This is a genomic window from Bacillus sp. 007/AIA-02/001 (assembly GCF_004634455.1).
GTDB lineage: Bacteria > Bacillota > Bacilli > Bacillales > Bacillaceae_G > Bacillus_A > Bacillus_A cereus.
Map to the genome: position 1 here is coordinate 115,344 of NZ_SEIY01000006.1, position 57,671 is coordinate 173,014.

Consider the following 57,671-nt stretch of genomic DNA (forward strand, 5'->3'; position numbering starts at 1 on the left):
CTTCCACTGATGATTGAACAACAAGTGCACCTTCTTTTATGATGATTACATCTTCAATAACATGAGTTACTTCTTCTACTAAATGTGTTGATAATATAATTGTTCGTGGATGCTCACCGTAATCTTCTAGTAGTAGACTATAAAATAATTCACGGTGTGCTGCGTCTAAACCTGTAGTTGGTTCATCAAAAATAGTAATAGGTGCTCTACTTGCTAATCCTTGAATGATTCCGACAACAGTTTGCATTCCGTGTGATAATTTATGATATTTTTCTTTCAAATTAAGTTGAAATTTCCTAGCAAGTTCTTCAGCAAACTTTTGATCCCAGTTTTTATAAAACATGTTACATAAATTAAAAATCTCTTTAACTTTATTATTTAGATATGCAGCTTCTTTCACTTTAACAAAACAAATATTTTGCATCGCTTTACTATTCTCAAAAACATGTTCACCAAATATTGATATGCTTCCACTACTTGAAGTAATTTGACCTGCAAGTAAATTTAATAGTGTCGTTTTCCCTGCTCCGTTCCTTCCAAGCAAACCATATATTTTATGCTCTTCCAATGAAATCGTTACTTCATTTACAACTATTTTCTTTTTATATTTTTTCGTTACATCTTTCGTTTCAAGTGCAATCATCCCTCTTTCCCCTCCTTCGTAATCTTTTGAATCATATCCATCAATTCATTTTTTGATATTTCTAGTACTTTCGCTTCTTCCCACACTTTAGGTAAATATTCAGTCATAAAAGTATTTTGTCTTTTTTTTAGTACGACTTCTTTCGCTCCCTTTGCAACAAACATTCCGATCCCTCTCTTTTTATATAAAATCCCCTCATCTACTAATACATTCACCCCTTTAGCTGCAGTAGCCGGATTTATTTGTAACATCTTCGCAAATTGATTTGTCGATGGAACTTGTTCTTCTTCAAGCAATATGTCTTTTAAAATATCAGATTCAATCGTTTCTGCAATTTGTAAGTATATTAATTTATTTTGCTCCAGAGTAGGTTTCACACTTTCACCACCTTAGGTTCATAGGTTCATTACTTATGTAATTAACCATATCACATAAAAATGTTTTTTTCCATAAATTTCTTTTACAAAAAAGAGAATCATTCGTTTAAGAATGACTCTCTTTCTAAAATTTCGAAGTTTCAACTCTTGTTCTCAAATTCTTTTCATTTATACCATTTTGACAAAAGTTAAATTGTTGTCCCTTTATTGACTTTGTACGATCTACTATTTGCCCTAAATGATAACTTGTATGCTCCACTAAATGTAATAAACTATGAAGATCAATATGCCTTTTTTCTTCCCATACTTGTATATATACTTTTCCCCACTCATCAAATATTTCTTCAACAGTTTTTAACAAAGTTTCGGAGCTTAAATGTTTTATTGGAAAATATTCTTCAATTCCATTTTCAAAAACTATATTGGGACCCTTATAACGCCTTGTATTTCTCTGTAAATGTTCACAAATATGTAGTACGATTCCACCAATTGAATTAACAGCGGTCTCTTGTTTCCACAAATCTTCTTCACTAACGAGCCTAATTGCCTGTACTAACTTAGGTAAATAATGATCCTGCATTCTATGATAAGAAATTTTGTATACTAACTCCATCTTCTCCCCTCCATTATTTCAACTGGCTCACTGGATATTTAGCAAATAAAGATTTCCGAAAATCTTTATCTTCCACAAGCATTTTAATTTTTTCTTCATTGCCGTTAAAGAACTTTATAACTTTATTTTTATCCCATATATCTTTTTCTTTTGGAAAATCATCGAATATTCTATGCAAAATTGATAACATTTCTTCCCTCGTTATCTTAAAGTTTTTATTCTCTACCTGAAACTCATAAATTTTTGCATTTGGCACTAAAATCACTAAATATATAGCATTAAAGAAAAAATTCTTCTTCATCGTATCCTTCTCATCAAACCAATACGTCTCAATCATTTCTTCTGTAAGAGCCCCACTTTCTTTTGCGCCATAGTTCACTTTTATATTTTCATTTTCTAAACTTATACTTTGAACTGTTCCACCACCGGGTAAATGATTAACAATTGCAACCACATCTGAATTATTACCAACGTATGTCCCAGTATATTTCTTAAAATCATCTGACCTAATATCATATATATCTTTTATTCTTTCTCCATTAGAACAAGCCGCAATGAATAAAAAAATTGTTAGCATAACGATCATGTTATGATGCATATATTTCATTTAGCATCCCCCATTTTTATCGATATTTCGTTAATTACAATATTTACTTTCAAATCCCTTTTAAATATACGCATTTTAATCAAAATTAAAAATTTTCATTTTTTATGTTTACAATTATCCATTAATTGTATATACTTACTAACGTAAGAAAAAAATTCTAAAAGGAGGTCGAAGGAAATGATGAAATTACAATTACATGCATTAACTTTAGCGTTAACTGCACCTGTGTTTTCTGGACAATTAAATATGAATTCGACCACCCTAATGGAGAATTGAAAATCGTACTTTATTTCATTTAATTCATAAATTCGCCACAGGAGGCCGTATACTTTCCTGTGGCTTTTTCACGCCCAGCCATAGGAGAACTGTATCTTCCTGTGGTTTTTTTGCGCGATTTTTTAGTCTCTTACATTATTTTTCTAAGAAAGGAGCAACATTCAATGACTATTAGCGTATTGTTTTTAAGTATTACGATTCAAAGAAATATAATTTCCAAAGATGAAATTCTTCATAATGAGCAAATTGAAAAAGCTATGAATGATGTTAAGGAGCGCCAAGCACTTTACTGTGATCACCTGTAATTCCTTTTCGAAAGGAGGAATTCATTTATGACTTTTCATATTTTCTTTTTTACGACTGTACTTCAAAAAAATAATTTATCTGAAAATGAAATCAATCGTAAACAACAGTTAAAACAACTGACTGATAAAATAACTGACATTAAAAGTTCATACTACACTCAAATGTATTAAAAATATATTTTAAAGGGGTAATATATTCATGAAATTTAAAGCATTCTTTTTAACAATCACTATTCAAAAACGTAAGCTCTCACAGAAAGAGATTTTACGTGAACAACACATTCAGAATATTATGGACGAAGTAAAAGAGCTTCAATCTTCTTATTACACTCGTCTTTTCTAAATCACTTATAAAGGGGTAATTATTTTATGAAATTTAAAGTATTCTTTTTAACCATTACCATTCAAAAAAATAAATTTTCCGAGTCTGAAATGCTTCATGAGCGACAAATTAATCAGGCTATGGATTCTGTAAAAGAAAGACAAAGTCATTACTGTAGTCACCTGTAATTTCTTATTACACTCGTTTTTTCTAAATCACTTATAAAGGGGCAATTATTTTATGAAATTTAAAGTATTCTTTTTAACCATTACCATTCAAAAAAATAAATTTTCTGAGTCTGAAATGCTTCATGAACGACAAATTAATCAGGCTATGGATTCTGTAAAAGAAAGACAAAGTCATTACTGTAGTCATCTGTAATTCCAATTCGAAAGGAGGAATTCACATATGAAGTTTCACCTATTCTTTTTAACGATTACGATTCAAAAAGAAACAATATCTCAAAATGAATTAAAACAAGAAAGACAATATAAACAAGTTATTGATGAAATTCGAGATCGTAGAAGCAAATACTACACTCACCTTTAATCGTTTAACTATATAGAATTGAAAGGAGTCGATTATGATGATGATAGCACGCTGTAAGGAAATGATTTGGATAGTTCAGAGGGATTCCACATAGTTTTATAGAGCTTATATCACACAAGTTCATCGCTGAATTTGATGTATAAAAAATATATAATAAAATCAAATCAACCCGCTTTTAATTATTTTTTTATAAACAAAAGATACACCACTTAAAAAGAGGTGTATCTTTCTCAGGTTTTACTATTTCCGATTACTTCTCTTCGTCTTAAACAATCTCACTAAGTTCGAAACAACTGTTTTTGTTACTGCATAAACTGGTACTGCTAAAATCATTCCGATGATTCCAGCAAAGTTACCTACCCCTAAAATTAGGATAATAATTGTTAATGGGTGGATGTTTAATTTCGAGCTCATAATACGTGGTGAAATAATATTACTTTCAAACTGTTGTACAATTGTTACGATAATAATTACGTATAAGGCTTGCATCGGAGATACGAACAGTCCTACAATAACAGCTGGTGCTGCTCCGATAAATGGACCTAAGTTAGGAATGATGTTTGTAAATGCTGCAATAATTCCTAAAACGAAAGCGTACGGTAAATCGATAATTAAATAACCGATAAAAGTAAACGCACCTACAAATATACAAACGAGCGCTTGCCCTTGAATATATGCAGATAATGTTTCGTTCGTTTCCTTAATGATACGAAGCCCCTCTTCACGGTAAGACTCTGGTAATAAACTTACCGCTTTTCCTGGAAAGGCATGTCCATCTTTAAACATGTAAAATAAAATGAACGGTACAGTAAATACAACTAATGCAACGTTCGTGATAATACCAAATAAAGCCGTTGCACTCGACGTAATTGTATTTGGTATATCTTTTAAGTATTCAATCGCATTTTTTTCAATTGTTTCAATGGAAACGTAGTTTTGTGTAGATAACCATTCAAACAACCTATGATGTGATAATTCTTGTATGTATACTTTTCCTTCTTTTATGTAGCCTGGCATATTTTTTACTAAGTCCATTAGCTGTTGTGAAATCGTAGGAACAACTACTCCAACGCCAACCGCAGTTAATGTTATGATAAAAAGATATAACAGCAATATCGCTAAATTTCTAGGTACTTTTTTATTCTCCAAAAAGATTAATACAGGATTAAATATGAAGTATAAAAAAAGCGCGATTAAGATTGGGAAAAATAATGTTGATATGAAGATACCAATCGGTTGAAATAAAAATGATATTTTTGTGCAAATAAATATGATTCCTACAACCATTAGCACTTCTAATGTCCAAAAGTGCACTTTTGATTTCAAAAAAATGGCCTCCTTTAAACTAGCACTTCTCTTCATTGTACCAAAATAAGTATGAATTTCACATAATATTTTCCTTTACAATATTCCAAAATACCAATAAATACACTACAATGAGATTATATACAAATTTGCAGGTAAAGGTGATAAAAATGACACAATGCATCATTTGCAGAAAAGATACGAAAGAACTTAGTGAACAATATGTCATTCCAGAAATATTATGTGGATATTATTTCACAAACTCAATTTGTGATACTTGTCATGAACAAATGACAACAAATATTGATCGTCCTTTAATTAGGCATAAATTGAGTCAATTTAAGATTGAACAAATGAAAAGACAAATTGATTCCCCACTCTATACGAATGAGCACGGTGAGGAACTTGCGGCTGCTGAGACTGATGTTGTCGAAGTAAGCGACGAAATTCTTTATTCTAATGCATTAATTATGAAACTATGTAAAAAGCACGATATTTCCTTACATAATGAAATTTGGAAAGAGGAACGTGTAACGAAAGTAGCCAGTTCTATTCAACGTGAATTGCTATTGGATAACCGTAAATATAAAATGAGTATATTAAAAATGGCTTATACATTCGCTGTACAAACAGTTGATGGCTACTTTGAAGATCAAGATGCGATTGATATCTCTACCATTCTCTCAAATGCAGATTTCGTGGAACTAAAAGAAAAAAGCATTGTACGTGATTTAAGCAAAAGTTCTTTATGGAATACGCTAAATACAAGTAGTGAAAATCATTACTTTATTTTACTTAGCGATAAAGACGGTCTGTTTTGCTTCATTCGTTTGTTTGACATTTTTGATGTTGTCGTTCATTTATCAGAAAAAAGATTTGACCTTCCATCACCCATTGTCGGTGTAAATAATGTGAATACACAGAAATTTTATGTCCAAAGTTTAAAACAGTATATGGATGGGCTGTTTAAAGAAAAAGCACCTACTATATAACAGAGACCAGAACATACGGTCTCCTTTCTTGATGAAAAGACACTGTGTTATAATGAGTATGAAAAGAACAATACAATCACATAAACCAATTATAAATTGTATATAAATAAAAAAGACTAGTGTGCGGCTACACACTAGTCCACGTAACTTAGCAGATTGGATTGTTCATTTATCCTATTTGTTTCTTACAAACAAAACAACCCACATTCTATAGGCATAGGTGGGTTGTTATTTTTTGAGCTTGTCTATTAAAACGACGACGAACGTTAACAATGCAACGAGAAACAGTCCACCCTGCAGTAGCAACGCTATTTCACTCACGTATTATCACCCCCCTCCTACTCGGAGAAGTGATAATTGAACAACCAACCGCACCTTAAGTTACCCTTTAATTTTACCATATTTTCTAATAATTTACGATGAAAACCCGCAAGCGAATAACTTGCGGGTTTTTTATCCCGTGTTAACAGGCAGTAAACAAAATGGAGCAATAAATAAGTGAAACTTTATTTCTCACTATTTTTTTAATGCATATGCATCAGCAATCATTTCACCAACAATTTTATTTTCTTCTTTCTTCTCGTCTTTCAATAATGGGAATAACAATTCTGCCACTTCATACGCTTCTTCTAAATGCGGATATCCTGATAAAACAAACGTATCAATTCCTAACGATTCATATTCTTTTATCCTTTCTGCTACTGTATGCGGATTGCCTACAAGTGCAGTACCTGCCCCACCTCTTACAAGTCCGATTCCAGCCCATAAATTAGGGCTTATCTCTAACGACTCTCTCGTACCTTTATTTAAATGGGTCATCCGTTTTTGACCAACCGAATCATATCTTGCAAATGTCTTTTGAGCAAGCTCAATTGTTTCATTATCCACATATTGAATTAAACGTTCTGCCTCTTCCCATGCTTCTTCTTCTGTTTCTCTTACAATTACGTGTAATCTAATGCCAAATCGCACTGTACGCCCCTTCTCTTCTGCAAGTTTTCTTACTTCTTCTATTTTCTCTTTCACTTGCTCTGGCGGCTCTCCCCACGTTAAATATACATCACTATGTTCAGCTGCTACTTCTTTTCCAGCAGCTGACGATCCTCCGAAATATATAGGAGGATATGGTATTTGAACTGGTGGGAATACAACTTTACTATCTGTAACTTTAATATGTTTTCCTTCTAAAGAGATCGTTTCACCTTGCAATGTCGATTTCCAAACTTTTAAAAATTCATCCGCTGCTTCATATCTTTCATCATGATCAAGATATAATCCATCTCCTTGTAGTTCAACTGGATCTCCTCCAGCTACTACATTAATAAGCAGCCTCCCATGTGAAATTCTATCAAATGTAGATGCCATCCTCGCTGCAACTGTAGGGGACATTAGTCCTGGTCTCACTGCTACTAAAAATTTTAGTTTTTCTGTTTCAGCAGCAAGAGCTGAAGCTAACACCCAAGGGTCTTCACATCCTTGACCAGTTGGAAGTAAAACACCCGTATATCCTAAATAATCAGCTGCCGCAGCAACTTGCTTATAATAACCATATTCAGCTGCTCTTCCTCGTTTTGTCGTTCCTAAATATCGACCATCTCCATAAGCCGGAATAAACCATAATAATTCCATACCTTTACACACCCCTTATTTATTTTGAATCGTATACTAACACATTCTATATAAATTACCCCTAATAATTTATATGTTAATTCCCTGTCTCACCTTTAAAGTTATCTCGCCATCTTAAAAACTTCACTTCTAGTAAACGTACTAGAGAGTCAGAAAACTTCCCAACAAATGCAAATATAATTATGCCGACAAATACGATATCTGTATTTGAAAATTGCCTTGCATCCATAATCATATAGCCAATACCTTCTGTAGACCCCATAAGTTCTGCTACTACTAAACTCACCCACGCAACACCTAACGATAACCTTGCTCCTAGTAAAAGGTTAGGCAATGCAGCTGGTAAAATTAGTTTCGTGATTAATTTTCTTTTACTAAACTCTAACACTCTCGCAACATCAAATAACTTTGAATCCACACCTCTAATACCTAAAAATGCGTTTACGTATAAAGGAAAAAATGCACCATCTGCAATTAATAACACTTTTGATGTTTCACCAAAACCGAACCATAATACGAAAAGCGGCGCAACAGCTAAATGAGGTACAGTTCTTAACATTTGCACAGATGGGTCTAAATATTGCTCACTTCTCGTTGAAAATCCAACAATCGTTCCTAAAATGATTCCTAAGCCCCCACCAATAAAGAAACCACCCGCAGCCCTGAATACACTAATACTTAAATGGCCGAATAACTCTCCTGTTTTAATAAGCTCTTGGAAAGCTAGAAAAATATCTAATGGTGTTGGTAAAACTGTTTTAGAAACAAGACCGAATACGCCAGCCAACTGCCAAATTATTAATATAATAACCGGTATAGTAATCGCCCTTACTAAAACTTTTACATTTAACTTTCGTACCTTCTTTATGCCATTTTTCTTAATCGTTATACTCGCTGGTTTCATAACAGCTTTCGTATTTTCCACTTTACAAAACCTCTTTTCACTTCGCTTTCAATGCTTTTTCTACGAAAGAATTATCTACAACTTTTTCCGTCTTAATTTCTTTCTTTATAGAACCGAGCTTATATTGAAAATCCGCAGTCTTTTGTTGTTCTGCTATTATTTCCTTAGTTACCGGAACTAAAATTGGTTTGTCGTGATTAAACACTTCTTTTACAATCTCTGCATCTATCTTTTTTACAGAAGTGTATACTTTTATTGCTTCATCTAAGTTAGCATCTTGCCATACACGTGCTTTCTCATAAACTTTGAGGAATTTCTCAACTAATTCTGGATGTTCTTTCGCAAATTTTGTCCTCGTAATTAAAAATTCTGGTGAAGAGACATTTAATGTTTCACCGTCTGCAATCACCTTCGCACCTTTATTTAACGTATGTAATGATATGAAAGGGTCCCAAATCGCCCATGCATCTACTGATCCTGATTCGAATGCAGGCTGCGCTTCATCTGGTTGTAATTGAATGACATTTACATCTTTTGCATCAATACCTTCTTTATCAAGTGCTCGATATAATAAATTAAAGGCACTACTTCCTTTTGCTACTGCAATTTTTTTACCTTTTAAATCTTTTACACTCGCAATCTTACTATCTTTTTGAACGAGAATTCCAGTTCCTTTTCTCGCATAACTTGTATTGGCGATTTCGGTAAATCCAATACCTGCTGCTTGCGCTGAAATGACTGGAGAATTCCCTACTTCACCAAAGTCTAACCGGTTTGATGCGATTGCTTCAAAATAAGGAGGTCCACTTTGGAACTCTGTCCATTTCACTTTAACTCCTTCTTTTTTAAACTCCTCTTCAAACCATCCCTTTTTCTTTGCTAGTAATAGCGGGCTTAATCCTTGTTGTATACCAATTTGTATTGTTACATCTTCTTTCTTACTACTTGCTGTACTTTTTTCACATCCTAACAAACATACTGATATAGCTAAAGCAAAAGAAAGAATTTTTAATTTTTTATACATATAAAATCACCCTTTTCCTATATACTTGTTTGAATCAACCCTCCATATTCAAACTGCTGTAATACTTTCGTTCGAAGTTGTTGGAACGATTGAGAAGTTTTATTTCGCGGATAAGGCAAATTATTTTCAATCACTTTATGTATTTTCCCTGGTTTTGCACTCATAATGATGATTCGGTTTGAAAGATATATCGCTTCGTCTATATCATGTGTAACGAATATCATTGTTGTTTTCTTCTGCTCCCAAATATTTAGCAATACTTCTTGTAAATGACTTCGAGTAAAAGCATCCAGCGCTCCAAAAGGTTCATCAAGTAATAATACATTCGGATCTCTTAATAACGCTCTCGCTATCGCAACACGTTGTGACATCCCGCCTGAAATTTCTTTCGGATACGATTTTTCAAAGCTATCTAACCGAACGATTTCAACCCATTCTCTCACCTTATCTTTCACATACTTATCTTTTAACGACAAATCTGCCGCTATATTTTCTTCAACTGTTAACCATGGAAAAAGCCTATGTTCTTGAAAAATAAAACCTTGTTTCTTACTCGGTTTTAAGATAGGATCCCCGTCAATAACAACTTCCCCTTCAAAATCATTATCTAGACCGGCAACAATTTTTAGTAATGTACTTTTTCCGCACCCACTCGGACCAATTACTGTAACAAAATCCCCTTTCTCTAATTGAAAATTAATATTCTCTAATACTTGAACAGTACCAGTTTGTTTCAAAAAATATTTTGATACCCCATCAATTGAAACAGTCATTTCTTCTCCTCCTTAAAATGATTCATATAAATGAACAGATTCAGTATTTGTGCAATAAAAAAACCAAAGGCATTTTATCAACAGATAAAATGCCTTTGGTTTCTCCAATCAGCAATACGTTATGGAATTAAGTACATATTATAAAAATATTTCCGATAAGTCAACTAGGTTTTATCAAAACATACATATGATTCGTTTGAATATTTTTACTGTTGTTTATTTGAACGATATCATTTACTTACTATTTTTTCTGATTTTTAATCCACTGTAACCAATAAGAAAACTCACACGCTAAATGCATTTGATGGGATTTAATAACTAAGCGACGAAATTTCTACAAAAAAAAGAGTAATTTCAAGAAATATGCTACTAACCTTAGATTTATTAAAAAAGTTAGATCATATAACTTGAGACTACTCATTCCCATTCAAAATATTTATGTAATTAAATTTTATTTCCTCTGCACCCTGGCTGTCTCCAAAACTATTGGTGGCAGCTCTTTTTGAATGATTTCTTTTAATCGATAAAGAGCTTTCCTCACATAACCACCTTCGAAATTCCCTAATGGTTCTGGTAATTCATCTTCATCCAATATGAAGTATTCTCCATTTGGAAGTACCATAATATCGATGATTAAATCTTCAAAGGAAACCACTTCATCTTTTATTTGTGTGTTTTTTACAATATTAAAATAGGAACCTAAATACTTTCCTTTTATATCTCTCCATACGTATAAATTGTACGGACGATCTTTCCAGTAATATGCGATTGTATAACTTCCTTTTGGGATTGTTAACTTAGTATCATTTGCAGTCATTGTAAATGAATACTGCACCTCGTGAAATAAAACGATACTTTGTGATTGCTTTTCAAGTAATAAGCAATTGTGATCTACTATTGTTGAGTTATACCGGATTTTTCTTTCTATAATTTCAATTTTCGATGTAAGTAACTTATTCATTATTTTGTTTCCCCTTATGCTAGTTCTATCCTCAATTATATCCATTTATGTAGTGATAAAGAAGTGTATAGTTTTTTATATAATGATTTATAAAAGTATATAGTAAAAACTCCTTCTTATTTAGAAAGAGTTTTTCACTATCCATGTTTCATATTTTTTCACTTCTAACGGAAGCTCATTTGTTTTTATGTAACTAACAGCACTATTACTCATGTTTTAACTTTTCCTTAACCGCATCATAAAATTTTCGTTCTTCATCAACATTTAAGTAAACACGACTTACTGTTTTAGAAAAGCCGTATAACAACTGCGCTTTCACTGGCTCTTTTAATGTTATTTCAAAAGTAGCAGGTTCTTTTATGAACTCCATAACAGTTGCATCCAATACCTGTTTCCTTTCTTTTGCCGTTAGCAATTCACCCTTGTAGAACGCAATATTATCAATTTGTGTAAATGGCATAACAATTTTCTTTCCTAATCCGATTTGAATGACTACTTGTTCTTCTGTTACGACAAGGGGATTTTTGCGCATCGCTTGTATTTCAGCTATAAAATAAATCATCGCGTATACATTTAAAATAAGTAAAATCCATGCTATTACTGGATTCCACTGATGTAGTAAATAATGAAAACCAATGCTTTCAATTATTGTTGCATGAATAATCATGATATACACACCTATAGCACCAGTCTTTTTATGATATGAGTATACAGATTTACCTGTTGGTACTTTTTCACGCCACGATAAAAACGCATAATAGATTAACTTACACTCTGTTAGAATGACATCTACTAACTTACTTCTTTTCATAGTAGCGTCAAACGCTGCATCAATCGCATAAGAAAAGGAATAATTTTCTCTTCTATATTCTTTATATTTTTTTATTATTTTAGGAAGCACTCTAACAATTTTATAGAGAAGGAATAATTCTAGACCTACAAATGCAATTTCAGCCGCAACAATAATATAAGAGATGAATGAAAAAGCTTGTAAATAGTCACTTGGAATAATAAATCTCGCAAAAATATAACCAGCTATTACAACAGGAACTATATACGTTAACGAGTATCTTTTTCGAATAATGAAGAAATACGTGATGATTGGAATGACAAACATGCAATCTAATAATGACCCAAGCACAACTTCTTTCGGCGCAACTGGTACAATTGGAAGGGCATACAATAAATAGTTTGGTAGCATAATTAAAAAGACGAGTCCAATCCAAACACCTTTTCGCCTTCGTGATAGTGTAACCTCCATACGTTCACTCCTTTATTTAAAAACCTCATTTAAATGGTCTTTATAAAATGAAATGGCACGTTCAAATTCTTTTACTTCCTCTACTTTCACGACAGTTTCAAGTAATAATTTCATCGCTGATTCGTGATCGTTTACGTTATATTTTGCTAATGATAAAAATACTTTCATCGGAGCGTTCTCTGGGAATTTTTTCACCCCAGCTTCTAATACTGTAATTGCCTTTTCATATTCCCCTATACAACGATATGTACTTCCTAAACCAATATAAGCACCGCAAAGCGATTCGCCATCAAGTCCATTTGCGATTGCCTGCTCATAATACGGAACTGCTTCTGTTTCTAGCCCCATTACATCATGTATCCACGCACACTGATACAGTACTTCTGCATCCTTTGTAAAGTTTGTTAATCCTATAAGCATCTCTTTAGACTGCGCATATTTCTTTTCGTTTCTAAGTTTAATAGCTTGCTTTAATAAATGTTCCATAGAATCCACTCCTCACCAATTATTCTGTGTATAGCTCTTGATTGGTATACGCTTCACATTCGTGTAAAAGTAAAATTCCCACCAATTAAAGTTTCGCTTACTTATTACTATGCGGATTCATTCTCATCTAAAAACTTAATTTTAAAAAGCAGTGACACGATTACATAATAACTCTAAGCTTTTGACAATTTCTTTCGCTGTTTCATCTTTCCCATTACACAACTTCCCTTTACCATCCTGTCCAATTACATAATGCACAGCTCCGCGCGAATATAAAGAATGTGGTGAATTCGCAATCATTACATTCGCCCTTGCTTCTTTCATTCTATTTTTTGCTCTTTCAAACAGTTCTTCTTCATTTAAATCACTTTCAAGTTTAAAACCAACAAGTACTGTTTCTGGGTCCCATTCTTTTATTTGTTTTAATACTTTTGGAGCCTTTTGAAAGTGAATAATCGGTGCTATATCACTTGAAATTTTTCCGTTCATATTAAGAACATTACCATCTTGATCACAAATTTTCTCCACAATCCAATCTGATCCAGCCGCTGCCATAATGACTGCATCAATCTTTTCATGTGATATGATACTTTTCATTTTATCTTGTAAATCAACGATTCCTTCAAATGGATGTAATTCTAACCCTCTATGTACATCACTCGGTTTCTCCGCAAAATAACCGTGTAAATATATAACATGTGCCCCTTTAGCTAGAAGTTCTTCTGCGATTATCCTTCCGATTGTACCTTTGGCCATATTCGTATGCCCGCGTACTTGATCCCATTTTTCTAGACAACCACCGCTCGTAATTAATACCTTTTTCCCCTTCATTGTAACCATCCCTTACTAATTTTTCTTACGAAACCATTCTGTTCCAAAGTCAACTATATCACGCTGTTTCATTAGACGACACGTTGCATTCCCTATCTTCCCATTTTTTACAGTTCCTTTTCGCTCAAACTCCACACCAATTTCTACAAACTTCTCAGATTCGTAATCCATTTCAAAAAACTCTTTCCACACTCTTTCACCGTTTTCTATAATAGGTGCTCCTACTTGTATTAACTCACATGCACCAGAACGCACCTCGGATAAATGAACAGACGTATTGGAATCATATCCAACACCAATTAATAATACGTACCCGTCTAAATCATATATTTTTCTTAATGGAGATTCTTCTCCAAAGCTCATTGATAACGAATGGTTCATTGTTATTTCTACTGCATGTTTTCCCCATGCAGCAAAACTTCCTAACGGATGATTACTACGTACTACATTCGGATATGTACGAAAACATTCAACTATTTCACCCATTCCCCTTGTTGGGGTTATACGTGAATCAAATGCTGGGACGTTATCTCGGATAATTTGCCACCAGTCTTCCGGTACAGGTGGTCTTGACCAATGTTTCGGATCGGACAAATCCGAAGATTGCGTTGGCATTATTATCGTTCCTTCTTCCGTAACAACTTTCATTAATGCTTCTACTACAGCAACCGCACCACCAGATATCCACCCGATAGAACTTAGTGATGAATGAACGATAATTGTCATTCCTTTTTCGACTCCTAATGCTTTTAAATCTTTTGTTATTGTTTCGATTGTATTTGGAAATTGTGTACTTGCTACTATTTCATTCATTTTCATATTGGTTCCCCCACTAGCTACGTAAATTTAAACTTTTATATAAATATATTATCATATTTTTCTTAATTTTTAACTTAATCATTTTTCATATCTATAAAAAATGGTAATATTATTACACAAAAAAATTTTTAAATTATAATATTAAGATTTAAAACACAAAAAGAAAGTGAAGATTTTACATCCAACCATAAAAAGCTGTTTTATACATAGACGAAAGAGCTCATCACAAATGATGAGCTCTTTGTTTACTTTATCCTTCAATTGTAACCCCAGTAAACATTGATAAGTTTCCCGTTATTTTCTCACCTACACGTAAAAATAAGCCTGCTGCTCTTCCGCTTATACAGTGAGAGCCAATTAATAGTTTACCAGTATATGGACCATCCCATGTGTCAATGGTATAGTCAGGCATTTCTATGTATTGCTGGTATATCTTCCTTTGTTCAAAGTAATACTCTGTTTTATCTTCAGCTAATAATTCATCATTTTCGTATATAGATACTCCGCCACCTTCACGACCAAATACAGGTTTGGAAACGTATGATTCATGTCTTTCTAGAAATCGCTTATTTGAAAAATATGTTGGTAGAAAGTATTTATAAATAATGTCTTGCTCTTCTTCTGTAAAGAAAACACTTTCTTCATAAAGCTTCCAAATTAGTGCGAGTACACTTTTGTTTTGCATAACAAATGCGGCTGGCGGATTAATAATTTTCACTCTTTCTTGCGCAATATGATCTAAAAATTGTAAACCAATCCTTTTTCCATTCTTATCAACGTCCGTTACTAAATACTCTATTGGATACAGTCTATATAAATATTTTATTTTTTCTCCACTCGGCGTATATATACCATCTTCCGCAACGACAATGTCTTGTATTCCTACATAGTCCGTTGACTGATTTAAGCAATACGTTCTTAAAAACTGAACCGTTTGACTATCTTCATCGTGCCAATCATAACTAGTAAAATATATCGTCTCTTCAGGGCCTATATGATAGTCATGTTTAATTTGTTCCCATGCCTGCACAATATGCTCTTCTATATGGTTTGGGTGATTTACATCATGATAACGGCATAACACTTCATTTGCGACAGACGGTTCTAAATAGCCTGTTGGCGTATCACAATTTACTTCTATTAATTTTATATCGTCACCATTTACGATAAAATCAAACCTTGTAAAATATGAAAATAAACCATTATGTTTCATTCTCGCCATTTCCCACGCTTCAGCTGGGAATCCAAGTTTTTGAAAATCTTCTGTCGTATTTACAATATATTGATACGTTCTATATAACACATACATGATTTCTTCTGTCGCTTTTGAGATAGCAGTATAAGTTTTTGCTGGCATGCGATACATCCCTGTTGCCATATATTGATTCCATTCTTCATTCTCTAACAGACTAGGCCAAGTGAAACCATTCCTACTAGCCTCTTCTGCAAGTGAAAACCATACTTTCATATACTCTTCTTGCTCTCGTTCTGTATACATTACTCCATTACCCTTTCGTTTTAGGATCCTGCTGGCGCTTTTGCGTTTCCAATTCCACTTGAACCAGAGTTTACTTTCGGTGTTTGCGTAGTAGATGATTTTGGCGTATTTGTATCTGGTGTTACTTTATTGGATGGATTTGGCTGCTGTTTATTTAAATCTACTTTATTGGAAGTATTATTGTTACCGTTAGAACCACCAGTATAACCACCGCTACTACCGCCACCTGTTCTACGCTCATCTTTTTCACGATATGGAATAACATTATTTGCATACGGTTTCTTCATTAAATTTGGTTTTGCTGTATAATTCATATTTGAAGTTCTACTCGCTAATAAATATCCTGCTACAAATGGAAGTATCGGTAAATGAGAGTTTTCATGATAAGATGAAAATGACGGATTATTTTCCTTGCATAACTCATCTTTCTCTACATTTTCATTGGTTGGGGCTTTATCATCACAATTTAATGTTTCTTGTTCATTTCTTTGTTTTGCACCATCTGTTTTAACAGCTGTACTTTCTTGCTGAGCAGTTTCTTCTTCATAATCACCACAACCTGTTAATAAAAAAGATGACACCCCTATTGAAGTAGCTATTTTTATAAACTTACTTTTCTCCATTCTCACGTGTTATACACCTATCTTCTTTTATCTATATTTTTCCAGATACCTATATTATATAATGAAATTATTATTTTTTTCAAACTATATTCAATATGTACAATTATATATTTTCATGCTATTTTTCCATGTAACAATGAAATCTTTCTATCCCTGGATATTTTTCTCCTAAACTTTTAACTTGAAAACCAATTCTTTTATAAAATTCTACCGCCCCATCGTCTGTCTCCGCTTCTATATAAGTCAATTGGTATACTCTTACAATCTCTTTAATCATTTGTAGTGCAATTCCTTTTTGACGATAATCTGGAGCCACTGCTATATGACATATTCGTGCTTTAGTTTCTCCGATTATTTCAATACCTAGACAAGCTTTTTCTTCATATTTGTACAAAGTCCCTTTATTACTTTGATAAAATATTATTGCCTTCTTTAAGCTTATTTCATTTGGACCGACGGCATATTGTAGCACATTTAATATTGAATCTTTTTCAATTTGTTCAACGCGATGTATATTCATACTTTCATCCCTTTCTATGAAAAAAAGACTAACTCTTAATAAAAAGAGCTAATCTCATTACGCCGTTATTTTTTCTTCTTTTTTTACAACGACAGCCACATAACTATGAAGTATCATTCCAATAATAACGAGACTCATACCAATCCAAGATAATGATGACGGAATTGGTGCAGATAACCAGATCAGCTCTCCTACTAGCGCAAATAAAACTTCACCAGACTGCGTCGCTTCCACTGTTGCTAATTTTTGCGGATCATCTTTCACAAGATCTGTTGCAAAGAAAAATAATACTGTCGCGATTAACCCAGAGCTAACTGCTACAATAAAACATTGAAAAACTTGGCTACTTGACGGTAATCCGCCTGTTGATACTTCGTAACCAGATAATAAAAACCAAAATGGTAAACTTGCTAATGTCATACCGAGTACTCGCTGAAATACATCTAATTCCCCTTTACAAACTTGCATCATTTTTCTATTTCCAAGAGGATACGCAAATGCTGCAATAAGTACAGGAACTACACATAAAACGGTTTCACGAATACCTAATGAAGAAGCATGTTCTGCTTGCATGAGAACAACACCGAATAAAATAATGCCCGACATAACTAATTCCTTCATCGGAAGTTTTTTATGTAGTGGATCCACCGCAAAAAATGGTGTTAACAAAATCCCTGCAACGATTGTAATTTGCCATGTTGATGCAACAAGCCAACCTGGTCCGAACGCTCCAGCAAAACTAAGCGGTGCATAAAAGAGACCAAATCCAACGATACTCCACACTAACCATTCTTTCGGATTGTTTTTCATATATTGAAAGAGTTGCTTTAAGTTCCCTCTATACATAACAATAAGTAATAGCATTGGAACCATAAAATAATACCGTAATGATGCACTCCAAATCCAGCTTCCACCTTCTAAGTCCATTGCCCGGTTTAAAACAAAGGTAAAGGCAAAGAAAAATGATGCCAATATCCCTATAACAATTGCTTTCATTGTAAAACCCCTTGTATTTAATTTTTTATCTCTATGACATATATTTTAGTATACGCGATGAAAAATCTACATACAAACTTACATTTCACTTTGGGATGATGAAGGAATTGTAGTAGATTTACATGGGAATAAAGTGCATTGGTATGAAATCGAGGCCATTACATATCAAAATTTTCAAGGGTCAAAATCTACTTTAATCTCGACCCGCTATAAAAGATGGCTACCAACTATTGCACATTCAATTTACTGGTTTTCTATTGAGAAACCAAAAGATTATCATAAAAATTTAATGATAGCTTGGGAAGAAAAGCGAACGAATAAAAACAAACGCCTCCTTTAATTATTATTTAGGGGCGTTCGTTCATTCAAAAATTAAAGAATATGTAGTCTATATTCTCTGTATAATTTCCTCAAACGACTGATATGAGCTTGATGATACCGATTATGATCTGCTATATGCCATATTCCCCATCTTATTGTCGCAGTTTCGCCTTTTTCATACAAAACTTCCTCTCTTAAAAGAACAACACCATATGTTCATCATCATTATACACACCATTCATTTTTATAGCCCTTTTTTCAATTCCGTATGTTTTAAATCCCATTGATTCATATAATCGTTTGGCTGGTTCGTTCGTTGAAACAACCCCTAAATTCAATTGCTCTAGCTTCATCTCTTTTGCCCTTTCAATTGCTTTACGTATTAAATCACGTGCAAGACCACTTCTTCGATTTTCAGTATCTACATACATTGCAACGATATGTCCTTTATGCTTATATGCGTCTTTTTCTTCTGTTAATAAAGTAACAACCCCAACTAAACGATTTTCATTATTAAAAGCACCAAATGTAAAACTACTATTGGATGAAAGATTACTAGCAACTCGTTCAAGAGGATTTTCTTGACGTACTGCTTCTTCATAAGTCGTTATAAATGCTTCTGGATTTACTTGTAATGCTTGTAAACGTAACTCCCAATATTGTTTTGCATCCGCTTTTGTAAGTAATCGAATCATTTTATCTTCCCCTTTTTAATTTACATAATATTTTTATAGGCTACTTTTTTGATTCATACTCTTCTTTTAATATACTGTAACGATTGCGATGAATGAACTTCCCCTGTCTCAATCGATCATTTCTCATTAACCCTTCGCATACAAATCCGGCACTTTCATAATTCTTTTTAGCTTTTGTATTATCTTCATCTACACGTAACCAAATTTTCTCCAATTCAAACTGAGAAAAACCTATTTGTAACATGCTGTTTAGAGCTGCCATTCCAAATCCTTTACCCCAATAGTCTTTATTTCCAATCGCAATTCCTAGTTCAGCATTTTTATTTGTTTTATCAAAATTTTTAAGGTCTACCCATCCAATATGTATACCTGCCTCAGTAACGATTGCCCTTTGTTCATAACCATTTTTTCGGCTTATACAAGCTTCAATCCAGTTTCTCGTATCTCCACGAGTGAACGGAGGATATTGATCTGGTACGACTAAATGCTTTGTTACATCTCTATCTAATGACCATTGATAGCGATCTTCTACATCATCTAGTGTCAATTCTCTTAATTGAACATATGGTACATTCATTTTTCTCTCCCGTTTTATAAAAATGATCAAAAGCGGCTACAAATTTGTTTGCATATTGCTCATCATATCTTCTTAGCACTCTAATAAACCATTTTGAACTCCCAAGCCACTTACCATTTACTCTTAATACATATTCATGTACTAAATCCGCTAATAAATTAGCGATAAACAATTCTTCTTCTCTTTTTGTTGCACCAATAAAGTCATCTAAAGTATCCGTAATAAAATATCGCTTCTGCTTAATCGTTTCTTCGGTCCATTTAGCTGGTCCTTTATGTAGTAAATCATTCGCTTCTTTTTTTAATTTCTCAACAATTTCCTTTTCCCCTTTTAATGCAATCCCTTCCGAAACTAATTGTGGTAACGACGGTCTCCCTCGATCACAATCCATTTTGAAAAAGGTTTTATATGTTTCAAAATTATGAACAAACACCTCAACAGGCCATCCATTACTATAGAAAGATTCCCTATAGCAAGAAGTTAAACTTTGGTCAACTATTACAATATCAAGGTCAGATGTTTTCGTCGCTTCTCCTCGTGCAACGCTTCCGCCGAGTAAAGCTACATCACAATTAGAAAATTGTAATGTAATTATGTTTTGTGCTGCGTCAATTGCTTTCATAACCGATCCTCTTTTCTTATTTCACTTTCTTTTTTTCAGCTCTTTCTCTCGCTTTTTTTATATAGCTTTCTGCATCTGGTGTTTTACATGATGTTGCACCGTGATCAACCTCTACTTTTCCAATTTCACGTGCAATTTCAATCGCTTGTCGCTCTAAGTCTTCATTACGAATTCCTATTGCGATTAAAGCACTATTCATCGCTTCTTTTTTTCTATTTTTTTCATTATGTATATTTTCTTTAATCTCTTCTAAGTACGGAGAGAAGAAATCATCATGTAACGTTTTATTTTTAATCGCTATATTTGCTAATAAAGACCAGCCAGCTCTTCCAATCCATTCATCATTAGACTTTGTCCACTCTTCCATTCTTTCTATTGCAATTGGCGAAGTACATATAGATGTCATAAGAACATCCATCAAACAGTAATAATCAACATCCTGAATCCAACTATTAAGCTGTTCTGTCGTTATTTTTTTCGGATCTAAAATATAAGTTGCTAATGTCATTGCGTCCATATTTTTCGTTTCCCACAATCCAACTGCTAAATCATGATCTTTTTTTATCTTCTTTTTTAACAATTTTAAATTCGCAAAACTAACTCCAAATAACGGCTCTTTCGCTCCGTGGTTTTTATACGTTTTTCGATTTTGTTCTGTTCCATATTCCTCTAGTTGCTGCATTACTTCCTCAAGTAACATATACCCACCTCTTTATCTTTTATGTTGACTGTATATATGTATGTACGATATATTCTACATTACTTTTTGGTTTTCCTATATTTATTTTTAAAATACGGTATGTGAAATTTTTAAACATTGCACAGCTACACCATCAAAAAACTATACATGTTAAACATACAGTTTTTTGATGGTATCAATTTTCCGTAGAATAAGATATAAACTACGAAAGAACTTTTAATGAGATGTGTATTTCCAACATGTTTAGAAAACTCTTTAAAATGGTTTACTATCATACTTTTATACCTCCTTCATAAATTATGTTTACTACATTTATTCTTAGCCAAAATACTTTCTACATTTTAATAACTCTCTCAATAAGATTTTCTTATATAAAAATCCCTACAAACGCTGTAGGGATTTATGTCTAAATCATTTTGCTACACTCTATTTCATATGAAAATAGTTTCCTTATTCAGATGCATTCATAAGCACAATTCTCCAACCATCTGGATCCTCTATTGTGGTTCCTTTCTCTATCCAATACGGGTTTTCTGGTTCCACCTCATGGTAGCCCATATTACTTAATCGATTTACTATATTTTCAATTTCATCTTTATTAGGCATATAAAAAACTAGTAAATTATCTTTTGTCGGTGCCGGACATGGACTTCCATTAACATGTGAAGTAAACTCCAAATGATACTCTTCATCTGGTAATCCAAACATACCCCCGTCATATCCTTCATGATTGTGAAATTCCCCTATACGTTTTAATCCTAATCCTGTTTCATAAAAACTAATCACTTCTTCCAATTTATCTGTTGGTCTTGCAATTCTAAATTGAACCCAATTCTTCATGCAAATCTCCTCCTTTTCATTTTCCAAAGCTTTATAGTAATTAGTATAGGTTACATATATTCCCTTTAACATCCCTCATTAGTGTGAGCTTCCTAAGTTGAAAGACCTATTAGTTAATAAACAATAGGACTTTAGTATAAATTGCTATTTTGCATTGTTTCTAATGTTATCCATGACTGCCCAATTGGATTAACATATGGCCTTTCCTCATTACAAATTTTACAGTGAGAAGGTGCTTCTTCATTTTCGGGATACTGTACTCCACATGTAGTGCAAATATAATTATTCATATTCCCGCTCCTTTTTTCATATAATTGTTTCTTTACCAATATTTTAATAAAAATCAAAAATATTCGAATCAATATTTGGAACGAAAACGAAGTGATACGAAAGTATGATTTGGTGATTGAAAGTTTAAATAATAAAGTTTAAATTCATTCTATTTTTCAAAACTGCAATTGATATAAAATCTTGCATACTTTTGGGTAAACTTTTTTACAAGTGTAAAAAAGTTTCTTTGCATTTCCCTACCTATAATTGCTAATATAGTAGAGTAGAACTTTTATAGAGAGAAGGAAAATTATGCACAATGGAATTCGAATGACAACTTTAGTAAAAAGGGCTATGTTAGTTTGTGCGGGAGTATTATTCACATACGAAGCGGCTTTTGGATCAGTACATACTGCTTTAGCTAGTACAGAGGATGAAGCAAAATCTGTTCAACTTGTAAGTGAGATTCAAACATCTCTTGCTCCGAAAGAAGCTCCAAAACATTATAACGGGCAAGTTAGAAAAGTCGCTTATTTAACATTTGATGACGGTCCTGGAAAATACACAGCTGAGCTTTTAGATATGTTAAAGAAAGAAAATGCAAAAGCAACATTTTTCCTAATTGGTTCAAACGTAAAAGCTTTCCCTGATCTTGTAAAACGCGAAGATGCTGAAGGCCACTACGTTGGGATGCACAGTATGACTCATAACTACAAGAAACTTTACACTGAAGGTCATTACGTAGATGAAATGAAGGAAGACCAAGGCTTAATCGCTGGTGTTTTAGGTAAATCACCAGTATTAACTCGTCCTGCTTACGGCTCTATGCCAGGATTAAACGAAGCTCTTCGCAACAAAGTTGTAGACAATGGCTTAAAAGTTTGGGATTGGACAATTGATTCTTTAGACTGGAAATATAACAAAATGCAAGTTGATGCTGCATCAGCTAAAATTGTAGAAAACGTTCTAGCTCATTCTACAAATCCAACAGAAGTTATCCTTATGCATGATATTCATCCACAATCAGTAAAAGCAGTACCTGGAATTATTAAAGGACTGAAAGAAAAAGGATATGAATTAGAAGCATATAATGAGAACGAACACTTCCCATTAAACTTCTGGCATGATAATCGTATGTAATGAAAAGACTTGATCCCCTCTAGTAGGTTATCAAGTCTTTTTTATCGTTTTTAGAATTTCCTTATAGAGAAAACCTATACACGCTTGCACCATATCAATATTATACGTCCCTTCCCTTTTATCAAATAAATTTAACTTTGAAATATCACATGCTATCTTTAATCTAGTTTAAATAAGTAGATGTTATATAATCGTATTTATAGTGCAAACTGAAGAAACTTGGAATCAATTTAAGAAAGAAACGCGATAAGTAAAAAACTACAAAAGCGACTTATTCAAAATAAAAACATACATATCAGAATACAGTCAAAAAAGGATTGAATATACAATTTCAATCCTTTTTTATATTATCAACACTTTAGCACATATTACTCTTAAGGAGTGATGTGTATATGGATTTTCTTTCACCTGAATATTTGTCTGCCTTGCTTGCCATTATTGTAATCGATTTAGTGTTAGCCGGAGATAATGCCATCGTAATTGGATTAGCAGCAAGAAGATTACCGAAAGACCAACAAAAGAAAGTTATCATTTGGGGAACCATTGGAGCAATTGCTATTAGGGCTCTCGCTACCTTAGTTGTCGTTTGGTTATTAAAAATACCTGGATTACTCCTAATTGGTGGTGTACTTCTTATTTGGATCGCTTACAAGCTGATCGCTGAGGGCAAAAATCATGATATTAAAGCCGAAGAAGGATTTTGGTCTGCTATTAAAACCATTATTATCGCTGATGCGTTAATGGGCATTGATAATGTACTCGCTGTTGCAGGAGCTGCCCATGGTAACTTTTCTTTAGTAATCATCGGACTATTAGTGTCTATTCCAGTAGTCGTATGGGGCAGCACATTAATTTTAAAATGGGTGGATCGTTTTCCTGTCATCATTACGATCGGAGCAGCCGTTTTAGCTTATACTGCCGCGAAAATGATTGTAGATGAGAAATGGTTCGCTGGATTTTTCGAAAGTAACCCTTTCGTTAAATGGGCATTTATCATTATTATCATCGTCGGTGTAGTTTTCTTCGGAAAGGCAAAACAAAAAGCAACAGCTGGTTTTGTCTCATAATGATGGTATATTTACAAATAAAAGGCGCTATTCATATGAATAGCGCCTTTTATTATTTATTTAGCTTCCCCTTCCGGAGTCGTTTTTACCTTCGTTTTGTTTTTATCACGGTTGTTATAGTTATACTTCGAACGATCTACTGGAGTGAATCCTTCCGGTGTGTAGAATCGTAATAAGTCACCATTTACGACTTGGTCAGAGTATTTTAGTGAGTTTTGAACCATTTGTTCATTTTTCTTTATTTCATCTGTAAATTCTACAGGTTTTCCAGTAGTTGTATCATAGTATTTGCCGTTTAGTGCAGTAACTGTTGGGCTTACGTAGTTACCGTTACGGAACGCAACGACTTGTTTATGATCTGGTGATAATAAATCAGAACCGAATTGAACATAATTCTTTGTATCTGTACCTAGTAAGTGTAATAGCGTTGGAAGAACGTCAATTTCACCACCGTATTGATGTTGTACGCCACCTTTCACTCCTGGTACACGAACGATTAATGGTACACGTTGTAACTGTGCATTTTCAAATGAGTTCATTTCTTTATCCATTACTTTTGACATTGCTGCATTATGATTATCTGAAATACCGTAATGGTCTCCGTACATAACAATAATTGAGTTATCATATAAACCAGATTGTTTCAAGTAATCGATGAAGCCTTTTACAGATTCATCTAAATAGCGTGCTGTTTGGAAGTACGTATCTACTGATGAATCACCTGTTGTTGCTGGTTCAATCGTTGCTTCTGCCTTATCAATTGGATAAGGGAAATGGTTCGATAACGTAATAAACTTTGTATAGAACGGTTGTTTCAACGTTTGTAATAACGGAATAGATTCATTAAAGAACGGTTTATCTTTTAATCCGTAGTTTACTACGTCTTTTTCATTCATATCGTAGTATGACGCATCAAAGAATTTATTAAAACCAAATGATTTATAAATATCGTCACGGTTCCAGAATGTTTTGTAGTTACCGTGGAATACTGCTGATGTGTATCCTTGTTGTCCTAAAATAGCTGGTGCTGATTGATACGTATTATGAGATTTCGTTGTAAAGACAGAACCTTGCGGTAAGCCAAACATTGAATTCTCTAACATAAACTCCGCATCTGATGTTTTCCCTTGTCCTGTTTGATGGAAGAAGTTATCAAAGTATAGTGTATTCGCATCTTTTGTAAATGAGTTTAAGAACGGTGTAACTTCTTGACCATTTAATTTGTAATCAATTAAGAAGTTTTGGAATGACTCTAAATGAATGTAAATTACGTTCATTCCCTTTCCTTTACCGAAATACTCAGGATTTGGACTTGCATAAGTTGATGTTAAATAATTTCGTACTTCTGTCATATTATCGCCATCCGCTAATGCTCGTTCTGTCGATGCTTTCGCACTTTGAATTCCATCATAAATTGTGTAGTTGTATGCACCTAAATATTTCACAATATAATTACGGTCAAACGTTCTTGTTAATAATTCAGGACGGTCAGACTCTGCAAGACCTAAGTTAACACTGAATAATAAAATACCTACTACAAATACTAGAGATAATTTATGCTTCGCAACACGAATTGGTTTTGGATTTGCAAATTTTGTTGCGACTAACACAATTAATATAATCGTGTCTAAGAAGTATAATGGATCATAAAGATGTAACAACGCAAGAATACTACCACCTAAATCTCCAAAGTTATTCGTTTGTGTTAATGTCGGGAACGTAATAAAGTCACTGAAAAAGCGATAGTATACTACGTTTGCGTATAAAAGAATCGACAATAACAAATTAATGATAATTAACCAAATATAAGATCGTTTCCCTTTTGCAAATAATGCAAGTCCTAAAAATAGAACTGCTGAACTAAGCGGGTTAAAAAACAGCAAGAATTTTTGGATTGTGTTTGAAATTCCTAAATTGAATTCCGTTACATAAGCTGCATATGTTTTGAGCCACAATAAAATAACGGCAAACAGAAAGAATCCAAAATGATTGCTTAACACACTTTTGCTCTTTAATAAGAACTGTTTCATTTCTCCACCTCTTTTGATCATCCAAGGCTTATTTTTTATAAGTCTGTCTCTCTATTCAAATTTTCTTCTTCAAATAGATTATCTTTATTTAACTATATGAAGAATATTAGTAATTATAATTTGAAGCTAGTATTTATTCAACTATTTCTTTCTAGACATTTTGACCTTGGTTTCTATTTAACAAAATAAATTTGTAACATTTCCTGTTTTCTCCCAAGATTCATCCACTAATTATGACACCCCATACTATATACCTTTATAAACTCATTCGCAAACTATTCTATCTCCAAATTTGGTACATATTTCACATGACAAAATAATACGATTTGATTATATTACTCCACTTACATTTCCCTTCTTCAACTAACTCTTTAAATCTAAAAGTCATTACATCCCTTCCATACATGAAAGAATTCTCCTGTTCATTAATATTATATTTGAATAATTATTCATTTGACCGACCAGCGATGTTACGTTTTCTCGACAAAAAAACTCGCTCTAAAAAGAACGAGTTTTTTCATTATATATTATTGACCTTTGTACATTGCATCTACTTGTTTTTGAAGTTCCTCATTTTCTAAGAACTCATCATAAGTAGCCTCTTTATCGATTACACCGTTTGGTGTTACTTCGATAATGCGGTTTGCAATTGTTTGCACGAACTGATGGTCATGAGATGTGAATAAGATTGTACCTTTGAATGCAATTAAACCGTTGTTTAATGCTGTGATTGACTCAAGGTCTAAGTGGTTCGTTGGATCGTCAAGTGTGATTACGTTCGCACCACTTAACATCATTTTAGATAACATACAACGAACTTTTTCGCCTCCAGATAATACAGAAACGTTCTTCTTAACTTCTTCACCTGAGAATAACATACGGCCTAAGAAACCACGTAAGAAGCTTTCAGACTCATCTTGTGGAGAGAATTGACGTAACCATTCAACTAAGTTGTAATCACTGTTCTCAAAGTACTTAGAGTTATCTCTTGGGAAGTAAGATTGAGAGGTTGTAACACCCCATTTGAATGAACCGCTATCCGGCTCCATTTCACCCATAAGAATTTTAAATAATGTTGTCATCGCAATATCGTTACGGCCGATAAATGCAACTTTATCACCTTTATTTAAAGTGAAGTACACATTATCTAACACTTTTTCACCATCAATTGTTTTAGAAAGACCTTCAACAGTTAATAAGTCATTTCCTACTTCACGCTCAGGTGTGAAGCCAACGAATGGGTAACGACGTGATGACGGTCTAATATCATCTAATGTAATTTTGTCTAATAATTTTTTACGAGAAGTTGCTTGTTTCGCTTTAGAAGCGTTTGAACTAAAGCGTGCAATGAAGTTTTGTAACTCTTTTACTTTCTCTTCTTTTTTCTTATTAGCATCTTGTGTTAATTTTAAAGCTAATTGGCTTGACTCATACCAGAAGTCATAGTTACCAACATAAAGTTGAATTTTACCGAAATCAAGGTCAGCCATGTGCGTACATACTTTATTTAAGAAGTGACGGTCATGGGATACTACGATAACTGTGTTTTCAAAGTTCATTAAGAAATTTTCTAACCATTGAATCGCTTTTAAGTCCAAGTGGTTGGTAGGCTCATCTAATAATAGAATATCAGGTTGACCGAATAAAGCTTGAGCAAGTAATACTTTTACTTTCTCTGCCCCAGTTAATTCTGACAATTTCTTATCATGAAGATCTTCACCAATACCTAAACCTTTAAGAAGAATTGCAGCTTCTGACTCAGCTTCCCAACCGTTAAGCTCAGCGAACTCACCTTCAAGTTCAGCAGCGCGCATTCCATCTTCATCACTAAAGTCTTCTTTCATGTAAATAGCATTTTTCTCTTGCATTACTTTGTAAAGTTGCGTGTGACCCATAATTACTGTTTCTAATACTGGGAACTCTTCATATTCGAAGTGGTTCTGTTTTAATACTGCTAGACGCTCACCTGGCGTAATATGTATGTCACCTGTTGATGGTTCAATTTCTCCAGATAAAATCTTTAGAAATGTAGATTTACCAGCACCGTTTGCTCCGATCAAACCGTAGCAGTTACCTGGCGTGAATTTTATGTTAACATCTTCAAATAATTTGCGATCCGCGAAACGCAAACTAACGTTACTTACTGTAATCATTTGTGTCCTCCTACTAATACCGCTTATTTCAGCGTTTTCTCACCGATTGTCTTAAAAAATCGCATATTACGACTCAATTATTGTAGACTATAGCTATTATATAGTAGAAGCTGGATGAATAGCAACGGTTGATTACCTTTCTACAATGAAATCGGATAGTTTTTGTCCATTCCCCTAGCTATTGTATGTATATCATCGACCTCTTTCTCATATAACCTTTCACTGCTCATTCTGTAATATATCGGATTCATTTTCATCTGAAATATTATATACCGAAAAAACTGTAGAGAAATCATTCCCTACAGTCTCTTCTTATTTCGTATTTATTATTTTCTCTTTGTAACTCTTCATTTTACTCGTTAACCCTATTAACGCCGGTAATAATATCGGCATCACAATTAAAGCTAATAGAAGAAGTGCAACGCCAACTACTGATGCAACTTGTATAAGTGTTAATACACCTGATGGAATTAATGCTGCAAATGTCCCGCCTAAAATTAGCGCCGCTGATAATACAACTCCTCCCATATGACGAGATGCAGTTACAATTTTCGTTACCGAATCCCCTTCTATCTCGTTATAGCGCATCATTACGAAAATACTATAATCCACTCCTAAAGCGACAATCATAATGAAGCTAAAGAATGGAACATTCCAGCTTAATGAATCTACATGTAATACATGTGCACTAATTTGTTCGCTTATACCGAGTGATGCGAAGTACGCTAATAGTAATGAGCCAATAATAAATATTGTGTTTAGTAATGAGCGTGTAATTACGATTAATACAATCGCAATTCCAATTAACATAATTGTAGCTGTACGTAAGAAATCTTGCCCTGTTACTTCTTTTAAATCAACGTTTCTAGCTGTTGTTCCGCCAATTGCTGTTTTCGCATCATGTAATTCCGTTCCCTTTACAGTGCCATCGATTGTTTTATTGATTTCTTGAATAATTGGCATCGCTTCTTTTGAATACGGATTTACATCTAAAATGATAGTCATTTTAGCAATTTTTCTATCCTGTGACATGTACGTGTTCAATGCTTTTTGGAAATCCTCTCCCTCTAGCACTTCTTTTGGAATATAAAACTTCTCAGAGCTCTTCGATTCATTGAGCTCCCCTAAATATTTTTGTGCGTCATGCAGGCCATTACTTACTTTTCCAAGCCCTTCTGTACTTTTAGATAAACCGGATTGTAATTGCCCCATCTTTTCTTGCAGGTCTTTAAGGCCCGTTAAAAGTTGTCCTTGCCCATCGTTTATTTTCGTTAATCCAGATTGTAACTCAACTGATTTATTTGCAATTTGTTTTGAACCTGAAGAACCTTCATTTAATCCATTTTTAAGATCGGCTGCTCCCTTTTGTAACTTATTAACTCCATTGCTCATTTCTTTTAAGCCGTTATCCACTTTCAGTAACGATTGATTCGCTTCTTTAAATGAACTCATCGCCGTTTTGTGCTGTGTTGCTAATTGATTTAATTCATTTGAAAGTACGCTTAATTTCTTTTGAGCCTCTTTAGCAATTCCTATCGTTTGTTGTATGTTTGGATCATTCGCTAATTCTGGTTTCGTTTGAACGAAATTGGTCATTAACATTTCAATTTGTTCATATCCCTTTTTCGCACCATCAATCGCTTGAAAAATACTTCCGAAGAATTGATCGTAAGAGTTTAAACCTTTTTCTAACTGTGCATAACCAGCATGCAGCTGCGACGTTGCATTAGATAGAACATTTATATTTTCGTTTACTGAAGCTAAACCACTCTCAATTTGCTGTGCTCCTTGTGCACCGTCGTTTATGCCATTTGATAATTGATGTAAAGCTGTTCCTAATGCTGATACCCCGTTTTTCGCCTCGTTCGTTCCATCAATTAATTTTTGAACATTCGCAAGACTATTTGAATCATTACTTCCCATTTTATTTTTCGCATCTGTTAATCCATCATTAATTTCCTTTATGCCACCATCGGCATCTCCTAATCCTGTATTCAATTCTCCCGCTTGCTTATTTAAATATAATTCTTTTATCTTCTCACCAGTTGGACGTGTTGGTGCATATACTTCTGACACACCTTTAACTTTCGAAATTTTATCAGTTAATTCGTCTAAAATTTGTAGAGAAGTTCCTTCATCCAGCTTTTTATCAGATTGAATGACTAATGTACTCGGTGAAGAGAAACCAGGCGGAAAATGATCCTCTATTACGTTAATACCCATCTTGGATTCATACTTATTATCCACTTCAAATAAATCATTGTAATTAAGTGTATTAGAGTATTTTAATACGAAAGGAATCGATATTACGAATACGATGATTAAAGCGACAAATGGCCTTGCTACTGAGTTTTTCGCAAAGAATCCCCATAAGCGACTATCCTCATGACCTTTAAATGTTTTAACTGGATAAAACATTCCTTTTCCTAAAAGCACCATGAAAAATGGATTTAAAGTCGTTAATACGAGTAATAATACTAAAACACCAATTGCTACCGCTGAAGTCGATTGATATAATTTAAAACTTGCTAAAGCAAGTGATGCAAAACCAATTAGCACCGCTATTCCGCTATATAATACAGTTTTACCTGCTGATTTGAATGTTTCTTTCGTAGCTAAAAATGCATTTTCTTGTTTACTTAATTCTTCTTTAAACCTCGTATATAATAAAATGTTATAATCTGTTCCTACCCCAAACAGGACGACGACTACGAACACTTGTGTAAAGTTTGAGAATGGAAAATTAAATTGATCTACAAGCTGGGCAATAATCCCCATTGAAACTAAATACGATATACCAACTGTAAGAAGAGAAACAATTGGAACAACTGGTGAACGGAATACGAGGATTAATACTACAAGAATGAAAATGATTGAAATAACTTCTGTCTTTTTCACTCCCTCTTGAGAGGATTTAAGAAAATCACCCGCTATTAAGTCACTTCCTGTTAAATACGTTTTTACCCCTTTCGTTTGCACTTTTTCATGAAGATTATTTGAAACTTTTGATATTTCACCATGTTTTTTATCTATCGATATTTGCGTTAAAATAGTCGTATTATCTTTAGAAACTAATTGTTTCTCCAAGTCTTTATTGTCTAAATGTGAAACAACTTCCTTAATTCCTAATTGCTCTTTTTCATTTTGCAGGGCGTTGATTGTTTTTGTTATTTCCTTTTTTTGTTCATCTGTTAAAGCTGCCTTATTGCCACTATTAAAAACGGCTATAATTTCATACTTTTCAACCCCTTCTTTATCCATCTCTTTCATCATCTTGTCAGCAATACTGCTTTGCTTTGTATTAGGGATTGTAATTTTCCCTTTTTCTTTCACTAATTGATCCATATTAGGCATCGTTACGACCATTGTAATAGTAATAACTATCCATAATAGAAAAGATAAACTTCTCCAACTTTTTAACTTGCTCATTTGAATCATCTCCCGTTTTGAAAGTTTCACGTTAGTAACGGAATGAACGTTCATTCCTATTGTTCTATTACATTATTTTGTAAATTCTATTAAACTAGTCTTTCCGGAATGAATGTTCATTCCCTTAGTTACACAAACATCCTTTCCTACTCTCATTTTTTAAATCTATTTAGGAATGAATATTCATTCCTTTCCTTATAAAGCTATAGAATCAAATGATTCTAATAGCGTTCCAAGAGCTTTCTTCTAATTCTTTTACTAACTCTTTCGAGTATTCTAATTGCCCTGTTGCAATTACTTTCGTTAATTTTTCTAGCGGTTGATATACAATAATAATTAAAGCAACTGGAGGCAATGGACGAAGAAAACCTTTTGCGATTCCATCTTCAATAATATTCATAAAGAAGCCTATAAAATCATCAAATATTTTCTTACTCTGTTCATCAAGAAAATAACTATCACAGTGAGAATTTGTAAATAAAAAAGCATCTACATTGTTTCTCGCAAATTCAAATAAACGGTTGTACGTATGACTAAACTGTTCACGAATATTTGCTTCAACAGGAAAATCTGTTTTTATTATTTCAGAAAGCTGTAACATACTTTTTGAAAATAATGAGTTAACAAGTGCCTCTTTATTTTCAAAATAGCGATAAATAGTACCCGCACCGACTTTTGCCTTTTCAGCGATCATTGGAATTGTCGTACCATCGTAACCACGCTCTGCAAAAAGTTGCATCGCAGCATCAAAAATATCCTCTTGTTTGTTTTTAGCCATTTTTTCCACCTCTATTTCCAGGAATGAAAATTCATTCCGTTTTTAATTATAAATTACATGGATTAAAAGTCAAGTGCGTGACAAAGTATAGTTACGTTTTAGTGAAAAAATTATATCAACGATTATTAGAATATATCAGCGCAAGTCTAATTATATCAGCGATTTTCAGAATATATCGGCGCATCTCCAATTATATCAGCGATTTTCAGGATATATCGACTTACCGACAACCAAAGAGAAAGCTGTCCCAAAAATTGTTTTTGGGCAGCCCAATTTTCTATTGAAAACTTAAAAGAAATCATAAATAAATGCTTCTCGTACCGGAACTATTTTCTCAAACGCTTGTATTTCCTCTTCACTTCCGCTAATTAATTCTAATTCATTCAGTTGTAACGGACGTTTATAGCCGAACATTATTGTAGATAACTCGTTTATATCCAGTTTGATGCCTTTATCTATTGTTTTTTCTTTTATTATTGTTATTTCATGATTTGCAAGTCTCACTGTTATGTTATTCCACGGAGCAAATGCGTCTGTAATGTTTAGGATCACTTCTTGCTGTACATTGCTCCAATTCAACTCATATTGTTTTAAGAACTGCTCTACATCTACAATTCTTCCCATAAAATATGGTTTTATTTCTGTCTTCACGCGCGGCTCTTGCAATGAATATAATAACGGTTCGCTTTCACTTACTGTCATTTCAATTTCTTTAATCATAGAATCATGCTGACAAATAAAGTTCCACAGACCATTTCGTGCTTCATTATGCAGTGGTACAAATTCTTCTACTGTCATTTTATAGTTTTCTATTTTGTATAACATGTAACCTGCTGCCTTTTTATTTTCATCATAGTAAATCGCTAATGTTAAATCATCATAAACCGCTTGTAACCACCAGTTCTTCTCTCGAACTAACATACATGAAAAACGTTCTGCAAATGCTTCATAGAGCTTCTCGACTTCTTCTGGATGATTTTCTTTATTAAAACGTTTCACAGTACCATTTACTTGTTTTTTCATCACTAAATCACTCTTACTTATATGACATTTGAGTAGATTCGCACAAAGTTCCCAGCCGTATTTACGGTAAAACGAAACAGCAAATGGATGTAACATAGAGACTGTAAAGCCATCTTTTTTCATTGTTTGAAGTGAATGTTGAAGTAGCTCTTTTACATACCCACTTCTTCTGTACTCTGGATACGTCGCTACTCCTGCAACGCCACCCATTTTAAATTTTTCTTTACCTATGTAAATATGAAACGGGATGAGGTGTAGTTTTGCAGCTAAGTCTTCCCCTTCCATAATGCCGTATATTTCATGACTTTCCTTCATTTTTGTAAGTTGCTGCTGTAATCGTTCCTCATCTACTTTATATTGAAAAGCGTATTCTGATAAACGTAATGCTTCTCTAAACTGATCTTCTTTTAATTGTATGACATTCATATAATTCTCCTCCATTCTCTGTTTGAATTGTATCATAATTCTTACTATTATAGTTCGATAAGTGAAATTACAAGGACGTTTTAACAAAAAAAGCAGATACATCACGTATCTGCTTTCCACCCTTTTTATTTAGCTAACTTTTGAAGTTCGTCAAAGAATGTAGGATATGATACACCTACTGCTTCTGCATCTTCAATAATTGTTTTTCCTTCTGCCAAACAGCCAGCAATTGCAAGCATCATTCCGATACGGTGATCACCATAACTATTTACTGTATTGCCTTTTAGAGCTGATTTTCCGTAAATGATCATACCGTCATCAGTTGCTTCTATGCGAGCTCCTAGTTTCGTTAACTCAGCAACGACTGTATCAATACGGTTTGTTTCTTTTACTTTTAATTCGTGTGCATCTTTAATTACTGTAATTCCTTCTGCTTGCGTTGCCGCTAATGCGATTACAGGAATCTCATCGATTAATCTAGGGATAATATCTCCGCCAATTTCAATTCCTTTTAATGAAGATGTTTCGATTGTAATATTTGCAGCTGGTTCTGATGCCTCTTCGTTAATTAGATCTACAGTGAACGTAGCACCCATTTTTTCTAAAACATCAATAATACCTGTACGGGTTGGATTCATTCCTACATTTTGTAATACTAGTTTACTATTTGGGATGATTGCACCTGCTACTAAGAAAAACGCTGCTGATGATACGTCACCTGGCACTTGAATGTCTGTTGCTGTTAATTTTTGTCCACCTGACAGCTTCACTGTTTTCCCTTCGCGAGTTACTTTAACACCAAATGCTTCAAGCATTCTTTCCGTATGGTCGCGTGAAATATGTGGTTCTGTAACAACTGTTACACCTTCTGCACGAAGACCTGCAAGTAAAATAGCCGACTTTACTTGTGCACTTGCAACAGGAGAAATATATTCAATTGCTTTTAAATCTCCGCCACGTATTGTTAACGGTGTAAATGTTCCTTCTTCTCGGCCGTCTATGTTTGCGCCCATTTGTTTTAATGGGTTTGTTACACGCTTCATCGGTCTTTTTGCGATAGATTCATCACCTTGTACGCAAGAGAAAAATGGTGTGTTAGCTAATATACCTGACATTAATCGGATTGTTGTACCAGAATTACCAACATCTAATACAGCTTTCGGTTCTTGTAAACCTTCTAATCCTTTACCAACTACAGTAACCTCATCACCGTTTTGCGTAATTTCTACTCCCATTTCTTTAAAACATGAAATCGTACTTAAACAGTCTGCACCGGGCAAGAAACCTTTAATTGTTGTTTTCCCTTCTGCAATAGAACCGAACATAACAGCACGGTGTGAAATGGATTTATCACCTGGGATTGTAATATTACCATTCAATCCGTTATTAACGGGTTGTATTGTTCTTTCTTTCACGTTTTTCACCTTCTCATTTAAATTGTTTCATAAGTTTGGTATTCTTCTTCTCCAAGCGCTAGCTTTGCTTTCATACGATCTTCTTCCCTTTGGAAGCTAATACGTAATACCCCAAGCAGTCCTTCACGCGCTTCTAATATTTGCAAGTTCGTAATACTAATTTCCTCGCGCGCTAAAATACTCGTAATATGAGCCAATGCCCCCACCTTATCTAATACATCGACGTATAAGTCGTGATAGGCAGGAATTGCCCCTCTCTTTCTTACTGGTAAAGAATCACGGTATTCTTTCGCATCTGCAAAATAGTTTTGAATCTCGCCTGCATCTCCGGTAGAAACTGTTTTATATAAATCTTCCATTTCAGAGATCCACTCTTTTAATAATACCATTAAATGCTCTCGATTTTGCTTTACAATATCACTCCACATTTTTGGACTACTAGATGCGATACGTGTAATGTCTTTGAAACCTCCAGCAGCTAGTTGATGAATGAGCGGATTATCTCCTGCATGTTTCTCAACTTGCTTTACTAAACCTGCTGCGATAAGGTGCGGAAAATGACTAACGATCCCTGTTACATAATCATGTTCTTCCGTATTTAAAACAAGAAAATGTGACCCTGTTCCTTTTAACCATACTTTAAGGTCTTCCACTTGTTTATTTGGCACGTGATTCATCGGTGTTAAAATGTAAAATGCATTTTCAAATAAATGTGCCTTTGCACTTTCAACTCCCGTTTTATGAGAACCCGCCATCGGATGTCCACCAATGAAAGAAACATCCTTTGAAAATAAAGCTTCCGCTTCGTTCATAATAGACCCTTTTGTACTACCAACATCAGTCACTATAACATCTTCTCGTAAACGGAATGACGCAAGTTTGTGTAATAGCTTCTTCGTTTCTTCAACTGGAGAAGCAAAAACAATTAAATGTGCCTCTTCACATGCACGCTGTAAATCAACTCCTATTTCATCTACTACGTGTAATTCTTTTGCACGCTCTACTTGCTCTTTAAATATATCGTACCCTGTTATCGTTACATCGTGCTCTTTCTTAATTGCTAATGCGAGAGAGCCTCCTATTAAACCTGTTCCAATTAATACTACCTTTTTACGCATTTGCCTCATCTCGAGACTTATTTTTTTTATTTTCAAAGTGTTGTTTTAACACTGAAATCACTCCTTCATTTTGCTCCCTTGTTCCAACTGTAATACGGACACCATTCGGGAACGGACGAATAATAAATCCTGCATGTGCACAAGCTTCATAAATCTCTCCAGCATTATCTACCGGTAAGAAGATGAAATTAGTTTGTGACGAATAAAATGGTATACCGTTTTCCTTACAGAAACTCTCGTATTGCTGTAACCCTTCTGTATTCATGTGAACTATTTCTTTAATAAACTCGTCATCACCAAAAGCAATCGTCGCTGCTTTTTGCGCTAATGAAGATACGTTAAATGGTAAACGTACGACATTTAATTTCTCAATTAGCTCTTCCTGTCCGATCGCATATCCAACGCGGAAAGAAGCTAATCCGTATGCTTTAGAAAACGTTCTAAGTACAAGAATGTTTTTATGTTTTTCTAAAAGCGGTAATGTCTCAGGGAAATCTTTTGCTGTTACGTATTCATAGTACGCTTCATCAATGACAATTAACGTATTTTCACTAATGCCTTCAATAAATTGAGTTAATTTTTGCTCATTCACATATGTGCCCGTCGGGTTGTTTGGATTACAAATCCATACGATTTTCGTATTATTATTTACCGCTGACGAAATTTCGTCTAAATCGTATACACCTTTATTTAAAGGAATTTCTTTCACTTCACACCCTTCAATAATCGCATGATGGCGGTACTGCGGGAATGTTGCACCTGCTGTTACAATGTTATCTCCCGCTCGTAATACGGCGCGGCTTATCATTTGAATGATTTCATCTAAACCACTACCACAAAGTACTTGTTCCATTTGCACATGCAACTTATCTGCGATTGTTTGACGGAGCGTTGTAGCACCTCCGTCAGGATATAAAGCATGTTCCAACCAAGAGTTTTGCAACTCTTCTAAAACTCTCGGTGAACAACCAAATGGATTTTCATTCGATGCTAATTTCACAAACGAATGATCTCCGTACACTTCTTTCATTTGTTCTGGTGATTTACCTGGTTTATATGGTTGTAATGATGATAGTTGATCTTTTACTTGCACGTTAAACCCACCTTTTTATTAAAATTCTTTTGCGTAGTTATTGTGTTGCATAATGTTTTGTTTTAATAATTCCATACGATCTTTTCCGAATTGTTCGACTAGTGCATCTGCAAGTTCCCATGCCACAACAGATTCAGCTACTACACCCGCTGCTGGTACTGCGCAACTATCAGATCTTTCAATACTCGCTTGGAATGCTTCTTTCGTATCAATATCAACGCTTGCTAACGGTTTGTATAAAGTAGGAATTGGCTTCATCACGCCTCTTACGATAATTGGCATACCTGTTGTCATACCGCCTTCTAAACCGCCGGCATTATTCGTTTTTCTCGTGTATCCTTTTTTTTCATCCCACAGAATTTCATCATGCACTTTGCTTCCTGGTTGTCGTGCCGCTTCAAAACCTACGCCGATTTCAGCACCTTTAAATGCATTTATACTCATAATTGCACCAGCAAGTTTTGCATCTAATTTACGATCGTAATGAACGTAACTACCAACGCCAATCGGCATACCTTCTGCAATGACTTCCACAATACCACCGATTGAATCTCCACTACTTTTTGCGTTGTCAATCGCATTCATCATTTCTTGCTCTACTTCTTTATCTAAACATCGAACTGGTGAGTTTTCAGTAATTGTTTGAATTTCTTCAATTGATAAGTTTGAAATATGTTTTGCTTTTACTCCACCAATTTCAAGAACATGTCCTGCAATTCCCACGCCTAATTCGCTTAAAATTTGTTTTGCAACTGCACCAGCAGCTACACGAACTGTCGTTTCTCTTGCAGATGACCGCTCTAATACGTTTCTTATATCACGATGACCATATTTAATTGCTCCATTTAAATCTGCATGTCCGGGACGTGGTTTTGTAATTGTACGTTTCATGTCTTTACTTTCTTTTTCCGAAATTGGCTCTGCACCCATTACTTTCGTCCAATGTTTGAAATCATCATTTTTTACAATTAACGTAATCGGTGATCCAAGTGTCATCCCGTGACGAACACCACTTACAATTTCAACTGTATCTGTTTCAATTTGCATACGTCTTCCGCGTCCATGACCTTTTTGTCTTCTTAATAATTCTTTATTAATATGTTCCGCCGTAAGTGTCAAACCTGCTGGTACACCTTCTAAAATAACTGTTAACTGCGGTCCATGTGATTCTCCAGCTGTAATGTATCTCATTTCTCTTGCCCCTTTACTATTTTTTTGTACAAAAAAGTCCCTACTGAGCGCTCAGTAGGGACGATGTTTATCGCGGTACCACCCTAGTTGTAGACTTCTTTCGTCTACCTCTCTTCTTCTTTAACGATCGTTCGACCGTCTTACCCTCCAAAAGTTGTCGGGAAAGATGCTCCAAGGCTGTAATTCATGCTTACCTTTGTACTGATTCACACCGACCATCAGCTCTCTTTAACAGTTAGATAAGCACTACTGTTTCCTCTTCAATGCATATATGATATGGAATTAAGATAATTTATTTTTGAAACCGTTTAACTCATCCATGAATCTATGGAATTCTGGAATGTCCATTTGTTGTGCAGAATCTGATAATGCAACTGCTGGATCTGGATGAACTTCAGCCATTACTGCATCTGCGCCAATTGCAAGTGCCGCTTTCGCTGTTGGTAATAATAAATCTCTGCGTCCAGTTGAATGTGTTACATCAACGATAACTGGTAAATGTGTTTCTTTCTTTAAAATTGGTACTGCAGAAATGTCTAATGTGTTACGTGTTGCTCTTTCGTATGTGCGGATACCGCGCTCACAAAGAATAATTTGATCGTTACCTTGCGCAATGATGTATTCCGCTGCGTTAATGAACTCATCAATTGTTGCTGCTAATCCACGTTTTAATAATACTGGTTTGTTAACTTTACCTACAGCTCGTAATAAATCGAAGTTTTGCATGTTACGTGCGCCAACTTGAATTACATCAACGTAGTCTAATGCCATTTCAACATCGTTCGGATTTAAAATTTCACTAATAATTGCTAAATCAAACTCGTCTGCTACTTGACGTAAAATTTGAAGTCCTTCTACTCCTAAACCTTGGAAATCATATGGAGAAGTTCTCGGTTTGAATGCACCACCGCGCATTAATTTTAAGCCTTGGTCTTTCATCGCTTGCCCTACTTGACGAACTTGTTCTAAACTTTCTACTGCACAAGGTCCCATGATGAACGTTTGTGTTCCGTTTCCAATCAATTCACCTTTTACATCAACAATTGTATTTTCTTGTTTCTTTTTACGTGATACTAGTAACGCTTTACGGTTATCATCTTCTTGTAACTCTAAGCTTGCTTTGAAAATCGTTTTGAAAATATGTTGAACTGTTGATGTTTCGAATGGTCCTTCGTTATGCTCTGCAATCATATCAAGTACTTCACGCTCACGTACTGGATCAAAGCGTTTCGTGCCTTGTACTTGCTTTTGCTCTCCAATTTTTTGAACAATTTCACCACGTTTGTTTAAAAGGTGTAATAGTTGTAAGTTAATTTCATCTACCTGTTTACGTAATTGATCTAATTCATGATTTGCCATTTGGAAATCCTCCTCTAATGTTTTAAAAGTATAGTAAGAGAATAAAAAATTCTCTATTTTCTGAACTGACTAATTATACAAATTTATAGTGGAATCGATACCTCTTCTTATTTTAAACTAATAATTCGTACAAAGACATGAACTACTAGTTAAAAACCCACTTTTTTGTACAAAAAAGCCCTACTGATTCAATCAGTAGGGACGATATTTATCGCGGTACCACCCTAGTTGTAGACTTCTTTCGTCTACCTCTCTTCATTGTTAACGATCATCTGACCGTCTTTCCCTTCATAAAGACAATACTATCTTTACTACGAAAAAGATGCTCCAGGACTGTAATTCGCTCTTGTTTATGTACTGGTTTGCACCAACCACCAGCTCTCTGTTACAGGGAAACAACAACTACTGCTTTTCCTTTCAATGCATGACTATTTAATTTTCAAGTTGAACCACTAAAATACAAAAAGTCCCTACTGAATAAATCAGTAGGGACGATATTTATCGCGGTACCACCCTAGTTGTAGACTAACTTTCCGTCTACCTCTCTTCACTGTTAACGATCAATTGACCGCTTTTTCCTCATAAAGACAAACTATCTTTATTACGAAAAAGATGCTCCAAGACTGTAATTCATGATTATCCCTGTACTGGTTCACACCAACCACCAGCTCTCTGTTACAGTAAGACTAACCACTACTGTGATCTCTTCATTGCACTTTGTTTATTCAAATGTTTTTGAAATTGAATAAGTATGATTCGTATTATAGAACGCTTTTCAAAACACTGTCAACAACTTTTTATATATTTTTTTAAATTCCACTTTCGTCCTATAATTCTTTTTGTAAATCACCCATTACAATTCCTATGCGAATTATTTCATTTTCTAGTAAATGTAAAACATATTCCTCTACTTCATACTGAACTAATAATTCTTTTATTTGTATGATTTCTTTTTCAAATAAAACGGCTTCGTGACATGTTTGTAGTAAAATAAAAAACACATTTGCAAACATTTCTTTATGCGCTTTCATACTTTCTTTTTTATGAAGCATTTCAATCAATAACTGCTTCATTTCCTCACCTGTACATTTACCATGTACACTTGAAAATGCACGAGACATAATACATAATCCTTTTTCTAATATTTCATCCATGTATAAAATAATACGTAAAAGCATCACATATTCTCTCGCAGTTATCTCACCCATTTTTGGTCGTTCTCGCAAAAATACGCTGAGCCAAGCTGTCCAAAACTTTTGTTGTTCTTTTACACTTAATGTTTTGACGTAATAGCATAAAAACTGCATAAACTTAATTTTATTTTCTTCATTTTCTAGTATGAGTAACGGGTATAACCAATTTGTTTTTTGCTCCCAATATAGTACACATTTAATAAATACAAAGCTAAGCCACTTCAAGAAAGCTTCTCTCGTATGCGGATGTAATACTTCCAAATGTTCTATCGCATACTTAATAAATCGCTTCATTTCTGTAAATAAAGGTAAATTTATTTGCGTGTAACATAAGCCGGCCCATGCATATTCCGTAATCTCATTTTGTTTTTTTAAATCTAAGTATGGTAACAAATATTTTCGGCACCATTGTTTTTCAATATGATATAGAAATGTAATATCTGCTATTAAACGAGCAAACATAAAGTTTGTTCGTTCCGAATTAACTCTTACTTGTTCTTCAAATAAAAATAAATATTCATATACATTACGATCGTATAAATGATCATATGATAACAACTTTAATAATACAGCCGTCATTTTTCCAACTGGATGCTGAATTGATTCATTATAAAAATCTTGTTTCCCAAGCTTAAAGTCTGTATCACTCTTCATAACTTGAGGAAACACTGAAAAAGCAAATCGTTTTACAACACGTATACTGTTCTCTTCTAACTCTTCTAGTCGATTACTAATTTCATATAGAAAACTACTAATTAACCAATGAAAAGCAGTATTTCTAACAAATTTCTGCAATAGCGGAATAATTTTTTGGATTTGCTCATTCGTCAATCCTCGATTATTTCGCCATTCTCTAATACAAACAAACCATACTTCATTACTTATTTCTTGCACTCCTACTAATTGGTATGCAAATGAAATACTCCATTCTGTGTTTAATTTACATGCTTTTGATAACATCTCTAAAAAATGGCGTTGTTCAAAAACACCATCTTGCGAAAATTGCTGAACTTGCTTCATAATTTCAACATCTTTCAGCTGCAATAATCCGTCAGCAGTTACATTACAAGTAATTCTTTCTGCTGTATCTTCTTTCTTTTGTACACTGTATCGTTCAGAATGAAAATGAGGATGCTTTTGCTTCATTAACTCATACCCATTTGCCGTAGATGGGCTATTCGAATCACACTTGAATAATAAGTCTAATACGAGACATGCATCAAATACCCTCTCTTCTGTAAGATGCTTTATTACAGTTCGAGTGACTTCTTCTTTTGTTTTTTCTAAACAATGTGCATAATGCCTTTTTAAAAGTTGAAAAACTTCGTGTTTATAAGTGAAATCTAAAAGAAGTCCTTCATGTAACAACCATTTCATTTTGTCATCTACACGAACAAAAATATTTTTATTCATCGCATCAATTGCAATTCGCTTTTGAAGTACACTATTTGCTTCTATCATTTCTGTAATATAATAATCCGCTTTTTTCTCATTGTTTTCGCATAAATAAGTTAGACACTCTTTTACAATTCGTATTAAAAATGCAAGATCATTTTGATGAAACTCTTTCTCTACATTTTCCTTATTTCTTTTTTTCAGTGCCGTTTGTCTTAACGACAACATTCTCAATTTTTCTAATCCAATCATCATAATTGGAACAGCATAATAAGCGATATATGGCCTCATCTTTTCGTTCCAAATTTGCTCCACATGAGAAAATGTAGATACTGGTAAGCGACTCGATTCCTCGAGTTCTATTGATTCTTGCGTATCATTCCCCCATTTTCTTACACGTTTCAACTTCAGTTTTCCGTCTAAAATAAAAGTTAGTAACAATAAGGCAATTTCTTTATGCTCAGGAAAAGAACATTTTTGCAGTAACTTAGAAATCTTTTCTATAGAGCTACTATCTTTTTCAGCTGTTTCTAATAAAAGGAGTGTCCACCTTGCAAACAACAGCGGGTCCATCTTACTCTTCGTTTCGTTTAAGTAGTTACAAATTGTTCTCCATAATAACGGTGATATTTTAGAATAGTTTTTATAAATTAATTGAAATAATTCTTTCTGATGACTAAAAAGAAATTGTTCCACTAACCATTCTGCAAGTAATTCATCTACTTCATTATAGTTTGGCGTAAGCATAAACAAATTTTGTAATTTACCTTCTGCTTCTAACCATTCGACCCATTCATAATCATGAGCAAATTCCACAAAGTAACGTACTGTTTCAATTTTTTTAATCGATTGCTTTATGTATGATAATTGTTCCTGTTCTACTGACGGGGGAACCGTTACAATATCCCGAATACGCATTCTTTTCGTAATATAATTATCACCCATTAATTCAGCCCAGCGTTTTACTGCTTTTACGAGGGATTGATGATTATTCACCTTATTCGGATACACAATTGGTCTTATCCCTAAATGTTCCCAGTGGTACGTATTTTCTCCTTGTGCGACAAAAGCAAATCGTCTTGTACTTGGTGGTAAACCAGTTGCTAAATATTTCATTACTGGGTCATTATGACTATATCCAATGAATAAAACGGTGTAATTTGAGAATAGATCAACTAAAAATCTTCTCGCCCACCCTTCCGTTAAGTAAGCCCTTCCAAAATCACCATCTGTTAAAATTAAAGCCTCTTTCTCCTGTTCTACATTACCATGTATATAAGCAAGACCTTTAAAAGCTCTCCCAGTCGGTAAAGCTGGAGCGTAATAAACATTGATATCTCTATTTATTTCTTTAATTGCTGTTGTAAAATGTTGATCAAAATTTGTTGTTACAATGCGGATATCTGTATCTAAAGGAAATAGCCTTGGAATTGCATAATGCAATGGATTCGGTTTTGATTTCTCTATATGAACAAGATCTCTTGCGACTTGATGTACATCTTTTGTTTTCGCAATTTTACCAAGATAATAATCATGTGGTTCTGTTATTTCACGTTTTTCGACATATAACGTTTTTGCAATTTCATCAACTAAATCATCAAAATTCGGTAAGTTTGATTTCCCTTTCATAGAAACTCCCGCTCCAACAAATAATACTAACTTTCCTTGCTCAAGGTGATCAATTAACTCATCTGGAATTTCTACTTCTGAAGTAATCCACATCCTGGATTCCCCCTTACCTAAAAATGTCATACACTCTCATTTTACTATAACATTTTTTCATTGTTTTTATAATATTTAGACTAAATTCCGAACATGAAAAAGTTTTATGTAAATAAATCCGTTATAATGTATGAACTCCAGAATTTATTGAAAAACTATGTATAAATCGGAGGTGTAAATTTTGAATGATTTCACAGTAGTGCTTATCAAGTTCATATCGTGTATTATCGCATTTAGCATTGGGCTTGCTTTATTTTTCCCTGCAACGTTTGTTCAAATTATTTCATTCAGTCTCTTTGTTACAATCGTATCCTACATGTTCGTTGATAAAATCATTTTAAATCGAATTGGCAATACTGGTGCCATTATGTCGGATTTCTTATTAACATATTTAAGCGTATGGATTTTCGGTAATATTTTATTAGACAACTATATGCAAATTGCATGGGGCAGTATCCTTTCTGCCATCGTCTTCACTTTATCTGAAGTAATCGTTCATCGCTTCTCTAACTCTCATACAAGGCACAACAATGATAACATTCGTATTAATCGCCGCTTTGCATATGGTACAGAGTTTGCTGAAGAACAAAATATATTGGATAAAGATAAAAAAAAGTAACGTTTTAATGCAGGAGCGCCCTTTTTAATTATGTGGTGCTCCTTTTTTGTATTTTTTCATTATGGTACGTGAAATTATATAAGTGATTATTTCAAAATACCGACCTACTAACAATATTTGACGCTATTTTTTCTAATGAAAACTGCCTCTTATTTAGAGGCAGCCACTTTTAAGTCTTTTACTTCAACAACATCCGCAAACGCTCCCAATACTGCGTTATGATGTTTCACAATATCTTCAGCACGTAACACTTCTGTATTAAATGTACTATGTGCATCACTCACTAACGTTACTTTATATCCTTCACTACATGCTCTGCGCGTTGTCGTATCTACACAATACTCTGTTTGCATTCCCGAAAGAATAACGTGTTCAATTCCTTTCTCTTGTAACACTTCGCTTAAGTTTGTATTATGGAATGAATCTGGAGTCGTCTTTTCAACTATATTATCTCCTTCTTGCGGAGCGATGGCCGCATGGATTCGCCATCCATCCGTACCTTTTTCTAACGGATGGTCTTTAGGACCGTTATGTTGGATATAAATAACTGGAATATCATTTGAACGACATTCCCTAATAAGCTCTTGCAGTGTTTGTAAAAACTTTCCCCCATTATGTACTGGCATTCCAGCTGTATACATACCCGCTTGCACATCAATTACGATTAATGCTTTTTTCATTTCACACATCCCCCTTTGTTTGTATAAGCCATTATTATTGTTTATATTCCATCATCCAACAATCTTCTAATTTCCCCTCATGCAACTCATGTTCCTTTAAAATCTTTACTTTTTTAAATCCACTTTTTTCATAACACTTTATTGCCCGTTCATTATTTACTTTCGGATCCATTGCAATTGCTTCTGCTCCCATTTCACCCATAATATATGTAATTGCTGCCTGAACGAGTTTTGTTCCAATTCCCTTTCCCCAATAGGCTGGTTCACCGATAAATTGGTCCATACCCCATACATTTTGTGATTCTTTATAGCCATATAACGCTTTCCACTCTGAATCCACTGGATACATTTGTATGTAACCAATCGGAATGGTATCAAATTCTATTAAACATCTTTTTTCATTACTGTTTGGACTATGTATAAAATGATCAAGCACCTTTTCTACAGATTGCGGATTATCTCGTCCTTCGTAATACCGCAGGACTGCTGGGTCCGTTAACCATTTAGAAATGATAGATGCATCATCTTCCATTACGTATCTAATCAATAAACCTTCTTTTTGAAAAAGCATATTATACCTCTATTATTCCTTTATATTTTTTCTTGCTGTTACATCTTTCATTGCACCTACTAATGCATATGGTAGTAATGTAATCGCAAAAAATGCTGTAAATACGTTAAATTGCGGGATTGTATAGAGTGTGAACCATTCAGTGAAAAATTGAGAATTTAATATTCTATTAAAAAACTCTCCGCCTGGCCTAAAGTTTGGTACCCACCCAGTTATTTCACACAAAATAAACAGTAACTGAACAATAAAAAATGCCCCTAGATAACGAAACCAAGTCCGTTTCCATATAGGTTGTGCATTTTTTAATATATCCCCCATCTTACCCCCTCCTTAAATATCCATCATATTGATTATACACTTTCCTTACTTTATTTGTTAAAATTTTCTATATAATTAATGCTGTTTGGGGGGAATACATTATGTCTAATCCCATATTTACATCCACTTTAATCATTCTTAGAGGAAACTCCGCAAGTGGTAAAACAACGATTGCAAAACAACTACAAGAACATTTCGGACAAGGGACACTTTTAGTATCACAGGATATTGTACGTAGAGATATGCTTAGAGTACACGACACAATGGGTAATTTATCACATGATTTACTATTTGAAATTACGAAGTACGGAAAAGGAAAATGTGAATTTGTTATTTTAGAAGGTATATTGAACAGTCATAGGTATGGTGAGATGTTAAAAGAATTAATTCGTTATTTTGATGAAAATGCATTTGCATATTACTTTGATTTATCATTAGAGGAAACTATTAGACGACATAACACAAGGGACAAACGACACGAATTTGGTGAAGATTCCCTACAAAAATGGTATAATCCGCACGATACTATTAAGGTTGCCAGAGAAACTATTTTTACAGATAACTTTACGCAAAAAGATATATTTGATGCAATTCTTAATGATGTTGCGATCAAAAAACAAGCCTAACATATTATGTTAGGCTTGTTATGTATTTTGTATTTCAGTTTTTATAATTAAACAATCTATACATAAATAATAGTATATATTCATTTCCCCAAACTGGAAATCAACTACTGAAATAAGTCCACGTTCCTCAATATCTTGAGTAATTGTAGCAACATATTTCATCTCTTTCGCACAAGTTGGACACGCCAAATCCTTTGGAAGATCATCATATAACGGTACCCCTAATAATCTACATACATATTCAGAACCGAACAAGTCAAAAGCTTCCCAGTAACTATCTTCATCTATAGGTATATCTTCATTTTTCATATTTATAAGCTTTACCGTTGTTTTTGGTAATGAAACTGGTAACTTATATTCCTCTTCCATTATCCATTCTTCTGTATTTTGCTGCTGTATGATTTGAACTGTTTTACCTCCATCACTTAACTGAAAATATTGCGGTTCCCACACCATCGCGCAGTTCAAGCATGAAACGAATGGTAAAATATTTAGTTCATTACTTTTAAGTTCAGCAAGTCTCCCATCTTTTAAATCAAAACAGAGAATTAATTTTTATGTTTTATTACAGATTTAGTAATAAGCCATTTAAAAATCCTATTATCCTTCTACTAAAAAAATAAAAGCCAGCCTCAATAAAGAGAACTGACTTCTATTTGGATAATTATTGTTATTATAAAATTTTCACTTTAACAGTTTGTCTTCCCCAATTCATAGCTTTACTTTTTGAACCCATTAAAACATCAATACGATTACCTTTAATTGCACTTCCAGTATCACCAGCGATAGCTTCTCCATAACCTTCTACCCATACTTTAGATCCTAATGGGATTACTTTCGGGTCAACTGCGATAATTCTCATATTCGGATTTGCCGTTAAATCATGCCCCATCGCAGTTAAAACGCGTCCACCATATGTACCATTTTCACTTGGATCAGCAGTATACGCTGTCGCTACTACCGTTAATTCACGTTTAGCAGACTGTATGTTGTTTTTAGATGCTTCTTTCGCTCTCTCTTCTTCTTTAGCTTTTGCTATTTCTCTTGCTTTTTCTTCTTCTTTAGTTTTTGCTATTTCTCTTGCCTTCTCTTCTTCTTTAGCTTTTGCTATTTCTCTTGCTTTTTCTTCTTCTTTAGCTTTTGCTATTTCTCTTGCTTTTTCTTCTTCTTTAGCTTTTGCTATTTCTCTTGCCTTCTCTTCTTCTTTAGCTTTTGCTATTTCTCTTGCCTTCTCTTCTTCTTTAGCTTTTGCTATTTCTCTTGCCTTCTCTTCTTCTTTAGCTTTTGCTATTTCTCTTGCCTTCTCTTCTTCTTTAGCTTTTGCTATTTCTCTTGCCTTCTCTTCTTCTTTAGCTTTTGCTATTTCTCTTGCCTTCTCTTCTTCTTTAGCTTTTGCTATTTCTCTTGCCTTCTCTTCTTCTTTAGCTTTTGCTATTTCTCTTGCCTTCTCTTCTTCTTTAGCTTTTGCTATTTCTCTTGCTTTTTCTTCTTCTTTAGCTTTTGCTATTTCTCTTGCTTTTTCTTCTTCTTTAGCTTTTACTATTTCTTGCGCTTTCGGTTCTTCTTTGACTTTTTCCTCTTCTTTAGGCTTTACTATTTCTTGCGCTTTTACTTCTTCTTTGACTTTTGCCTCTTCTTTAGGCTTTACTATTTCTTGCGCTTTTACTTCTTCTTTGACTTTTGCTTCTTCTTTAGGCTTTACTATTTCTTGCACTTTCGGTTCTTCTTTAACTTTTACTTCTTCTTTGACTTTTACCTCTTCTTTAGGCTTTACTATTTCTTGCGCTTTCTCTTCTTTTTTAACTTTTACTTCTTCTTTGACTTTTAACTCTTCTTTAGGCTTTACTATTTCTTGTGCTTTCGTTGTTTCTTTCGCTTTTGCTACTTTCTGCGTCTTTACTTCTTTCTTTTCTTTAACTGATTTTTGTACTTTCGCTACTTGCTTCGTTTTCTCTTCAGTTTTCTTTTCAGTTGGTGCTGTACTTGATAGGAAAGAAACGTTTGCATAAGCAGTTTTTCCTTTATACTCAAATTGCAGCCATCCGTCTTTTACTTGATGCGTTGATTCAATTACATCATCTTTTTTTAGTCTGCCAAGAATTTCTGAATCCGTGTTTGCTTCAGTGCGTACATTTAACAAATTCGCCGTTACATGATATACATCTTTTGTAAACTCCGAACTTACAAACACTTCTTTACCATTCAACTCAATTTTTGACCAGCCATCTTCGGTATTTATGACTTTTAACTCTTGCCCATTCTTTACTTTTTCGACCACTTTTGATTCTGTAGTCGGTTTTTCACGTACGTTAAGTACATCTGCTGTTACAATTGTTTCTGCGGTAGCAGTTGTGGTAAACGCTCCCAATCCAAAAACAGTTGCTGTTGCTGCGCCAATTACTTTTTTCATATTAACCTCCATTAAATTTTTTTGAATTTTATCAAATGCCTCCGTAAAATTGTATAATTTTACATAATATCAAAACATTTGCAACAGTATATTAATATTGTTTAATATACTGTTATTAAAACTCCTTACTCCAATACTATCAAATTCTCATTTCTAATTCTATATATTATAAATCTCCTTATCTTTTATAAAAGGCTCCATACCCTTCTTCACACTAAATAGTTGTGGCAATTCCCGCCAAAAATAAACTTACGATTGCTAAAATTTGAGTAGCAACAATAGCCCCTCTTAAATGAAACTTATAATCTTTATATCCTTTCATACCTTCCGTACTAGGAATCACAACAAACCTTGGAGTAATCCAGCAAAAAATTAGCCAATCAATTATAAGTAAATCTACTAAATTGAAAATCATTAAAATACCAAAAGTGTGTAAATAGGCATCCATATACATTAATTTTTCATGCTTATGTAGTATATATGTAGAAATGAAAGGAGTACCGAAAAGAATAGTATTATATAAAATATTAAAATAAATGGTTTGCTTTTTTTCATGAATCGATTTTGGAAAAACTACTTTTTGAATATCTTTCGGATAATCAGTTAATGAAAGTCGAGGATTATAATATAAGGACCCTAAAATCATTACAGATAGTACAATAGACATGATGACACCAACGTACATCATTTGCTCAAATTGATTCATATGCTGTATTCACCCTTTTCTGTAATTACTATGATGGTCATTCACTTAATTACATATTGTATGTACGTACATAATCAAAAATTAACAACTAGCTTTAATAGCGAAGCAAACAGATGTAAACGTACTAAAAGCAATTATCGATCCGAATAATATCCCTTCTCGCAAAATTTTACTAAGTGTAGGTTTTACATCGGAGAAAGTTTGTGAGATTGATGGATTACCTGGGGAAATTTTGAGCACATACATATAATTCCAAAAAGGCAGCGCTACTTATGTAGCACTGCCTTTTTCTTTATTGGAATAATCCTTTTCCTTTATTCATTTACTTATAAAGTATTGTCAGTTCTTCTTTATGTTCTGTATTTCCACATTATAAATATTTCACGTCAAGGAGAGATGACTGAAATGAATAATCAAAAAATTGAACTTACTGGTCGTATCGTTACACCTAATGATCCTGATTATAATTCAGCGCGTGAAGAATTCAATACATTCTTCAACAAATTTCCGTTAATCATTGTTTTTGCTCAAAATACACAGGATGTAGTAAACGCTGTTCGCTGGTCAAGGCTACATAACGTTCCTATACGCATGCGCTCTGGACGTCATAATTATGAGGCATTATCCGTCAGTAATGCTGGTCTTGTAATTGATGTAAGTGAAATGAAACAATTAGAAATAGATCACAATAATGGAACTGTAACTATCGGGACTGGATGGAGAAATATTTCTTTAATTGAAACACTTGCAGCTGAAGGGTTAGTTGTGCCGAGCGGTGTTTGTCCTACTCCCGGGATTGCAGGTGTTACTTTAGGTGGCGGACATAGTATTCTCTCTCGTCCGTTTGGATTAACTCTCGATCATTTACTTGAATTAGAAATGGTAGACGCGAATGGTTGTATAATACGCGCTAACGCCAAGTGTAACTCCGATCTCTATTGGGCTTCGCGCGGTGCTGGTGGTGGTAACTTTGGAATATGTACTTCGTTTAAGTTTCGAACACATAAAATTAATACGGTAGGATTTGCAGAAATAAGCTGGGGGATATCAGATTTAAAACCTGTATTAACCTCTTGGCAAGAATATACGCTACCTTGCGCTAATAAACGATTTACAACTACTCTTTTTATGTCTGCAGGATTAGAACCATCATTATTAATGCAAGGTGTATTTCTCGGTTCTGTACAAGAATTGCAGTCGCTACTACAGCCATTACTAGAAGCTGGTTCACCAATGCAAGTAACTATCGAAGAAATACCATGGACAGAAGCAGCAGCGAAAATAGCTGAAAAGCAACCTGCAACACCTTTACCATTTAAAAGTGTTGGTCCATATGTATATGAACTATTACCAGAAGAAGGACTATCCATTATCGATCACTTTATTAATAATGCACCTCCCTTTTCCACCACCTCCGTATTTTTCCACGGATTAGGCGGTGCTGTTGCTGAGGTGCCAAATGAGGCAACTGCTTACTTTTACCGAAAAGCACTATCAAACATGTCAATATTCGCTACTTGGGAGCAACCAGAAGGTGCCGCTGGAAGTATTCGATGGGTTGAAGACTTCCGCTTAGCGATGCTTCCATTTACAAAAGGTGTCTACGTTAATACGCCTGACCTATCCATTAAAAATTGGCCAGATGCATACTTCAGTTGCAACTTTGACCGATTAATGGAAGTAAAAGCGAAATATGATTCGAAAAATATTTTTAACTTTCCGCAAAGTATTCCGCTTTTTTAAACTATATATTACACCTAATATATTAAAATATAAAACATCCATTTTTTAAATGGGTGTTTTATAAATAAAGTTTACATAATATAATTATTGGTTAATTCTTTTACTAAATATCTATTCAACAATCCAAAGTAACACTTTCTCAAACTCTTTTTTGGACAACATACTTTCGTTTATATAGCCATTCTTTTAATTGTACTTCATCCAAAGCTCCGTTCCCCTCTCATGATCCTTCACACTATATTCGCTCGTTTTTCACAAAAGGTTCATTTTACATGAAAATTTATTTATTACAATAAAAATATAAGGTATATTTTTATGAAAAGGAGGAATTCAAGAATGAATACAGAGGATAAAATTTACGCTGAAAAAGTGTTAAAAAATCTCTTTATCGGATCACAAGTTGATGGATTACAATTATCCCTCCTGAATCTTTAGCAATTCTCTATGAAACAGTTACATCTTCAAAGTTCTTCAGAAAATCTGATGAGCTGAATGAGTTAGCTTCAAAAATTGTACAAGCTGCAGCAGAACAGAAGTACATGATCCATTATGGGGTTTAAATGTAATTCAAAAAATGCTTAGGATTTCTCCGAAGCATTTTTTGTATGTTACTAATACATTTATTCCTTAACCATTTAGTCAATGCTTGAGCCTATGGTCCCTTCTTTTACAAGTGAGGGCGCCCCTATTAATCTAAATAAGCGTCTCATTTCCAATCTTCCAGCTAAACCATCTCCCATGCCCTTCTGTTTCTCCAACCGTTTCACGATATTCATTTCCGTTAATATAATAATCAATATGAAGGTCACGATCCCACATGTTGTTATACAGGTGGAATACATCACGTTTTGCGCCAATTTCTTGTATTTGTTTTTCTAACTTATGTTTTACTTGTTCTTGTATTTGATTTGCGACGTGTGTATGGAAAATACAAATAACAGCTTCTTCACTTATTTGTTCAATAATAGATGATAATAGCTCTACACCGTCTCCTTCTATTAATTGGACAGATTCATTTTTCACTAAAGATGCAGCTTGATCAAACATCTCAAACCTTTCTTTATGCTCTGGCCAAATTAAAGCACGTAACCATAAATAATCTTCCTCATTATGTAAATCATTCACATGTAAGTCCAGTCCGATTCTTTCTACGACAGATGGGCTTTCTTTTAGAAAATGCGGCACATTCTCCCCTCTTATTTCAGAAGTTACATGCACATTTGAATCTATATTTCCGTACATTTCATCCGTCCCGTACGAATAACGATATTGGTCCCAGAACAGTTGCAACCCAGAACTTGTCCCAATTTCAATTAACGCTAACGGCTTCTTCACTTTGTTAAATATGTAGCAGAAACTTGGGTATAAGTATGCGCACCGTCTTACTTCATTTGTTTGAACGAGTTTCGTTTGTAACAAAGTAATGATTTCTTCTCGGTACTCTTTACAGAAATCTTTAAAATGATTAAAAGCTTTATCTAAATTTGTATCAGCATTTTCAACTAAACTACTATAATACGTTTTTAAATGATGTTCTTTCCCTGCTAGCAATAAATAATGTACTGCACCTAATAGTAAGTTTGGGACTGGTTGACCTACCTGAGCATAGGACGATAGTGTAAGTACTTCCTCATCTTCAGCAATTTTCATTGATAAATATTCATATAAATCACTTGACCCTTTACATTCCTTTATTGAAAAGTTTCGAAATAAGTTTGAAATTTGTTCTTTTGTACACATTAGAGTCCCTCCTTTTTATTTTTCAGAATAATCTTACCATTACAGAAAGAATAATCCCATAAAAAGGTACTCGATTTAGTCACTTAAGGATACGTAAGCTTTTTCGAGATAATTTCAAACTGTAATTTTTTTCTATTTACCACCTTAAAAGAGCTTGTTAAATAAGATTTTTAGCGAATAAAACGTTAAATAGTTTAAAATTATCAGATAACACTAGATATTTTAGTCTATTAATTATTATAATAGAGTATGAGATGGTTATATAATTGAGACAAAAAAGGTATACACCTAGGTGGGGCCTAGGCGGTGTTTCTCTTTTACGGCTTAGACATAGAAAACACCTACACTTTTTTGCCAATATAGGGGATGGAGAGATTATCATGAGCAACATGCAGCAAAAAACAGACGTTATCTTAATTGGTGCAGGAATTATGAGTGCAACGTTAGGCTCATTACTAAAAGAATTAGCACCAGAATGGGAAATTAAAGTTTTTGAAAAACTCGCAAGTGCCGGGGAAGAAAGCTCTAACGAATGGAATAATGCAGGTACAGGGCATTCTGCGCTATGCGAACTGAACTATACTTCCGAAAAAGCTGACGGATCTATAGATATTAGTAAGGCTGTAAAAGTGAATGAGCAATTCCAGCTTTCAAGACAATTTTGGGCATATCTTGTAAAGAGCAAATTAATTCGTAATCCACAAGATTTTATTATGCCACTACCTCATATGAGTTTAGTACAAGGGGAAAAAAATGTTGAGTTTCTAAAAAACCGTTTTGAAGCGCTTTCAAAAAATCCACTGTTTCAAGGAATGGAATTTTCTGATGCTCCTGAAACATTAAAAAAATGGCTTCCACTCATTATGGAAGGTCGCACATCTAATGAACCGATGGCGGCAACGAAGATTGACTCTGGAACAGATGTTAACTTCGGTGCATTAACACGTATGTTGTTTGATTACTTAAAAACAAAAAATGTCGAGCTAAACTACAAGCATAGTGTTGAAAATATTAAGCGCACGAAAAATGGTTTGTGGGAAGTAAAAGTACACGATATGAATAGTGGTAAAATTGAGCATCATACTGCTAAATTCGTCTTTATTGGCGGCGGTGGTGGTAGCCTACCTCTACTTCAAAAGACTGGTATCCCTGAATCAAAGCATATCGGTGGCTTCCCAGTAAGTGGACTATTTATGGTATGTAAAAACCAAAAAGTTGTAGAGCAGCATCATGCGAAAGTGTACGGTAAAGCTAAAGTTGGCGCTCCGCCAATGTCTGTACCTCATCTAGATACGAGATATATAGACAATAAAAAAGCTTTACTGTTTGGACCATTCGCAGGCTTCTCACCTAAATTCTTAAAAACTGGCTCAAATCTTGACTTAATCGGTTCTGTAAAACCGAATAATGTCTTAACGATGTTAGCCGCTGGTGTAAAAGAAATGGGACTTACAAAATACTTAATTCAGCAAGTTATGTTATCACATGAAAAACGTATGGAAGAATTACGCGAATTCATTCCGAACGCGAAAAGTGAAGATTGGGATATTGTAGTTGCTGGACAACGTGTACAAGTAATTAAAGATACTGATGCTGGCGGTAAAGGAACACTTCAATTTGGTACAGAAGTAGTAAGTGCAGCTGACGGCTCAATCGCCGCATTACTAGGCGCATCACCAGGTGCTTCTACTGCTGTTCACGTCATGCTCGAAGTATTAGAAAAATGTTTCCCAAGCCGCATGGTAGAATGGGAAGAAAAAATAAAAGAAATGATTCCTTCATATGGCATTTCACTAACTGAAAATCCAAGATTGTTCCAAGACCTTCACACTTCTACTGGTCGTACACTTGGATTAAACGAAAAAGAAACTGTTCATAATTAATGCAGAAATAAAAAAACGTCCGATATATTCGGACGTTTTTTTGTCTACTAAAAATTATACTTATCAATATTATCTTTCGTAAATACAACTCGTTCTGGTAATACGATAATTCCGTTCCCTTCTGCCTCATAATCATATCCTTGAATGGAGTTTGGCTCTACTTTCACTTTTCCAATTCCTTTTACTTCGAAGCTATCCCCTACTTTTAACTTCTTCCCTTTTACAACAATTTCATTTGCTACATACGTTGCGAGAGCACCTTGTTGTTTTACATCCCATAAACCAAATTGTTGTACTGTTCCTCGTTTTACATAATCACGCATAACGTTCGGTGTAGAAAATCCAGTTACCACTACTTTTTTATCCATTTTTAAGTTTTCAGCTGCCTGCGCCATTGCTGGGAGTGCTGTTGCATCTGGACAAATAACTGCGTTAATATCTGGATACGTTTTTAATATGTTCTCCCCTACGGATAAAGATTTTTGTGCATTATTTTCACCGTACTGCGTCGTTACAATTTCCCAGTTCGGATATTTCTTTTTAATAATTTCTTTCGCTTTCGTTACCCATTGGTTTTGATCCGTTACTGTCGGGCTAGAATAAAAGAATGCTACTTTTCCTTTATCTCCAATTTGCTTAGAAGTCATTTCTATTAATAAGTTAGCAAGTTGGTCTGGTGTTCCTTGGCTTATATAAAAAGAACGATCTTTCGGATTCACATCAGAATCCCATGTTAAGACGGTCATTCCTTTTTTCTTAGCACGTTGTAGTGATTGCGATAAACCATCAACTGATGTAGAGGAAACCATAAGTGCATCATAGTTTTGGTTAATAAAATTATTTATATACTTTACTTGCCCTGATACACTCGCTTCAGACGGCCCATCATATTTCACTTGTACGCCTAGCTTCTCTCCCATCTCCTTTGCTCCTTCACCTCCCGATGTGAAGAAACCAACTCCTGTTAATTTCGGAATAAATGCAAATTTCACATCATCAGCCTTTTTCTTATCTGCCGTTTGGCTAGAACACGCAATTAAACCGATTAAACAAATACATACAATCAATACAATCCCTAGTTTTCTCTTCATGACATTTCCCCCTTATGCAAACTCTGTCTTTTCCCCGCTAAAAATTGATGTAATTTGAAATGTCTCATAATAACTGAAAGAATAAGGATAATACCTATTACTACATTGGATTGTTCATTTGTTAAACCCGTCATTTGCAAGCCATACTGCATGAGCCCAATGAAAATACTCGCCAGTACAGTACCGAAAATACTTCCTTTTCCACCTGTAATAAGTGTCCCGCCTAATACAACTGCTGTAATAATTGGTAATATTGTTTCGCTTCCTATATCAGCACGTGCAGAACCGAAATATGCAGTTAAGAAAGCTCCTCCTAATCCACCTCCTAACCCAGAAAGTATGTAAGCAATGATTACTACTTTCTTCGTCTTAATCCCGGTGTATTTTGCTGCATTTTCATTCGCGCCTGTTAA

Annotated in this window: 56 protein-coding genes, 4 pseudogenes and 3 other annotated features (2 of these 63 cut by a window edge); of the genes and pseudogenes, 15 read left to right on the top strand and 45 right to left on the bottom strand. The window is 34.1% G+C overall.

The genetic code is table 11. From position 1 onward, the window contains the following. The 4 genes from ES895_RS15150 to ES895_RS15165 all read right to left on the bottom strand — a co-directional run. Nucleotides 1-643 carry the 5' portion of an ATP-binding cassette domain-containing protein gene (locus ES895_RS15150; RefSeq protein ID WP_135238457.1) on the bottom strand. The gene continues 230 nt to the left of window position 1, outside the view, so 643 of the gene's 873 nt are visible here — the first part of the coding sequence; its start codon is at nucleotides 641-643; its stop codon lies off the left edge, out of view. Next, nucleotides 640-1,020 (bottom strand): GntR family transcriptional regulator, encoded by a 381-nt coding sequence (locus tag ES895_RS15155; RefSeq protein ID WP_000805199.1) that lies wholly within the window; start codon nucleotides 1,018-1,020, stop codon nucleotides 640-642. Before ES895_RS15155 ends, ES895_RS15150 begins: the two co-directional genes overlap by 4 nt. A 124-nt stretch (nucleotides 1,021-1,144) precedes the next feature. After that, on the bottom strand, nucleotides 1,145-1,633 hold the full coding sequence (locus ES895_RS15160) for a hypothetical protein (protein ID WP_048567574.1): 489 nt from the start codon (nucleotides 1,631-1,633) through the stop codon (nucleotides 1,145-1,147). 13 nt (nucleotides 1,634-1,646) lie between these two features. Continuing rightward, nucleotides 1,647-2,240 carry a DUF4825 domain-containing protein gene (locus tag ES895_RS15165; protein WP_000876535.1) on the bottom strand — a complete coding sequence of 198 codons (594 nt, stop codon included), beginning with the start codon at nucleotides 2,238-2,240 and terminating at the stop codon, nucleotides 1,647-1,649. A gap of 440 nt (nucleotides 2,241-2,680) precedes the next feature. Between ES895_RS15165 and ES895_RS15170 the strand changes: the two genes are divergently transcribed. From ES895_RS15170 to ES895_RS15195, 6 genes are read left to right on the top strand one after another with little or no spacing between them, the layout of a single operon-like run. Further along, the gene (locus ES895_RS15170; protein ID WP_000156176.1) at nucleotides 2,681-2,821 is read left to right on the top strand and encodes a YrzI family small protein; all 141 of its coding nucleotides are present in this window, start codon (nucleotides 2,681-2,683) and stop codon (nucleotides 2,819-2,821) included. Nucleotides 2,822-2,848: 27 nt separating this feature from the next. Beyond that, nucleotides 2,849-2,992, top strand: a complete 144-nt coding sequence (locus tag ES895_RS15175; protein WP_000142715.1) for a YrzI family small protein — start codon at nucleotides 2,849-2,851, stop codon at nucleotides 2,990-2,992. Nucleotides 2,993-3,020: 28 nt separating this feature from the next. After that, nucleotides 3,021-3,164 (top strand): YrzI family small protein, encoded by a 144-nt coding sequence (locus tag ES895_RS15180; RefSeq protein ID WP_000668961.1) that lies wholly within the window; start codon nucleotides 3,021-3,023, stop codon nucleotides 3,162-3,164. A 26-nt stretch (nucleotides 3,165-3,190) separates the two neighbouring features. After that, nucleotides 3,191-3,331, top strand: coding sequence for a YrzI family small protein (locus tag ES895_RS15185; protein WP_000669805.1), 141 nt, complete (start codon nucleotides 3,191-3,193; stop codon nucleotides 3,329-3,331). A gap of 52 nt (nucleotides 3,332-3,383) precedes the next feature. After that, complete coding sequence (locus tag ES895_RS15190; protein WP_000669805.1) at nucleotides 3,384-3,524, top strand: YrzI family small protein; 141 nt, start codon at nucleotides 3,384-3,386, stop codon at nucleotides 3,522-3,524. Nucleotides 3,525-3,551: 27 nt separating this feature from the next. Beyond that, entirely contained in the window at nucleotides 3,552-3,692 is a 141-nt protein-coding gene (locus ES895_RS15195; protein WP_000668497.1) for a YrzI family small protein, read from the top strand. 240 nt (nucleotides 3,693-3,932) lie between these two features. On the opposite strand, the gene ES895_RS15200 is transcribed toward ES895_RS15195, so the two are convergent. Continuing rightward, nucleotides 3,933-5,018, bottom strand: coding sequence for an AI-2E family transporter (locus ES895_RS15200; RefSeq protein WP_000837892.1), 1,086 nt, complete (start codon nucleotides 5,016-5,018; stop codon nucleotides 3,933-3,935). A 149-nt stretch (nucleotides 5,019-5,167) separates the two neighbouring features. Here ES895_RS15200 and ES895_RS15205 point away from each other — a divergent pair, with 149 nt between their 5' ends. Beyond that, nucleotides 5,168-5,989, top strand: coding sequence for an HNH endonuclease (locus ES895_RS15205; protein WP_000189710.1), 822 nt, complete (start codon nucleotides 5,168-5,170; stop codon nucleotides 5,987-5,989). A gap of 228 nt (nucleotides 5,990-6,217) precedes the next feature. Here ES895_RS15205 and ES895_RS29765 read toward each other — a convergent pair whose 3' ends face one another. The 20 genes and pseudogenes from ES895_RS29765 to ES895_RS15305 form a co-directional block, all read right to left on the bottom strand. Then, complete coding sequence (locus ES895_RS29765; protein WP_001289320.1) at nucleotides 6,218-6,310, bottom strand: putative holin-like toxin; 93 nt, start codon at nucleotides 6,308-6,310, stop codon at nucleotides 6,218-6,220. A 195-nt stretch (nucleotides 6,311-6,505) separates the two neighbouring features. After that, on the bottom strand, nucleotides 6,506-7,618 hold the full coding sequence (gene ssuD / locus ES895_RS15210; RefSeq protein ID WP_000422258.1) for an FMNH2-dependent alkanesulfonate monooxygenase: 1,113 nt from the start codon (nucleotides 7,616-7,618) through the stop codon (nucleotides 6,506-6,508). Nucleotides 7,619-7,694: 76 nt separating this feature from the next. Continuing rightward, nucleotides 7,695-8,543: an ABC transporter permease gene (locus ES895_RS15215; RefSeq protein ID WP_135238458.1), complete on the bottom strand. Its 849-nt coding sequence runs from the start codon at nucleotides 8,541-8,543 to the stop codon at nucleotides 7,695-7,697. A gap of 16 nt (nucleotides 8,544-8,559) precedes the next feature. Beyond that, entirely contained in the window at nucleotides 8,560-9,546 is a 987-nt protein-coding gene (locus ES895_RS15220) for an aliphatic sulfonate ABC transporter substrate-binding protein (RefSeq protein WP_000277087.1), read from the bottom strand. Between the two features lie 17 nt (nucleotides 9,547-9,563). After that, nucleotides 9,564-10,319 (bottom strand): ABC transporter ATP-binding protein, encoded by a 756-nt coding sequence (locus tag ES895_RS15225; protein ID WP_000218580.1) that lies wholly within the window; start codon nucleotides 10,317-10,319, stop codon nucleotides 9,564-9,566. Nucleotides 10,320-10,770: 451 nt separating this feature from the next. Continuing rightward, nucleotides 10,771-11,280: a ribonuclease FAU-1 family protein gene (locus ES895_RS15230; protein WP_001037879.1), complete on the bottom strand. Its 510-nt coding sequence runs from the start codon at nucleotides 11,278-11,280 to the stop codon at nucleotides 10,771-10,773. A gap of 205 nt (nucleotides 11,281-11,485) precedes the next feature. Then, nucleotides 11,486-12,541: a hypothetical protein gene (locus ES895_RS15235; RefSeq protein ID WP_000454145.1), complete on the bottom strand. Its 1,056-nt coding sequence runs from the start codon at nucleotides 12,539-12,541 to the stop codon at nucleotides 11,486-11,488. A gap of 12 nt (nucleotides 12,542-12,553) precedes the next feature. After that, nucleotides 12,554-13,027, bottom strand: coding sequence for a tetratricopeptide repeat protein (locus ES895_RS15240; RefSeq protein ID WP_000400636.1), 474 nt, complete (start codon nucleotides 13,025-13,027; stop codon nucleotides 12,554-12,556). A 141-nt stretch (nucleotides 13,028-13,168) separates the two neighbouring features. Further along, nucleotides 13,169-13,858 (bottom strand): phosphopantothenoylcysteine decarboxylase domain-containing protein, encoded by a 690-nt coding sequence (locus ES895_RS15245; RefSeq protein ID WP_000676724.1) that lies wholly within the window; start codon nucleotides 13,856-13,858, stop codon nucleotides 13,169-13,171. A 15-nt stretch (nucleotides 13,859-13,873) separates the two neighbouring features. Then, nucleotides 13,874-14,677 (bottom strand): AAC(3) family N-acetyltransferase, encoded by an 804-nt coding sequence (locus ES895_RS15250; RefSeq protein ID WP_000783344.1) that lies wholly within the window; start codon nucleotides 14,675-14,677, stop codon nucleotides 13,874-13,876. Nucleotides 14,678-14,927: 250 nt separating this feature from the next. After that, nucleotides 14,928-16,175, bottom strand: a complete 1,248-nt coding sequence (locus tag ES895_RS15255) for a glutathionylspermidine synthase family protein (protein WP_000287883.1) — start codon at nucleotides 16,173-16,175, stop codon at nucleotides 14,928-14,930. A gap of 20 nt (nucleotides 16,176-16,195) precedes the next feature. Continuing rightward, a complete protein-coding gene (locus ES895_RS15260) occupies nucleotides 16,196-16,804 on the bottom strand; it encodes a hypothetical protein (RefSeq protein WP_001242222.1) in 609 nt (202 codons plus the stop codon). Nucleotides 16,805-16,916: 112 nt separating this feature from the next. Then, the gene (locus ES895_RS15265) at nucleotides 16,917-17,318 is read right to left on the bottom strand and encodes a GNAT family N-acetyltransferase (protein ID WP_001020845.1); all 402 of its coding nucleotides are present in this window, start codon (nucleotides 17,316-17,318) and stop codon (nucleotides 16,917-16,919) included. Between the two features lie 57 nt (nucleotides 17,319-17,375). After that, entirely contained in the window at nucleotides 17,376-18,314 is a 939-nt protein-coding gene (locus tag ES895_RS15270) for a DMT family transporter (protein ID WP_000644587.1), read from the bottom strand. 372 nt (nucleotides 18,315-18,686) lie between these two features. Next, nucleotides 18,687-18,833 (bottom strand): annotated as a pseudogene (locus ES895_RS15280) (DinB family protein); the annotation flags it as partial. Then, entirely contained in the window at nucleotides 18,830-19,330 is a 501-nt protein-coding gene (locus tag ES895_RS15285; protein WP_000620316.1) for a GNAT family N-acetyltransferase, read from the bottom strand. The gene ES895_RS15285 and the pseudogene ES895_RS15280, both read right to left, overlap by 4 nt. A gap of 40 nt (nucleotides 19,331-19,370) precedes the next feature. Further along, the gene (locus ES895_RS15290; protein ID WP_098312383.1) at nucleotides 19,371-19,907 is read right to left on the bottom strand and encodes a GNAT family N-acetyltransferase; all 537 of its coding nucleotides are present in this window, start codon (nucleotides 19,905-19,907) and stop codon (nucleotides 19,371-19,373) included. Next, complete coding sequence (locus ES895_RS15295) at nucleotides 19,864-20,529, bottom strand: nucleotidyltransferase domain-containing protein (protein WP_000643681.1); 666 nt, start codon at nucleotides 20,527-20,529, stop codon at nucleotides 19,864-19,866. The genes ES895_RS15290 and ES895_RS15295 overlap by 44 nt, the downstream gene beginning before the upstream one ends. Before the next feature lie 16 nt (nucleotides 20,530-20,545). Further along, nucleotides 20,546-21,229, bottom strand: coding sequence for a DNA alkylation repair protein (locus ES895_RS15300; protein ID WP_000923455.1), 684 nt, complete (start codon nucleotides 21,227-21,229; stop codon nucleotides 20,546-20,548). 450 nt (nucleotides 21,230-21,679) lie between these two features. Next, nucleotides 21,680-22,069: a VOC family protein gene (locus tag ES895_RS15305; RefSeq protein ID WP_135238459.1), complete on the bottom strand. Its 390-nt coding sequence runs from the start codon at nucleotides 22,067-22,069 to the stop codon at nucleotides 21,680-21,682. Between the two features lie 582 nt (nucleotides 22,070-22,651). Here ES895_RS15305 and ES895_RS15315 point away from each other — a divergent pair. Further along, on the top strand, nucleotides 22,652-23,479 hold the full coding sequence (locus ES895_RS15315; protein WP_000551443.1) for a peptidoglycan-N-acetylglucosamine deacetylase: 828 nt from the start codon (nucleotides 22,652-22,654) through the stop codon (nucleotides 23,477-23,479). A 392-nt stretch (nucleotides 23,480-23,871) separates the two neighbouring features. Then, a complete protein-coding gene (locus tag ES895_RS15320) occupies nucleotides 23,872-24,546 on the top strand; it encodes a TerC family protein (protein ID WP_000346944.1) in 675 nt (224 codons plus the stop codon). 56 nt (nucleotides 24,547-24,602) lie between these two features. On the opposite strand, the gene ltaS is transcribed toward ES895_RS15320, so the two are convergent. From ltaS to ES895_RS15375, 11 genes are all read right to left on the bottom strand, one after another. After that, entirely contained in the window at nucleotides 24,603-26,576 is a 1,974-nt protein-coding gene (gene ltaS, locus ES895_RS15325) for a lipoteichoic acid synthase (protein ID WP_135238460.1), read from the bottom strand. Between the two features lie 527 nt (nucleotides 26,577-27,103). Then, nucleotides 27,104-28,729 carry an ABC-F family ATP-binding cassette domain-containing protein gene (locus tag ES895_RS15330; RefSeq protein ID WP_000633864.1) on the bottom strand — a complete coding sequence of 542 codons (1,626 nt, stop codon included), beginning with the start codon at nucleotides 28,727-28,729 and terminating at the stop codon, nucleotides 27,104-27,106. A gap of 312 nt (nucleotides 28,730-29,041) precedes the next feature. Beyond that, nucleotides 29,042-32,158, bottom strand: a complete 3,117-nt coding sequence (locus ES895_RS15335; RefSeq protein WP_135238461.1) for an MMPL family transporter — start codon at nucleotides 32,156-32,158, stop codon at nucleotides 29,042-29,044. Between the two features lie 211 nt (nucleotides 32,159-32,369). Further along, complete coding sequence (locus tag ES895_RS15340; protein ID WP_001107303.1) at nucleotides 32,370-32,936, bottom strand: TetR/AcrR family transcriptional regulator; 567 nt, start codon at nucleotides 32,934-32,936, stop codon at nucleotides 32,370-32,372. Between the two features lie 288 nt (nucleotides 32,937-33,224). Further along, nucleotides 33,225-34,385, bottom strand: coding sequence for a GNAT family N-acetyltransferase (locus ES895_RS15345; RefSeq protein ID WP_001100934.1), 1,161 nt, complete (start codon nucleotides 34,383-34,385; stop codon nucleotides 33,225-33,227). A gap of 125 nt (nucleotides 34,386-34,510) precedes the next feature. Then, nucleotides 34,511-35,800 carry a 3-phosphoshikimate 1-carboxyvinyltransferase gene (gene aroA, locus ES895_RS15350; RefSeq protein WP_000664634.1) on the bottom strand — a complete coding sequence of 430 codons (1,290 nt, stop codon included), beginning with the start codon at nucleotides 35,798-35,800 and terminating at the stop codon, nucleotides 34,511-34,513. 17 nt (nucleotides 35,801-35,817) lie between these two features. After that, nucleotides 35,818-36,918: a prephenate dehydrogenase gene (tyrA, locus tag ES895_RS15355; protein ID WP_001228131.1), complete on the bottom strand. Its 1,101-nt coding sequence runs from the start codon at nucleotides 36,916-36,918 to the stop codon at nucleotides 35,818-35,820. Next, the gene (gene hisC / locus ES895_RS15360) at nucleotides 36,911-38,011 is read right to left on the bottom strand and encodes a histidinol-phosphate transaminase (RefSeq protein WP_001197276.1); all 1,101 of its coding nucleotides are present in this window, start codon (nucleotides 38,009-38,011) and stop codon (nucleotides 36,911-36,913) included. Before hisC ends, tyrA begins: the two co-directional genes overlap by 8 nt. Nucleotides 38,012-38,029: 18 nt before the next feature. Further along, complete coding sequence (gene aroC / locus ES895_RS15365; protein ID WP_001269429.1) at nucleotides 38,030-39,202, bottom strand: chorismate synthase; 1,173 nt, start codon at nucleotides 39,200-39,202, stop codon at nucleotides 38,030-38,032. A gap of 53 nt (nucleotides 39,203-39,255) precedes the next feature. Further along, nucleotides 39,256-39,475, bottom strand: a binding site (T-box leader). Between the two features lie 9 nt (nucleotides 39,476-39,484). Then, nucleotides 39,485-40,561: a bifunctional 3-deoxy-7-phosphoheptulonate synthase/chorismate mutase gene (locus tag ES895_RS15370; RefSeq protein WP_135238462.1), complete on the bottom strand. Its 1,077-nt coding sequence runs from the start codon at nucleotides 40,559-40,561 to the stop codon at nucleotides 39,485-39,487. A gap of 194 nt (nucleotides 40,562-40,755) precedes the next feature. Continuing rightward, nucleotides 40,756-40,991 (bottom strand) — a binding site (T-box leader). A gap of 54 nt (nucleotides 40,992-41,045) precedes the next feature. After that, nucleotides 41,046-41,281, bottom strand: a binding site (T-box leader). A 107-nt stretch (nucleotides 41,282-41,388) separates the two neighbouring features. Beyond that, entirely contained in the window at nucleotides 41,389-44,871 is a 3,483-nt protein-coding gene (locus ES895_RS15375) for a DUF4020 domain-containing protein (protein WP_000265207.1), read from the bottom strand. Nucleotides 44,872-45,052: 181 nt separating this feature from the next. Between ES895_RS15375 and ES895_RS15380 the strand changes: the two genes are divergently transcribed. After that, the gene (locus tag ES895_RS15380) at nucleotides 45,053-45,490 is read left to right on the top strand and encodes a YndM family protein (protein ID WP_000997702.1); all 438 of its coding nucleotides are present in this window, start codon (nucleotides 45,053-45,055) and stop codon (nucleotides 45,488-45,490) included. 149 nt (nucleotides 45,491-45,639) lie between these two features. Here the strand turns inward: ES895_RS15380 and ES895_RS15390 are convergent, their stop codons facing one another. From ES895_RS15390 to ES895_RS15400, 3 genes are read right to left on the bottom strand one after another with little or no spacing between them, the layout of a single operon-like run. Then, the gene (locus ES895_RS15390; protein WP_000709540.1) at nucleotides 45,640-46,170 is read right to left on the bottom strand and encodes a cysteine hydrolase family protein; all 531 of its coding nucleotides are present in this window, start codon (nucleotides 46,168-46,170) and stop codon (nucleotides 45,640-45,642) included. A 34-nt stretch (nucleotides 46,171-46,204) separates the two neighbouring features. Next, a complete protein-coding gene (locus tag ES895_RS15395) occupies nucleotides 46,205-46,741 on the bottom strand; it encodes a GNAT family N-acetyltransferase (RefSeq protein ID WP_000898772.1) in 537 nt (178 codons plus the stop codon). A 12-nt stretch (nucleotides 46,742-46,753) separates the two neighbouring features. Next, nucleotides 46,754-47,059: a YfzA family protein gene (locus tag ES895_RS15400; RefSeq protein ID WP_000502342.1), complete on the bottom strand. Its 306-nt coding sequence runs from the start codon at nucleotides 47,057-47,059 to the stop codon at nucleotides 46,754-46,756. Between the two features lie 101 nt (nucleotides 47,060-47,160). On the opposite strand from ES895_RS15400, the gene ES895_RS15405 reads away from it, so the two are divergent. Beyond that, on the top strand, nucleotides 47,161-47,685 hold the full coding sequence (locus tag ES895_RS15405; RefSeq protein ID WP_000070079.1) for a kinase: 525 nt from the start codon (nucleotides 47,161-47,163) through the stop codon (nucleotides 47,683-47,685). Between the two features lie 18 nt (nucleotides 47,686-47,703). Here ES895_RS15405 and ES895_RS15410 read toward each other — a convergent pair. From ES895_RS15410 to ES895_RS15420, 3 genes and pseudogenes are all read right to left on the bottom strand, one after another. Then, nucleotides 47,704-48,234: pseudogene (locus ES895_RS15410) on the bottom strand (hypothetical protein); the annotation flags it as partial. 124 nt (nucleotides 48,235-48,358) lie between these two features. Next, nucleotides 48,359-50,095, bottom strand: a complete 1,737-nt coding sequence (entB, locus tag ES895_RS29975; RefSeq protein ID WP_135238463.1) for a cell wall-binding protein EntB — start codon at nucleotides 50,093-50,095, stop codon at nucleotides 48,359-48,361. A gap of 214 nt (nucleotides 50,096-50,309) precedes the next feature. Then, entirely contained in the window at nucleotides 50,310-50,801 is a 492-nt protein-coding gene (locus tag ES895_RS15420; protein WP_001071234.1) for a hypothetical protein, read from the bottom strand. Between the two features lie 85 nt (nucleotides 50,802-50,886). Between ES895_RS15420 and ES895_RS15425 the strand changes: the two are divergent. The 3 genes and pseudogenes from ES895_RS15425 to ES895_RS29780 all read left to right on the top strand — a co-directional run. Beyond that, a pseudogene (locus ES895_RS15425) lies at nucleotides 50,887-51,051 on the top strand (GNAT family N-acetyltransferase); the annotation flags it as partial. 155 nt (nucleotides 51,052-51,206) lie between these two features. Further along, nucleotides 51,207-52,544, top strand: a complete 1,338-nt coding sequence (locus ES895_RS15430) for an FAD-binding oxidoreductase (RefSeq protein ID WP_135238464.1) — start codon at nucleotides 51,207-51,209, stop codon at nucleotides 52,542-52,544. Between the two features lie 407 nt (nucleotides 52,545-52,951). Further along, nucleotides 52,952-53,104, top strand: a pseudogene (locus ES895_RS29780) (short-chain dehydrogenase); the annotation flags it as partial. A 133-nt stretch (nucleotides 53,105-53,237) separates the two neighbouring features. Here ES895_RS29780 and ES895_RS15435 read toward each other — a convergent pair. Continuing rightward, nucleotides 53,238-54,284 (bottom strand): DUF2332 domain-containing protein, encoded by a 1,047-nt coding sequence (locus ES895_RS15435; protein WP_000337436.1) that lies wholly within the window; start codon nucleotides 54,282-54,284, stop codon nucleotides 53,238-53,240. A 380-nt stretch (nucleotides 54,285-54,664) separates the two neighbouring features. Between ES895_RS15435 and ES895_RS15440 the strand changes: the two genes are divergently transcribed. Then, the gene (locus ES895_RS15440) at nucleotides 54,665-56,167 is read left to right on the top strand and encodes a malate:quinone oxidoreductase (protein WP_000069138.1); all 1,503 of its coding nucleotides are present in this window, start codon (nucleotides 54,665-54,667) and stop codon (nucleotides 56,165-56,167) included. A gap of 47 nt (nucleotides 56,168-56,214) precedes the next feature. On the opposite strand, the gene lsrB is transcribed toward ES895_RS15440, so the two are convergent. Further along, the gene (gene lsrB, locus ES895_RS15445) at nucleotides 56,215-57,258 is read right to left on the bottom strand and encodes an autoinducer 2 ABC transporter substrate-binding protein LsrB (RefSeq protein ID WP_000823656.1); all 1,044 of its coding nucleotides are present in this window, start codon (nucleotides 57,256-57,258) and stop codon (nucleotides 56,215-56,217) included. Next, nucleotides 57,255-57,671 carry the 3' end of an ABC transporter permease gene (locus ES895_RS15450; RefSeq protein ID WP_000873530.1) on the bottom strand. 573 nt of this gene lie beyond the right edge of the window, so the window shows 417 of its 990 coding nt (coding positions 574-990); its start codon lies off the right edge, out of view; it ends in the stop codon at nucleotides 57,255-57,257. The genes lsrB and ES895_RS15450 overlap by 4 nt, the downstream gene beginning before the upstream one ends.

Coding starts and splice junctions, on each gene's coding strand:
- ES895_RS15160 (WP_048567574.1), bottom strand. CDS start 1,633: ATGGAGTTAGTATACAAAATTTCTTATCATAGAATGCAGGATCATTAT.
- ES895_RS15165 (WP_000876535.1), bottom strand. CDS start 2,240: ATGAAATATATGCATCATAACATGATCGTTATGCTAACAATTTTTTTA.
- ES895_RS15170 (WP_000156176.1), top strand. CDS start 2,681: ATGACTATTAGCGTATTGTTTTTAAGTATTACGATTCAAAGAAATATA.
- ES895_RS15175 (WP_000142715.1), top strand. CDS start 2,849: ATGACTTTTCATATTTTCTTTTTTACGACTGTACTTCAAAAAAATAAT.
- ES895_RS15180 (WP_000668961.1), top strand. CDS start 3,021: ATGAAATTTAAAGCATTCTTTTTAACAATCACTATTCAAAAACGTAAG.
- ES895_RS15185 (WP_000669805.1), top strand. CDS start 3,191: ATGAAATTTAAAGTATTCTTTTTAACCATTACCATTCAAAAAAATAAA.
- ES895_RS15190 (WP_000669805.1), top strand. CDS start 3,384: ATGAAATTTAAAGTATTCTTTTTAACCATTACCATTCAAAAAAATAAA.
- ES895_RS15195 (WP_000668497.1), top strand. CDS start 3,552: ATGAAGTTTCACCTATTCTTTTTAACGATTACGATTCAAAAAGAAACA.
- ES895_RS15205 (WP_000189710.1), top strand. CDS start 5,168: ATGACACAATGCATCATTTGCAGAAAAGATACGAAAGAACTTAGTGAA.
- ssuD (WP_000422258.1), bottom strand. CDS start 7,618: ATGGAATTATTATGGTTTATTCCGGCTTATGGAGATGGTCGATATTTA.
- ES895_RS15220 (WP_000277087.1), bottom strand. CDS start 9,546: ATGTATAAAAAATTAAAAATTCTTTCTTTTGCTTTAGCTATATCAGTA.
- ES895_RS15225 (WP_000218580.1), bottom strand. CDS start 10,319: ATGACTGTTTCAATTGATGGGGTATCAAAATATTTTTTGAAACAAACT.
- ES895_RS15230 (WP_001037879.1), bottom strand. CDS start 11,280: ATGAATAAGTTACTTACATCGAAAATTGAAATTATAGAAAGAAAAATC.
- ES895_RS15235 (WP_000454145.1), bottom strand. CDS start 12,541: ATGGAGGTTACACTATCACGAAGGCGAAAAGGTGTTTGGATTGGACTC.
- ES895_RS15240 (WP_000400636.1), bottom strand. CDS start 13,027: ATGGAACATTTATTAAAGCAAGCTATTAAACTTAGAAACGAAAAGAAA.
- ES895_RS15245 (WP_000676724.1), bottom strand. CDS start 13,858: ATGAAGGGGAAAAAGGTATTAATTACGAGCGGTGGTTGTCTAGAAAAA.
- ES895_RS15250 (WP_000783344.1), bottom strand. CDS start 14,677: ATGAAAATGAATGAAATAGTAGCAAGTACACAATTTCCAAATACAATC.
- ES895_RS15255 (WP_000287883.1), bottom strand. CDS start 16,175: ATGTATACAGAACGAGAGCAAGAAGAGTATATGAAAGTATGGTTTTCA.
- ES895_RS15265 (WP_001020845.1), bottom strand. CDS start 17,318: ATGAATATACATCGCGTTGAACAAATTGAAAAAGATTCAATATTAAAT.
- ES895_RS15270 (WP_000644587.1), bottom strand. CDS start 18,314: ATGAAAGCAATTGTTATAGGGATATTGGCATCATTTTTCTTTGCCTTT.
- ES895_RS15285 (WP_000620316.1), bottom strand. CDS start 19,330: ATGATTCGATTACTTACAAAAGCGGATGCAAAACAATATTGGGAGTTA.
- ES895_RS15290 (WP_098312383.1), bottom strand. CDS start 19,907: ATGAATGTACCATATGTTCAATTAAGAGAATTGACACTAGATGATGTA.
- ES895_RS15295 (WP_000643681.1), bottom strand. CDS start 20,529: ATGAAAGCAATTGACGCAGCACAAAACATAATTACATTACAATTTTCT.
- ES895_RS15300 (WP_000923455.1), bottom strand. CDS start 21,229: ATGTTACTTGAGGAAGTAATGCAGCAACTAGAGGAATATGGAACAGAA.
- ES895_RS15305 (WP_135238459.1), bottom strand. CDS start 22,069: ATGAAGAATTGGGTTCAATTTAGAATTGCAAGACCAACAGATAAATTG.
- ES895_RS15315 (WP_000551443.1), top strand. CDS start 22,652: ATGCACAATGGAATTCGAATGACAACTTTAGTAAAAAGGGCTATGTTA.
- ES895_RS15320 (WP_000346944.1), top strand. CDS start 23,872: ATGGATTTTCTTTCACCTGAATATTTGTCTGCCTTGCTTGCCATTATT.
- ltaS (WP_135238460.1), bottom strand. CDS start 26,576: ATGAAACAGTTCTTATTAAAGAGCAAAAGTGTGTTAAGCAATCATTTT.
- ES895_RS15330 (WP_000633864.1), bottom strand. CDS start 28,729: ATGATTACAGTAAGTAACGTTAGTTTGCGTTTCGCGGATCGCAAATTA.
- ES895_RS15335 (WP_135238461.1), bottom strand. CDS start 32,158: ATGAGCAAGTTAAAAAGTTGGAGAAGTTTATCTTTTCTATTATGGATA.
- ES895_RS15340 (WP_001107303.1), bottom strand. CDS start 32,936: ATGGCTAAAAACAAACAAGAGGATATTTTTGATGCTGCGATGCAACTT.
- ES895_RS15345 (WP_001100934.1), bottom strand. CDS start 34,385: ATGAATGTCATACAATTAAAAGAAGATCAGTTTAGAGAAGCATTACGT.
- tyrA (WP_001228131.1), bottom strand. CDS start 36,918: ATGCGTAAAAAGGTAGTATTAATTGGAACAGGTTTAATAGGAGGCTCT.
- aroC (WP_001269429.1), bottom strand. CDS start 39,202: ATGAGATACATTACAGCTGGAGAATCACATGGACCGCAGTTAACAGTT.
- ES895_RS15370 (WP_135238462.1), bottom strand. CDS start 40,561: ATGGCAAATCATGAATTAGATCAATTACGTAAACAGGTAGATGAAATT.
- ES895_RS15375 (WP_000265207.1), bottom strand. CDS start 44,871: ATGTGGATTACTTCAGAAGTAGAAATTCCAGATGAGTTAATTGATCAC.
- ES895_RS15390 (WP_000709540.1), bottom strand. CDS start 46,170: ATGAAAAAAGCATTAATCGTAATTGATGTGCAAGCGGGTATGTATACA.
- ES895_RS15395 (WP_000898772.1), bottom strand. CDS start 46,741: ATGCTTTTTCAAAAAGAAGGTTTATTGATTAGATACGTAATGGAAGAT.
- ES895_RS15400 (WP_000502342.1), bottom strand. CDS start 47,059: ATGGGGGATATATTAAAAAATGCACAACCTATATGGAAACGGACTTGG.
- ES895_RS15405 (WP_000070079.1), top strand. CDS start 47,161: ATGTCTAATCCCATATTTACATCCACTTTAATCATTCTTAGAGGAAAC.
- entB (WP_135238463.1), bottom strand. CDS start 50,095: ATGAAAAAAGTAATTGGCGCAGCAACAGCAACTGTTTTTGGATTGGGA.
- ES895_RS15420 (WP_001071234.1), bottom strand. CDS start 50,801: ATGAATCAATTTGAGCAAATGATGTACGTTGGTGTCATCATGTCTATT.
- ES895_RS15430 (WP_135238464.1), top strand. CDS start 51,207: ATGAATAATCAAAAAATTGAACTTACTGGTCGTATCGTTACACCTAAT.
- ES895_RS15435 (WP_000337436.1), bottom strand. CDS start 54,284: ATGTGTACAAAAGAACAAATTTCAAACTTATTTCGAAACTTTTCAATA.
- ES895_RS15440 (WP_000069138.1), top strand. CDS start 54,665: ATGAGCAACATGCAGCAAAAAACAGACGTTATCTTAATTGGTGCAGGA.
- lsrB (WP_000823656.1), bottom strand. CDS start 57,258: ATGAAGAGAAAACTAGGGATTGTATTGATTGTATGTATTTGTTTAATC.